This window comes from Ectopseudomonas toyotomiensis (assembly GCF_900115695.1).
GTDB classification, from domain to species: domain Bacteria; phylum Pseudomonadota; class Gammaproteobacteria; order Pseudomonadales; family Pseudomonadaceae; genus Aquipseudomonas; species Aquipseudomonas toyotomiensis.
The window spans coordinates 1-44,650 of sequence record NZ_FOXK01000017.1 but is presented as its reverse complement, the minus strand read 5'-3'; the positions used below and the strand labels follow the sequence as shown (position 1 = coordinate 44,650).

Below are 44,650 nucleotides of genomic sequence, written 5' to 3'. Positions count from 1 at the left end.
GCGTTGGCACTCGGCTTCCAGGCGCCGGGAGGAGCGGATGCGCTGGAAGTAACCGTACAGATAAAGCTTGAGTAGATCCGCTGGATCATAGCCAGGACGTCCAGTCTTGAGTGGTTCGGCCTTGCTGAAACCCAGAGCCTGCAAATCCAGGCGGGCGACATAGGCCTCGATCACCCGTACCAGGTGATCCTCCGGCACCAGCTCCTCCAATGTGGGAGGAAACAGGCTGCTTTGCTGACGACCTTCGCCCTGGATGTAGCCCATAAACGACAATGCCCCCATCGAATGATGGAGGCATTGTCTTCAGCTTGCTCTCCGACTGCTAGGTTTTCACACAGTCTGCTAGTGCGGGGCTTTTTTATGCACGCACACATGGGCCTTTTGCCGCACCCGGCTTGCAGCCAGTGCGCCACCGTCTACCTTCTGAAATGGGAGCCCCCAGATAATCATTCAGGAGCACGTCATGAAGCCATGGATCATCGCAGCCCTGTGCCTGTTCGGCCTAGCCGGTTGCAGCAGCGAGTACATCATCACCACCACCGATGGCCAGATGCTCACCAGCGACGGCAAGCCGGAACTGGACAAGGACACCGGCATGCTCGAATTCACCGATAGTGAGGGCCGCAAGCAGCAGATACCGCAAAGCAGCGTGAAGCAGATGCTGGAGCGCTGAACGCCTAATCCAACTGCGCATGCTCCGCGCACTGGCATATGCCTTGCTTTCTCTACATGCAGTGAGCCTCTCCGGCGACGGACAAGGCCCGAACGACAACGGCGTCGTATCCGAACTCGGCCCTTTACGGCGGTGATCGGTACGACGCCTTTTTTGTGGGCCACCCGCACAGCCCTGCAAACATCAGCCGGCAGCTCGGAACCTAATGCGTGGATGAAGGAAGTGACATGAGCGAACAGCATATCCCTCGCGGCGACGCCCTGGCCTGGGTCGGCGGCAGCGATGCACCGGAAAAGAGCGTGCTGAACATCGGTTTCATGGCCCTGAGCGATTCCGCCTCGGTGATAGTCGCGGCCACCCAGGGCTTTGCCGAAAAATATGGGCTGAGCCTCAAACTGCAGCGCCAGGCCTCTTGGGCCGGCCTGCGCGACAGGCTGCTCAGCGGCGAACTGGACGCCGCCCATAGCCTGTATGGTTTGATCTATGGGGTCCAGCTCGGCCTCGGTGGTGCAGCGGCAACCGACATGGCAGTGCTCATGGGGCTGAACCAGAACGGCCAGAGCATCAACCTGTCGCACACGCTGCAAAGCGCTGGCGTGACCAGTGGAGAAGCACTGCATCAACATGTGCACCAGAACAGCGCAAAATTGACCTTCGCTCAGACCTTCCCCACCGGCACCCATGCCATGTGGCTTTACTACTGGCTGGCCAGCCAGGACATCCATCCGCTGCGCGATGTCGACAGCGTGGTGGTGCCACCGCCGCAGATGATCGAACACCTCGAGGCCAAGCGCATCGACGGCTTCTGCGTCGGCGAACCCTGGACCGCCAAGGCCGTCGATGAACAGCTCGGCTGTACCGTCACCACCATCCAGGCAATCTGGCCGGACCACCCCGAGAAGGTGCTTGGCTGCACCCGCGCCTTCGCCGAACAGAACCCCAATACCGCCCGTGCGCTGATCATGGCGGTGCTCGACGCCGCACGCTTCATCGATGACAATGAGGAAAACAAGCGCAGCACCGCTCTGCTGCTCAGCGGCAGCGAATACGTCAACGCGCCGGTCTCGGCGATCACCCCACGTTTTCTCGGCCAGTATCAGGACGGCCTCGGCCACGCCTGGCAGGACGAGCATCCGTTGCGCTTTCATGCCGGCGGCCTGGTCAACCAGCCCTACCTGTCCGATGCCATGTGGTTCATGACCCAATTCCGCCGTTGGGGCCTGCTACGCAACGACCCCGACTATCTGGCCGTGGCCCGCCAGGTGCAGCAACTGGCCCTGTACCGCGAAGCCGCTACAGCGCTGGGAATTGCCGTGCCGGGTGAGATGCGCAGCTCCATCCTGCAGGACGGCACCTGCTGGGACGGCAGCGCCCCTGCCGCGTATGCGCGCAGCTTCCGCCTCCACGCCCTGGCCGACAGCCCGGCTGTCGCCCTGTAATCGCCGGGAGAGCCATCGATGCTGCGTATCCTTCTGATCAACGACACCCCGAAGAAGGTCGGCCGCCTCAAGTGCGCGCTGATCGAGGCCGGCTTCGAGGTCATCGACGAATCCGGGCTGACCATCGACCTGCCGGAGCGGGTCGAGGCCGTGCGCCCCGACGTTATCCTGATCGACACCGAGTCCCCTGGCCGCGACGTGATGGAACAGGTGGTACTGGTCAGCCGTGACCAACCGCGCCCAATTGTCATGTTCACCGACGAACACGACCCCGGCGTGATGCGCCAGGCGATCCAGAGCGGCGTCAGCGCCTACATCGTCGAAGGCATCCATGCCCAGCGCCTGCAACCCATCCTCGACGTCGCCATGGCCCGCTTCGAGAGCGATCAGGCATTGCGTGCCCAGCTCCAGGCGCGCGATGCCCAACTGGCCGAGCGCAAGCGCGTCGAACTGGCCAAGGGCCTGCTGATGAAGATGAAGAGCTGCAACGAGGAAGAGGCCTATACGCTAATGCGCCGGCAGGCCATGAGTCGCCAGCAGAAGCTGATTCAGGTGGCCGAACAGATCATTGCGATGCATGACATGCTGGGTGGCTGAGCAACTGTACCGCCAATACAGTGCACTGTATCGGTTCAGGCTGTATCACTCTGGCAACTGTAGCAGCCGCCTTCGTTGGCGCCTGTGTATGCCGCGCTCCAATGGTCTCGGCTAGGGTAAACGGTCTCAGCCCTTTACCGAGCACAACCCATGAATGAACGCAATCTGCTGGCAGAAGCTGATCGACGAGCCCTCGTCTATCTGGATGGTCTTGCCATGCAACGGGTCTTTCCCGACGACAAGGCCATCGCTGCCCTGGCCGCTTTTGAGCAGGCACTGCCGGAAGACGGCAGCGATGCCGATCAGGTGCTATGCCAGCTCGACGAGATTGGCTCACCGGCCACCGTGGCAAGTAATGCCGCGCGTTACTTCGGTTTCGTCATTGGCGCGACGCTGCCAGTGGCAGCAGCTGCCGAACGCCTGGTGCTGGCATGGGACCAATGCGCCTCGTCTTTCGACAACTCTCCAGTCGCTGATCGACTGGAAAAGGTTGCCGGACGCTGGGTCTGCCAAGCACTGGGGCTACCGGATCAGAGCGCCGTGGGATTTGGCACCAGTGCAACCGCCTGCACACTAGCCTGTATTTGCGCCGCACGGCGCGTGTTGCTGGCACGCCAGGGCTGGGATTTCGACGGTGACGGATTGCTCGGCGCACCGCAGATCCGCGTCGTACTCGCAGAAACGGCACACATCACGGTTAAGAAAGCCCTGCGCGTGCTCGGCTTTGGCATGAACCACCTGCACTATGCGCCCGTGGACCAGTACGGGTGTATCGACCCGGCCCGACTCCCTGAACTGGATGAACGCACGCTATTGATATTGCAGGCCGGCGAGGTCAACACCGGCGAGTTCGACCGTTTTGCCGAACTGATTGCCATCGCCCGCGAGGCCAACGCCTGGGTGCATGTCGATGGCGCGTTCGGCCTATGGGCACGCGCCTCATCCTCAGCGCATTTGCTCGAGGGCGTCGAGCTGGCAGATAGCTGGACGACCGATGGACACAAGTGGCTGAACACCCCTTACGACAGCGCCATGGCGATCTGCCGTGACGCCGATGCACTGGCCGCCGCGATGAACAGCGATGCTGCTTACGCCTCGGCGAGCAAGGATGCGCAGAAGAACCTGACACTGGAGTTCTCTCGTCGCGCCCGAGGCATCGCCATCTGGGCGGCCCTGGCGCACCTGGGCCGCACTGGCCTGAAAGCGATGATCGATCGGCACATCCGCCAGGCTGAAGAGCTAGCCAGCACGCTGCGCAACGCCGGCTATCAGGTACTGAACCGGGTTGTACTGAACCAGGTATTGGTGCGTGGCGATACGGACGAACAGACCATCGCCATTCGCCAAGCGGCCCAGGCGTCCGGCGAAGTCTGGTTCGGACCAACTGTATGGCAGGGTCGCCCCGCCTTTCGCCTGAGCCTTTGCTCCTGGCGCACCGAAGACGCCGATGTGGAGGCACTGGGTGCCTTGCTGCGGCGCTTGAAAGATGAGTTGAGCTGAAGCGACTGATTCGCTGTTTTAGCCTGCAACTGCGCTGGACAGCGCAGTTCGGCAGCCCTTATCTTTAGTCGGCCACACCTGTGGCCAACGTCGCTCGGACGGTTCCGGGCGCTTACGTACTTCGAGGAAACCATGGCTGATAACGCCAAGCGTCGCTTTGCGCGCATTGATCGTCTCCCCCCCTACGTCTTCAACATCACCGCCGAACTGAAGATGGCCGCGCGCCGTCGCGGTGAGGACATCATCGACTTCTCCATGGGCAACCCCGACGGGGCGACCCCGCCGCACATCGTCGAGAAGCTCGTGCAGGTCGCCCAGCGTGAAGACACCCACGGCTACTCCACTTCCCGCGGTATTCCGCGCCTGCGCCGCGCCATCTCGCGCTGGTACAAGGACCGCTACGAGGTGGAGATCGATCCGGAAAGCGAAGCCATCGTAACCATCGGCTCCAAGGAAGGCCTGGCGCACCTGATGCTCGCCACCCTGGACCATGGCGATACCGTGCTGGTACCCAACCCCAGTTACCCGATCCATATCTACGGCGCGGTGATCGCCGGCGCCCAGGTGCGTTCCGTGCCGCTGGTGCCGGGCGTGGATTTCTTCGCCGAGCTGGAACGAGCGATTCGCGAGTCGATCCCCAAGCCGAAGATGATGATCCTCGGCTTCCCCTCCAACCCCACCGCACAGTGCGTGGAGCTGGACTTCTTCGAGCGCGTGGTAACCCTGGCCAAGCAGTACGATGTGCTGGTGATTCACGATCTGGCCTATGCCGACATCGTCTACGACGGCTGGAAAGCACCGTCGATCATGCAGGTGCCGGGCGCCAAGGACATCGCGGTGGAGTTCTTCACCCTGTCCAAGAGCTACAACATGGCCGGCTGGCGGATTGGTTTCATGGTCGGCAACCCCGAGCTGGTCAGCGCCCTGGCGCGGATCAAGAGCTACCACGACTATGGCACCTTCACCCCGCTGCAGGTGGCGGCCATCGCCGCACTGGAAGGCGACCAACAGTGCGTGCGCGACATCGCCGAACAGTACCGTCAGCGCCGCAACCTGCTGGTCAAGGGCCTGCACGAGATCGGCTGGATGGTGGAAAAGCCCAAGGCCTCCATGTACATCTGGGCCAAGATTCCCGACGCCTACGCCCACCTGGGCTCGCTGGAGTTCGCCAAGAAGCTGCTGGCAGAAGCCAAGGTCTGCGTCTCGCCCGGATTGGGTTTTGGCGACTATGGCGACGACCATGTGCGCTTCGCCCTGATCGAGAACCAGGACCGTAGCCGCCAGGCGCTGCGCGGCATCAAGGCGATGTTCCGAGCAGACGGCCTACTGCCGGGTAAGCCGGCCAAAACCGAGACCGAGTAAGCATTGAAGGGCGCCGTGAGGCGCCCTTTCTGCATGGGCGTGGAAACCGACAAGTTCTGCGACAATTCATGACGTTACGCACGCCAAGCGGTAGTTTCGAGCAATTGCCCGGCAGAGTGAACGCCCGTACACTGCGCGCCCCTTCCTAGACGGTTCTCCCCAATGCTCTTCGTCTTGCGCATGCTGCTGATGGGCGTGCATTTCATCCTGGCCGGCCTGCTGGGTCTGCTGCTCGGCCTGTGCCGCCCGTTCAACCCCGACAACAGCCGCCTCTGCGCACGTCTTTATTCGCTGCCCGCCCTATGCCTGCTGCGCCTGAAGTTGAAGACCGACGTACGCCCACTGCTGGAACACCAGCGCTCCTGCGTGATCATCGCCAACCACCAGTCCAACTTCGATCTCTATGTGCTTGGCCGTGTGGTACCGGAGCGCACCGTGAGCATCGGCAAGAAGAGCCTCAAGTGGGTGCCATTCTTCGGTCAGCTCTACTGGCTAGCCGGTAATGTGCTGATCGATCGCAGCAATGCCGTGGCCGCCAAACGCGCAATGCTGACCACCACCGAAACCCTGCGCAATCGCGACACTTCGATCTGGGTCTTCCCGGAAGGTACGCGCAATCTTGGCCGAGGCCTGCTGCCGTTCAAGAAAGGCGCGTTTCAGATGGCGATCACGGCAGGTGTTCCGATCATCCCGGTGTGCGTGAGCAACTACAGCAAAGCCATGCGCCTGAATCGCTGGAACAGCGGCCGCATCCTGATTCGCTCGCTGCCGGCAATTCCTACTGCCGGCCTGAGCCTGGACGACATGCCCGCGCTGATGGAGCGTTGTCAGCAGGCCATGAGCGAATGCATCAGCAGCATGGACAAGGAGCTGGCATCTGCGTGAAGCGTGACGCGGGGTGCCAGAGCAAGCAGGCAACCCGCGCCGGCTATCAAATCCATCGATAGTTACTCTGCAGAGCATCCATTATTCAATCGAAATGACTTAGACGATTCTGTGCCCACACCCACTCCTGACCTGGAGCACAGAACATGTCCCGCCTCTCTCAAGCCGCCCGCAACGGCGCCCTCGCTGCCATCGGCCTGTACCTGGTCAGCACCTCGACGGTGCTGGTCGTGAGTTACGCCACCTTGCAGCCAAGCACTCCAACCTTTGAACAACCAGGCCCACTGCAAAGCCTGATCACTTATTTGCCCGCCCTGCTCGGCGCGCTCTCGCAGGGATGAGGGAACGGCCATGATCAGAACCCAACGCACTCGCCTGCTGATGCTCGCCAGTCTGTCCCTGCTGACCACCCTGCTCGCGCTCGGCGGTATTGGCAAAAGCTCGGCCGGTGCCGTGGCGCGCAATATCGAATGCAGCCACAAACTGGCTCACCACCTGGACCTGGCCGAGAGTCTCAAGCGGCAACGTAGCAGCCCACCGCCAAGCAGAAGCGAAAAGCTCTCGTCTTACTTCGTGCTCACCCAGCAGGCATGAAAAAGCCCGGAAAACCGGGCTTTTTCATGGACCGAATCAGGCTCAGGCCTTGCTTTCCTTGCCTTGAGCGACAAAGCGCATCATCCACTCAGCCACCGCACTGCCCTGTTGCGAATGCTTGAGGCTGTCCACGCCCTGCTGATAGACCTGCTCACCGAGATGCTGCTGGCGCAGATCGAGCAATGCCCGCGAGTAGTCGTGAACGAACTCTGGATGCCCCTGGAAGCACAGCACCTGATCCTCGATGTGGTAGGCGCCAATCGGGCAGAAGTCACTGGAAGCCAGCAGCGTGGCCTTCTCCGGCAGGCGGGTGACCTGATCCTGGTGGCTGATCAACAGTTGCAGTTCGTCCAGAGCCGGGGTCATCCACTCGGGCTTGCCTGCCAGACGATAACTGTGCACGCCAACGCCCCAACCCTGTTCGGCACGCTCGGCCTTGCCGCCAAGCAGCAGCGCCAGCAGTTGATGGCCAAAACAGATGCCCAGCAGCTTGTCGCCGCGCTTGTAGCGCTCGAGCAGATACTCCTTGAGGGTCTGAATCCAGGGATCGCTGCCAAAAGAATCCGCCTTGCTGCCAGTCACCAGATAGGCATCGAATTTCTCGCTATCGGGCGGATAATGCCCTTCCACCACGTTATAGACACTGAACTCTGCCGTGACCGGCTGTTGAGCGAACAGCTGCTCGAACATGTGGCCATAGCCCTGGTACTGGTCGACCAGTTCGGGGCGGAGGATGTCAGTTTCCAGGATGCAGATACGCAGTGACATGAGGTTTCCTGTGGTGAACACGCGGGCGGGTGATTTGTGCGTTTTTCTTAACACATCATGTAGCCCAATGAAATAGCGCCATCACCCTGGACACCGACAGAAGTGCCGCATACCAGGCTCTGAGAGGAACCTGACTCTCGTCAAGAAAATTTGACAACCTGCCGAACGCGCCCCGGCGGGCGCCGTTAGCGCATGAGCGAGCCAAGACGTCAGGCCCCACCGAGCGACCGGATTGATTAAAAAATGCTCAACAGGTCACAGCCCAAGGCCCTATGAACGACGAACGGCTGATCAAAAAATGAACTACAGCGCTTACCATTGCTCTCATAGTCGTGGGCCTTCCCCCGGCTCGAGCACGACCCCTGTCCATCGCTCCATCGCCCCCCGAATCTGGAAGATTCCTTGACTGCAAGAGATTGCGTCGGTGGTTTGCTATTGCCCAGATAAAAGAGGTTTTCTGCAGTTCATAATTACCAGAAAGTGATTAGCGATCAGTAACCACACAAAAAACAAAGTCAGTGCCAATTAAATATGCTCTGACGCATGGCTATTTTTATTTATTTTTTGCAGAGTCCGAGGTATCTACATGGACCTTTACACCCTTCTAATTTCCGCAATCCAAAACAAAGAAGCAATGGAACTATTACGTCTAGGGATCATTTATATACACCTCATCGCCTGTTGCGTTGCCATTGGCTTGATACTAACCAGCGATCTCGCCATGGTTAAGCAGCTGCTTAAAGGTGAAGGCGCCAAACAGTGTCGCGAACATCTGGCACATCTGAAAAGCGTGGTCGGCATCTCACTTATCGCCCTATGGATCAGTGGCATCGCCATCATTGCGCTAGACGCGTCCAGCGCCGGCATGCAGTACTTTATGAACCCCAAACTGCAGGCCAAGATCAGTATTGTCGTGCTATTGACCCTCAATGGCATGGTCTTGCACAACTCGATACTACCAGCGCTGCAAAAAACCGGGTCTTTGCTCAAGCTGTCAACGAACATGCGTCACCTGGCCATTTTTTCTGGCGCACTGTCTGGTGTTTCCTGGTTCTACGCGGCCCTTCTCGGCGTTGGCCGGCCGCTGGCCTGGAAGTATTCACTGGCCGAACTAACGGTAGCCTATCCCCTTATGATTATCGGCGGCACCGTGGCTATGCTGGCACTCACCAACTGGTCAATGAACCGCAGCGAAAGGCATCATCATAGTTGGATGCAGAGCAACTACGCTCTGGCCACTCGCTGATATAAAAACATGAACAGGGATGTTCATAACCCCCGGCAATAACTTAACCCTCATATGACCGTTCACCACGCAAACATTGGTTTCCCGCCAAAGGCTGCCGCGTAGCGTCTTATCAGCACGCTCGATAGTCATCATAAATACCTTTCACTTCTGCAGCGGCTGCGCCTGCCGGATGATTTCGTCATCGGGCCCTGCCCACTTGCACAGAAGGAAATCGATCATGAGCATCTACGCCGCACTCGCCAGCTTTGCCGCTGCATCCGCCTTCCAGACCGCCGCCCCGGCCCGTACCGAGCAGGTTGCCCCCGCAGCCCGCGACGTTCGTCCGAGCTGATACAAGCGCAGGAGAGCAGCCATGCACAGCCAACTCAGCCATGACGCCTACGGCGTCACCTATGTCCACATGCAAGACGGCGGCCTGCAGTTCGAAACCGAAGCCGCCCTGCAACTCGATGACGGCAGCATGCTGACCCTGCGCATGCCGACCCGACACAGCGAGATGCTGGCGATCCACGAGGCCGTGTGCATTCGCCAGGGCTGGTGCCAGGCGGCGTGAAGTCGCGATGGTCTAGACTCCTCCAGGTATCTTCAACGGAAAGAGGAACCAGACCATGCGTACACGCAACCTGATCGCCCTGCTCGCAGGCAGTTTCCTGTTGGCTGGTAACGCCTTGGCAGATCGCCCCGGCAGTGACTGGATCAGCATCGAGGACGCCCTGAGCAAAGCCCGTGCAGCCGGTTATACCGAACTGCACAAGATCGAAGCCGACAATGATGGCTACTGGGAAGGCGAAGGTCTGAAACAGGATGGCCGCCTCTACGAGTTTCGCATCGACGGCAAAAGTGGTCAGGTGATCCGCGACCAGTTGGAAGACTGAGCAAAATGGAAACGGCCCTTGCGGGCCGTTTCTGCTTGTGCGGCAGACGCGCTCTCGATGCGCACGGCGCACCCTACGCAGCTCGCCTGACTTTTCACCTCAGAAGGTTTCGCCCTTGGCCGCCTTCTCCAGCAACAACGCTGGCGGCAGGAAACGCTCGCCGTACTGCTCGGCTAGGTACTGCGCACGGGCGACGAAGTCCTTCACCCCGTACTGGTTGATGAATTGCAGTGCACCGCCAGTCCAGGCGGCGAAGCCGATGCCGAAGATCGAGCCGATGTTGGCGTCGGCCACCGACTTCAGTACGCCCTCTTCCACGCAGCGCACCGTCTCGATGGCCTGGATGAACAGGATGCGGTCGCGCACGTCCTCCTGCGAGATCTGCGCATCGGCCTTTTCGAAACGCTCCTTGAGCTCGGGCCACAGGTGCTTCTTGCCACCCGCCGGGTAATCGTAGAAACCACTACCGGCCGCCTTGCCCGGACGCTTGTACTCATTGAGCATCAGATCGATCACGGCAAAGGCCGGGTGCTCGGGGATGGATTTGCCCTCGGCCGCCAGATCCTTGATGGTCTGCTGGCGGATGTGATTCATCAGGCTCATCGACACTTCATCGCTGATCGCCAGCGGGCCAACCGGCATGCCGGCCTTGCGCGCTTCGTTCTCGATCATCGCCGCGCTGACGCCTTCACCAAGCATGGCCAGGCCTTCGTTGGTGAAGGTGCCGAACACTCGCGAGGTGAAGAAGCCACGGCTGTCGTTGACCACGATGGGCGTCTTCTTGATCTGCATGACGTAATCGAAGCCACGCGCCAGTGTCTCATCGCTGGTCTGCTCGCCACGGATGATCTCCACCAGCGGCATCTTGTCCACCGGGCTGAAAAAGTGCAGGCCGATGAACTTTTCCGGTTTGGCCACGGCAGTGGCCAGGCCGGTGATCGGCAGCGTCGAGGTATTGGAGGCGATCACCGCGTCGCTCAGCGCCGCGGCCTCGGCGGCAGCGGTGACCTTGCCCTTGAGCGCACGATCCTCGAACACCGCTTCGATGATCAGGTCACAGCCCTCGAAGTCCGCCTCGCTATCGGTGGCCTTGATCAGCGCCAGGAAGGCTTCGCGCTGCTCGGCGCTCATATGGCCCCTGCCGACTTTCTTGTCCAGCAGCTTGGCCGAGTAGGCCTTGCCCTTCTCCGCGGCTTCGACGGAAACATCCTTGAGCACCACTTCGATGCCGGCCGCTGCCGATACGTAGGCGATACCAGCGCCCATCATGCCGGCACCCAGCACGCCGACCTTTTTCGTCTGGGTTTTCGGATAGCCCTGCGGGCGCGAGCCGCCGGCGTTGATCTCGTTCAACTGGAACCAGAAGGTGCCGATCATGTTCTTCGCCACCTGACCGCAGGTCAGTTCGGTGAAGTAGCGCGCCTCGATGATCTGCGCGGTGTCGAAGTCGACCTGCGCGCCTTCTACGGCGGCGCACATGATCTTCTCCGGCGCCGGGAAGCAGCCCTTGGTCTTGTCGCGCAGCACGCTCGGGGCGATGGCCAGCATCTGCGCCACGTTCGACGAGCTCGGCGTGCCGCCGGGGATCTTGTAGCCCTGCACGTCCCAGGGCTGCTTAGCGGCCGGGTTGGCGGCGATCCAGGCACGCGCTTTGGCCAGCATCTCGTCACGGTCGCTGGCCAGATCGTGGATCAGGCCGGCCTTGTGCGCCACGTCCGGGCGCACCTTCTTGCCTTCGGCCAGGTACGGCAGCGCTTTTTCCAGGCCAAGCAGACGCACCATGCGCACCACTCCGCCACCGCCCGGCAGCAGGCCGAGGGTGACTTCCGGCAAGCCGAGCTGCACATGGCTCTCGTTCAGCGCGATGCGATGGTGACAGGCCAGGGCGATTTCCCAGCCGCCGCCCAGCGCTGCGCCATTGATGGCCGCGACCACGGGCTTGCCGAGGGTTTCCAGGCGTCGCAACTGGCCCTTGATCTTCAGGATCATCTCGTAGAAGCCCTGGGCCTCGGCCTGGGTGACCTTGATCAGTTCATTGAGGTCACCGCCGGCGAAAAAGGTCTTCTTCGCCGAGGTGACGATCACCCCGGCAATCGAGTCCTTTTCGGCCTCCAGGCGGTCAACAATCTGGCCCATGGCCTCGCGGTACACCGCGTTCATGGTATTGGCGCTCTGGCCGGGCATGTCCATGGTCAGGACGACGATATTGTCCTGGCCTTTTTCGTAACGGATGGCGTCAGTCATTTTTCTTATCTCCGCCTCAAACTCTTTCGATAATCGTTGCGATACCCATGCCGCCGCCGACGCACAAGGTGGCGAGGCCATAGCGCAACTGACGCTTCTCCAGCTCATCGAGCAGCGTGCCGAGGATGGCGCAACCGGTGGCGCCCAGCGGGTGGCCCATGGCGATGGAACCGCCGTTGACGTTGACCTTGCTCTCGCTGACGCCCATGTCCTTCATGAACTTCATCACCACCGAGGCGAAGGCCTCGTTGACCTCGAACAGATCGATGTCGTCGATGGACAGCCCAGCCTTGGCCAGCGCCTTACGCGTGGCCGGCGCAGGGCCGGTGAGCATGATGGTCGGGTCGGTGCTGGTCACCGCCGTGGCGACGATGCGCGCGCGCGGCTTCAGGCCCAGCTCCTTGCCCTTGGCCGCGGAGCCGATCAACATCAGCGCCGCGCCGTCGACGATGCCCGAGCTGTTGCCGGGCGTGTGCACGTGCTCGATACGTTCGACATGGCTGTAGACGCGCAGCGCGGTGGAGTCAAAGCCCATCTGCCCCATCATCTCGAAGCTGGGCTTGAGCTTGCCCAGGCCTTCGAGGGTGGAGTCGCCACGGATGAATTCGTCATGGTCGAGCAGCACGATGCCGTTCTGGTCAGCCACCGGAATCAGGGATTTTCCGAACGAACCATCAGCGCTGGCGCGCGCCGCTTTCTGCTGCGAGCGCAGGGCGAAAGCATCGACATCGGCGCGGCTGAAGCCCTCGAGAGTAGCGATCAGGTCGGCACCGATACCCTGCGGCACGAAATTGGTATGGATGTTGGTTTCCGGGTCCATCACCCAGGCGCCGCCGTCCGAGCCCATGGGCACGCGCGACATGGACTCCACGCCACCGACCACCACCAGATCCTCGAAGCCGGAGCGCACCTTCATCGCTCCCATGTTCACCGCCTCCAGGCCCGAGGCGCAGAAGCGGTTGAGCTGCACGCCGGCGACACTGACGTCCCAGTCCGCGACCATCGCGGCAGTCTTGGCGATATCGGCGCCCTGATCGCCCACGGGCGTCACGCAGCCCAGCACGATGTCGTCCACCTGGCTGGTATCCAGATCGTTGCGCGTTTGCAGGGCATTGAGCAGGCCGGCAATCAGCTGAACCGGCTTGACGCTGTACAGCGCGCCGTCCTTCTTGCCCTTGCCACGCGGTGTGCGCACCGCATCGAAAATATATGCTTCGGTCATGGCGTCCTCGGAGACTGATACGGCGCTGGCGGAACATCACAGACCGGCCGCGCCTGTTCTTATTGAGCCTGACTACCATAGCGCTGGTACATCAGCGCTCAATGACCTAAGCGCTCAGCACCATTGACCGCTGAGCTCAGACGAACGGTCCTTTGCTCGAATTGACAGCTGCTGGGGCGAGCAAGCTGTCTGCCTCAAGGCCTGCATTGTTGCGGAGGTCCTCGTACATAGCCTCAGCTTCCTAACAGTACTTCGTTAGCAACCAAACCATCTAAGGAAGCTGTGACGCCAGCCCTAGAGTTACCTCCACACCCGTTCAAAAAAACGGGTACAGGGAGCCGTCGCCGGGTCATGCCGGGACGGTGAATCAGAGTAACGCCCAGGTGTGACGCAGCGACTGTCAGACAGTGATGCAGGCGCCCGACGCCACTCCCATAACAACAAAAGGCATGCGGCCATGTTCAAACAGCCGAAATATCGCCAGGCTGGCGTAATACTTTTCGCCACGGCAATCATCCTGATCCTTCCCAATCTGACCCGTCTGGTCAGCTGACTTTATACTTCCCCGCTGCTGTGCCGACGCCGTGGTGCGCTCAGTGCAGGGCGGGCGCTTGCTTGTGGACGACGTGCTGACTTCGGGCAAAGATAGGCAAAAGCCCCCTGCCCTGGAGCCGGACATGCGTTTTCTCATCTTACTGAGCGGCCTGCTCACCTTTCTTAGCGCCCAGGCTGAAGAAATCGATCAAGCTGCCGCTCTGGCCACCCTGCAACGGGCCGACAGCCTGCTGATCGACGTACGCAGTAGCGAAGAATTTTCCGCTGGAGCCCTGCCTGGCGCCATTCGTATCGGCCATGACGAGATCGCTGCGCAGATCGCCAGCATCGCACCGGACAAGGACAGTCCCCTAGTGCTCTATTGCCGCAGCGGCCGACGCTCGGGACTGGCCAAGCAAAGCCTGGAGAACCTGGGTTACCGCCAGGTGATCAATGCCGGCGCTTATGACGATCTGCTACCTCTGCTGGAGGCCCAGGAGTGAGAGCTCTGCTGCTTGCACTGTTGGTTCTGAGCGGCACAGCGCAGGCTGCGCAGCTCGAAATACATCTGAGCGGCGGACAACGCAATTGGAGCAGCAGCGAGTTGCTCAGTCATCCGCAGGCACGTGACATCCAGATAGACGAAGACGTGAGTTACAAGCAGCCCATGCGTTACCGAGCGGTGCCCATAAGCGCCCTGCTGGACGGCGTAACCGCTGGCGACCACCTGCAGGCCGTGGCCCTCGACGGCTTTGCTGCCGAACTGCCGGCCGCCACCCTGCTGGCTCGCGAGGGTGCCAAAGCGTGGCTGGCCATCGAGGATCCGCAACGCCCCTGGCCACCGTTGGCCAAGCATAAGCCCAGCGCCGGTCCCTTCTATCTGGTCTGGACCGATCCGGCCGCCAGCCAGATCGGCCCGGAGCAGTGGCCCTTCCAGGTCGCCCGGATTCGCCAGCTCGCCACTGTTGAACAACGCTTCCCTGCCTTGCTGCCGGCAGTGGACGCCAGCGCCGAAATCCATGCCGGCTTCGCCCTGTATCAGAAGAACTGCATGGCCTGCCACCGACTCAATGGCGCTGGCGACTCCGAGTTCGGCCCGGACCTGAACATTCCGCACAGCCCGACCGAATATTTCACCGGCGACTTCCTGCGCCAGTACATCCGTGCCCCACAAAGCCTGCGACGCTGGCCGCAGGGGCGCATGCCGGGGTTTAGCGAGCAGGTGCTCAACGCCATGGAACTGGAGCAACTGATCGACTATCTGCAGCATATGGCGCAGCGAAAGAGTTCCCCGGTGCCTGACGGCACCTAGCCTGTAGGAACGACTCAGGTAAGGCGCGCTGGGCGCACCGGCGCTTTCACCAGGCGCCTGGTGCGCAAATGGCGCACCCTACGGCACGCGCCTATCGGTACATCACTGCTGACGCACCTGCAGCAGCGGCGCCACTTGCACCTGCGCATGCATCTGCTCGCAACCACCGCCTCGGCGCATGCCACGCACCGGGCAGGCATCGAGGTAATCCAGGCCGACTGCCAACTTGAGGTGGCGCTCCGGGCGCGCCAGGCAATTGGTCACGTCGAAGCTGTACCAGGCGTCCCCCACCCAGGCCTCGGCCCAGGCGTGGCTGGCCAGGTGCTCGGCATCGTCGGTGTAGAGATAGCCCGACACATAGCGCGCCGGCACACCGAGACTGCGCGCGCAGGCGAGGAAGGCATGGGTATGGTCCTGGCAGACGCCACGACGACCGGCGAAGGCCTCGGCGGCACTGGTGTCCACCTCGGTGATGCCTGGCTGGTAGGCGATATGCGCGTTGAGCGCATGCATCAGGTCGATCAAGCCATTGCGATCCGTACGTGCCTTGCTCTGCTGCGCGGCGAATTCGCGGATGGCGTCGTCGGCCTGAGTCAGGCGGGTGAAACGCAAAAACGGTAGCGCCGAATGACGCTCGTGCTCGGCTTCGCAGGTCTCATCGATTTCAACCTGGCCGCGGGCGCCGATGACGATGGATTCGTGCGGCTCGTCCAGGGTCAGCACATGCAGGATGTTGCCGTAGGGGTCGAGCTGGGCATGCACCGGGCGCGGCAGGTCGAGCTGCCAGCTGAGCACCTGCTGGCGCTCGCTGTCGTGCGGGGTCAGACGCAGGTACTGGATGCTGGCGCGTACCTGATCATCGTAACGGTAGGTGGTGGCGTGACTGATCGAGAGTCTCATGCGACCTCCAGGTAGGACGTATGGATGGTGTTGCCCAGCTGGCGTACCAGCAGGATGAAGTCGGTGAGCCAGGCGTGCAGGCCTTCGTCGAGCACTTCGTCGATGCTGGTGTAGCGCAGTCGCGCATCCAGTTCGGCGGCCAGACGCTGTGCCGGACGACCGTTCTCTCCGGGTAGACCCGCGAGCATCAGGTTCAGTTCTTCCATGCAGGCACGCAGCGAGCGTGGCACGTCCGGACGTAGCAACAGCAGTTCGGCGACCTTGCGCGTGCGTGGCGAGCCGCGATAGCTCTCGGCGAAGGCCTCGAACGAGGACAGCGCGCGCAGCAACGCACTCCATTGGTAGTAACTGCGCGCCGTGCGCTCCTCCAGCTCGTCGATCTCCTCGCCAAGCATTTCGTAGCGCGCATCGAGCAGGCGCAGGGTGTTGTCGGCACGCTCGATGAAGGTGCCCAGGCGAATGAAGCGATAGGCCTCGCCACGCATGATGGTACCGAAGGTGGCGCCACGGAACAGGTGCGAGCGCTCCTTGACCCACTCGCAGAAGCGGCTGATGCCGTAGCGGCCCAAGCCCTGCTCGGCGATACCGCGCATCTCCAGCCAGGTGGCGTTGATGTTTTCCCACATGTCCGCGGTGATACGCCCGCGCACCGCATGCGCGTTGCTGCGCGCAGCTTGCAGGCAGCAGTAGATGCTGCCGGGGTTGCTCGCATCGAGAGCAAAGAAGTGCAGCATACGCTCGCCGTGCAGCGGGCCGTGGCGCTCCAGGTAATCGTCCAGGGTGCCGGTGATCAACAGCGGCATGGCCAACTCATCGAGGCCATCGCCACGACCGTCCTGCGGCATCAGTGACAGTGAATAGCTGACGTCGAGCATGCGCGCCAGGTTCTCGGCACGCTCCAGGTAGCGAGACATCCAGTACAGATCGGAGGCAGTTCTTGAAAGCATACTCAGTCCTCCACCACCCAGGTGTCCTTGGTACCACCGCCTTGCGACGAGTTGACCACCAGCGAGCCTTCGCGCAGTGCCACGCGCGTGAGGCCGCCAGGCACCAGGCGGGTTTCGCGACCGGTCAGGACGAACGGGCGCAGATCGATATGGCGCGGGGCGATGCCGCGTTCGACGAAGGTAGGACAGGTCGACAGGCACAGCGTCGGCTGGGCGATATAGGCCTCCGGCTTGGCCATCAGCCGCGCGCGGAAGTTCTCGATCTCGGCCTTGCTCGCCGCCGGGCCGACCAGCATGCCGTAGCCGCCCGAGCCTTGAGTCTCCTTGACCACCAGTTCGGACAGGTTGGCCAGCACGTGGGACAGCTCCTCCGGCTTGCGACACTGCCAGGTAGGTACGTTCTTGAGGATCGGCTCCTCGTCCAGATAGAAGCGGATCATGTCGCCGACATAGGGGTAGATCGACTTGTCGTCGGCCACCCCGGTGCCGATGGCGTTGGCCAGCACCACGTTGCGTGAGCGATAGGCCGACAGCAGGCCCGCGACGCCGAGCATCGAATCGGGATTGAAGGCCAGCGGGTCGAGGAAGGCATCGTCCAGACGGCGATAGATCACGTCCACCTGCCGCGCACCGGCGGTAGTGCGCATGTAAACCTTGTCGTCACGCACGAACAGGTCAGCGCCTTCCACCAGCTCCACGCCCATCTCGCGGGCGAGGAAGGCGTGTTCGAAGTAGGCGCTGTTGAAGCGGCCCGGCGTCAGCACCACCACCGTGGGGTTGTCCAGCGGGCTGGAACTCTTCAGCGCATCGAGCAACAGGTTCGGGTAGTGGTCCACCGGCGCCACGCGCTGAGCGGCGAACAGCTCGGGGAACAGGCGCATCATCATCTTGCGGTCTTCGAGCATGTAGCTCACGCCGCTGGGGGTGCGCAGGTTGTCTTCCAGTACGTAGTAGCTGCCGTCGCCGTCACGTACCAGATCGACCCCGGCGATATGCGCGTAGATGTCGCGGTGCAGGTCGAGGCCCTGCATGGCCATCTGGTAGCCCTCGTTGGCCAGCACCTGCTCAGCCGGAATGATGCCAGCCTTGATGATGCGCTGGTCGTGGTAGAGGTCGGCGAGAAACAGGTTGAGCGCCTGTACGCGCTGGATACAGCCGCGTTCGACAACGCGCCATTCGCTGGCAGGGATGGAGCGGGGGATGATGTCGAAGGGAATCAGGCGTTCGGTGCCCTGATCATCCCCGTAGAGAGTGAAGGTGATACCGGCGCGGTGGAACAGAAGGTCGGCTTCTCGTCGGCGCTGGGCCAGCAGATCGTCCGGCGTTTCTGCCAACCAGCGGGCAAATTCGCGGTAGTGCGGGCGGACAGCGCCGCTCGCGTCGTACATCTCGTCATAAAAGGTGCGGGCCATGCCGTACTCCTTGTCACCCGGACTTGCAGCATCCTCTGCAAGGCCCGAGCCAGCGAAATTAATCCTTTAATTTCAAATAGATACCAACAACACCCAAACAAAAAGCACCGAAATGGTGCGACGCAATGTTTCTGTCATGAGACGCCGCCCCATTGCGTGGCACAGCAAAAACTCACTGGCCATCGCAGCGCGCGGTGAAGGCAAAAAGCCTGCAGCGCCGCCCTGCAGTGGCCCCGGACACTTAGCTGTCACATTGCGTGACCGACCGGTCAAGCGCAACCGCTTTTGCAGCGACGACACGACGAACAAGTATCGGAATGAATGTGCATCAAGAGACGCAGCGGTCAAGTGGACGAAGCTCTTTCTCAGCCTGCACCAAGATAAGCAGCGATCGCTCCGACTGCCGCCTGGAGGTGCTGTTGATGGCTGAAGCCGGATGCCTTCAATGGGTTTAAGTCATGATCGGCAGCCTGCAACCAGTGCAGCTCAATGGCCGCTGAAAGCTCGTAACCTTCAACGGTTTCCCTATTGCCCAATGCATCGCGCTCCCCCTGAATGATCAGCGTCGGCGTACGCAGCTCGGCGAGATGGGCCACGCGCGGTTTTTCCGGCTTACCGGTGGCATAGAAGGGATAGCCGAGACAAACGAGCGCAGAGGCGCCGAACTCGTCAGCCAGCAGACTGGCCATGCGCCCGCCCATGGATTTACCGCCGACGGCCACGGGCCCTGCGACCCGTTGGCGCACCTGGGCATGTACCTCGCGCCATTGCTGCAGCAGTTGCGCCTGAGGATTGGGCGGGCGCTTGCGCCCGTCCGCCCGCCGCTGCGCCATATAGGCGAACTCGAAGCGCACCACGCGCACGCCGCACACCGCCAGGCCCTCAGCCATGGCCTGCATGAACGGACTGTCCATCGGCGCACCGGCACCGTGCGCCAGGATCAGCGTGCCAGACGCTGCCTGCGGCGGTTCGTCCCACAACCAGGGTAGTCCCTGCTCACATTGACCGGCGTCAATAAACCCAGATGGCCCTTTGCTCATGCTTGCCTCGCGTCGATATCCGTGGTGTCCGTGGCTTGCTCATGCCTGCGGCCGCCACGGTTATCGGCCGCTCTGCCATAACCGTGGATGGAAGCCCAGACATGAACACAACAACCCGTTCCGCCTACAACTACAGGGTGGTTCGCCAGTTCGCCATTATGACGGTGGTTTGGGGCATCGTCGGCATGGGACTCGGCGTATTCATCGCTGCCCAGCTGGCCTGGCCCGAACTGAACCTGAACCTACCGTGGACCAGCTTCGGCCGTCTGCGTCCGCTGCATACCAATGCGGTGATCTTCGCCTTCGGTGGCTGCGCCCTGTTCGCCACCAGCTACTACGCGGTGCAACGCACCAGTCAGACCACGCTGTTCGCGCCCAAGTTGGCTGCTTTCACCTTCTGGGGCTGGCAACTGGTGATCCTGCTCGCGGCCATCACCCTGCCCCTGGGCTGGACCAGCTCCAAGGAATACGCCGAACTGGAATGGCCGATCGACATCCTGATCACCATCGTCTGGGTGTCCTACGCCATCGTCTTCTTCGGTACGGTGATGCAGCGCAAGGTCAGCCACATCTACGTGGGTAACTGGTTCTTCGGCGGGTTCATCCTCACCGTGGCCATCCTGCACGTGGTCAACAACCTGGAAATTCCGGTCACCCTGACCAAGTCCTACTCACTGTATGCCGGTGCCACCGATGCGATGATTCAGTGGTGGTACGGCCATAACGCCGTGGGCTTCTTCCTCACCGCTGGTTTCCTGGGGATGATGTATTACTTCGTGCCCAAGCAGGCCGGTCGCCCGGTCTACTCCTATCGCCTGTCCATCGTCCACTTCTGGGCGCTGATCGCGGTATACATCTGGGCCGGCCCGCACCACCTGCACTACACCGCCCTGCCGGACTGGGCGCAGAGCCTGGGCATGGTGATGTCGCTGATCCTCCTGGCACCCAGCTGGGGCGGCATGATCAACGGCATGATGACCCTCTCCGGTGCCTGGCACAAACTGCGTACCGACCCGATCCTGCGCTTTCTGGTGGTGTCTCTGGCCTTCTACGGCATGTCGACCTTCGAAGGTCCGATGATGGCCATCAAGACCGTCAACGCCCTGTCCCACTACACCGACTGGACCATCGGCCATGTGCACGCCGGCGCCCTCGGCTGGGTCGCCATGGTGTCGATCGGCTCGCTGTATCACCTGATTCCCAAGGTGTTCGGCCGCGAGCAGATGCATAGCCTGGGTCTGATCAACAGCCACTTCTGGCTGGCCACCATCGGCACCGTGCTGTACATCGCCTCGATGTGGGTCAACGGCATCACCCAGGGCCTGATGTGGCGCGCAGTGAACGAGGACGGCACCCTCACCTACTCCTTCGTCGAAGCGCTGGAAGCCAGCCATGTCGGCTTCGTGGTGCGGGTGATCGGTGGCGCCATCTTCTTCGCCGGCATGCTGCTGATGGCATGGAACGTCTGGCTGACCGTACGCAGCGCGAAATCCATCGAGATGGAAGCCGCTGCGCAGTTCTCGGTAGAAGGAGCCCACTGATGAAACACGAGATTCTCGAGAAGAACATCGGCCTGATGGCCCTGGTGATGATCCTGGCGGTCAGCATCGGCGGCCTGACGCAGATCGTCCCGCTGTTCTTCCAAGACGTCACCAACGAACCGGTCGATGGCCTCAAGCCTTACACCGCGCTGCAGCTGGAAGGCCGCGACATCTATATCCGTGAAGGCTGCGTCGGCTGCCACTCGCAGATGATCCGTCCGTTCCGCGCCGAGACCGAACGCTACGGCCACTACTCCGTCGCTGGTGAAAGCGTCTGGGATCACCCCTTCCTGTGGGGCTCCAAGCGCACCGGCCCGGACCTGGCTCGCGTCGGCGGCCGCTACTCGGACGAGTGGCATCGCGCCCACCTGTACAACCCGCGCAACGTCGTGCCGGAGTCGATCATGCCCGCCTACCCCTGGCTGGTGGAGCAGAGCCTCGATGGCAAGGACACCGCCAAGAAGATGAGCGCCCTGCGCGCCCTAGGCGTGCCCTACAGCGACGAGGATGTCGCCGGTGCCGGTGACGCTGTCAAGGGCAAGAGCGAGATGGACGCCCTGGTCGCCTACCTGCAGGTGCTTGGCACCGCCGTGAAGAACAAGAGGTGAGTGCCATGTTCGAGCTTATCGATATCGGCACCCTGCGCGGCCTAGGCACTGCGCTGGTTTTGATCGCCTTCACCGCCGTCACCCTCTGGGCCTACAGCGGCAAACGCCGCGATGCCTTCGCCGAAGCGGCCAACCTGCCCTTCGCCGATGAGCCCAAGCCCGCCGTTTCGAGGACCCAAGCATGACCACCTTCTGGAGCTGGTACATCACCCTGCTGACCGTCGGTTCGCTGGTCGCGCTGTTCTGGCTGATCTTCGCCACCCGCAAGAGCGAAGTGCACAAGAACCCGACCGAGCAGACCATGGGCCACGCCTTCGATGGCATCGAGGAATATGACAACCCACTGCCCAAGTGGTGGTTCATGCTGTTCCTCGGCACCCTGGTGTTTTCCGTTGGCTACCTGCTGCTCTACCCGGGCCTGGGCAACTTCAAGGGCCTGCTGCCGGGCTACGAGAATGGCTGGACCCAGGTCAACCAGTGGCAGCGCGAGATGGGCCGTGCCGATGAGCTGTACGGCCCGATCTTCGCCAAATACGCCGCCATGCCCATCGAGGAAGTGGCCAAGGACGAACGCGCGCTGAAGATGGGCGGACGCCTGTTCGCCTCCAACTGCTCGGTCTGCCATGGCTCCGACGCCAAGGGCAGCTACGGCTTCCCCAACCTGACGGACAACAGCTGGCGCTGGGGTGGCGAACCGGAGACCATCAAGACCTCCATCATGCATGGCCGCGTCGGCGTGATGCCTGCACAAGGCCCGATGATCGGCGAAGATGGTGTGCGTAACGTCGCGGCCTACGTCCTCACCGAACTGGGCGGTCGCGACCTTCCGGAAGATGCGCAGGCCGACGTCGCCGCCGGCAAGCAGATCTTCACCACACTCTGCTCCGCCTGCCATACCCCTGCCGGCACCGGCATGGCAGTGATGGGCGCGCCGGATCTGACCCAGCCCAGCGCCTTCATCTACGGCAGCAGCTTTGCCCAACTGCAGCAGACCATTCGCTATGGTCGCAGCGGCAACATGCCGGCGCAGGGTGACTTCCTCGGTAACGACAAGGCTCACCTGCTGGCCGCCTACGTGCTCAAGCTGAGCCAGGGCGAAAACAAGTAACCCCTGCTTTACCGGCGACCGAATCACGGTCGCCGGCCCCTCCTTATAAGTGTGCGACCCAGTGTCGCACCTGCCGACCAATAGCCCTGCAATTTCCTTGAACTGGGCTAAGCTGCCTTTCAGTCGCCATCCGTCACAACTCTAAGGCGATCCTTTCTTAGCGCTGCGCAAACTGGTTGCGCAAAAAGCTGCCAGAGCTGTTTCCGAGGCCGTTGCGAACGGCTCGCGGAAGGCCCTGAAACCCTATTCGCGTCGGCACGTTGCGTTGCAATGGCTACCTGCTTTCTCCATACTTGCCGCCGATTTTTGCCCCATAAAACTCCATTAACCGTGGAACCCCTAGCATGAGCACAGCAATCAGTCAGACTGCTTATAACTATAAGGTGGTCCGCCAGTTCGCCATTATGACGGTGATCTGGGGGGTCATTGGCATGGGTCTAGGCGTGTTCATCGCCGCACAACTCGTGTGGCCGGAACTCAACCTAAACCTGCCGTGGACCAGCTTCGGCCGTCTGCGCCCGCTGCACACCAACGCGGTGATCTTCGCCTTTGGCGGATGCGCGCTGTTCGCGACCTCGTATTACGTGGTCCAGCGTACCTGTCAGACGCGCCTGATCTCCGACGGTCTGGCTGCCTTCACCTTCTGGGGCTGGCAAGCGGTCATCGTCCTGGCGGTGATCACCCTGCCGATGGGCTACACCAGCTCCAAGGAATACGCCGAGCTCGAGTGGCCGGTCGATGTCCTCCTGGGGATCGTCTGGATCACCTACCTGCTGGTGTTCTTCGGCACCATCGTCAAGCGCAAGACCAAGCACATCTATGTGGGCAACTGGTTCTTCGGTGCGTTCATCCTCGTGACCGCGATGTTGCACATCGTCAACAGCGCCGCCATGCCGGTAAGCCTGTTCAAGTCGTACTCGGCCTATGCCGGCGCGACCGACGCGATGATCCAGTGGTGGTACGGCCACAACGCCGTGGGCTTCTTCCTGACCACCGGCTTCCTGGGCATGATGTACTACTTCGTACCCAAGCAGGCCGAGCGTCCGATCTATTCGTATCGTCTGTCCATCGTGCACTTCTGGGCGCTGATCACCCTGTACATCTGGGCCGGCCCGCACCACCTGCACTACACCGCTCTGCCGGACTGGGCACAGTCCCTGGGTATGGCCATGTCGGTCATCCTGCTGGCCCCGAGCTGGGGCGGCATGATCAACGGCATGATGAGCCTGTCCGGCGCCTGGCATAAGCTGCGCACCGACCCGATCCTGCGCTTCCTGGTGGTGTCCCTGGCGTTCTACGGCATGAGCACCTTCGAAGGTCCGATGATGGCCATCAAGACCGTCAACGCCCTGTCCCACTACACCGACTGGACCATCGGCCACGTGCACGCTGGCGCTCTCGGCTGGGTAGCGATGATTTCCATCGGCTCGCTGTATCACCTGATCCCGAAAGTCTTCGGTCGCGAGCAGATGCACAGCATCGCCCTGATCAACACCCACTTCTGGCTGGCCACCATCGGTACCGTGCTGTACATCGCCTCGATGTGGGTCAACGGCATCACCCAAGGCCTGATGTGGCGCGCAGTCAACGAAGACGGCACCCTCACCTACTCCTTCGTCGAAGCGCTGGAAGCCAGCCATGCGGGCTATGTCGTACGCATGATCGGCGGCGCCTTCTTCGTCGCAGGCATGCTGCTGATGGCCTACAACACCTTCCGCACCGTGCGTGCCGCCAAGCCGGCTGAATACGAAGCGGCTGCGCAGATTCCCGCCGGAGTAGCTCACTGATGAAACACGAAATCATCGAGAAGAATATCGGCCTGATGGCGCTGCTGATGGTGATTGCCGTCAGCATCGGTGGCCTGACCCAGATCGTCCCGCTGTTCTTCCAGGACGTCACCAACGAGCCGGTGGAAGGCCTCAAGCCCTACACCGCGATGCAACTGGAAGGTCGCGATATCTACATCCGTGAAGGCTGCGTCGGCTGCCACTCGCAGATGATCCGTCCGTTCCGCGCCGAGACCGAGCGTTACGGCCACTACTCCGTCGCTGGTGAAAGCGTCTGGGATCACCCCTTCCTGTGGGGCTCCAAGCGCACCGGCCCGGACCTGGCTCGCGTCGGCGGTCGTTACTCGGACGAGTGGCATCGCGCCCACCTGTACAACCCGCGCAACGTCGTGCCTGAGTCGAAGATGCCCGCTTACCCATGGCTGGTGGAGAACAAGCTCGACGGTCGCGACACCGCCAAGAAGATGGAAGTCATGCGTGGCTTCGGCATTCCCTACACCGACGAAGATATCGCCGGTGCTCGTGATGCCGTGAAAGGCAATACCGAAATGGACGCGCTGATCGCGTACCTGCAGGTTCTCGGCACTTCCATCAAGAACAAACGGTAAGACGCTATGGACATCGGGATGATTCGCGGCATCGGCACGGCGGTGGTCTTCATCGCCTTCATCGGCGTGGTGCTCTGGGCCTACAGCAGCAAACGCAAATCGAGCTTCGACGAAGCAGCCAACCTGCCCTTCGCCGACGATCCCAAGCCCGAGTCCAAGCGCGATCAAGACTCTTCCAGGAGCAATAACCAATGACCACGTTCTGGAGTTGGTACGTAACCATTCTGTCTCTGGGCACCATCTTCGCCCTGACCTGGCTGATCTTCGGCACCCGCAAGGGCCAGCGCCAGGAAACCACCGAAGAAACCGTCGGCCACAGCTTCGACGGCATCGAGGAGTATGACAACCCGCTGCCGAAGTGGTGGTTCATGCTGTTCGTCGCCACCATCATCTTCGCCCTCGGCTACCTCGCCCTGTACCCAGGCCTGGGTAACTTCAAGGGCCTGCTGCCTGGCTACGACTACGTCGACAGCGAAAAAGAAACGCCTTTCGCTGCTGGCGTGCAGATCGCTGACGGCTCCATGCGTCACTCCGGCTGGACTGGTGTGCATCAGTGGGAAAAGGAAATGGCGCGCGCCGATGAGCAATACGGCCCGCTGTTCGCCAAGTACGCCGCCATGCCGATCGAGGAAGTCGCGCAGGACCCGCAAGCCCTGAAAATGGGTGGCCGCCTGTTCGCTTCCAACTGCTCGGTGTGCCACGGTTCCGACGCCAAGGGCAGCTACGGCTTCCCCAACCTGACCGACACCGAATGGCGCTGGGGCGGCGAGCCGGAAACCATCAAGACCACCATCCTCAAGGGTCGCCAGGGTGCCATGCCGGCTCAAGGCCCGGCCATTGGCGAAGACGGTGTACGCAACGTCGCCGCCTACGTCCTCACCGAGCTGGCCGGTCGTGAGCTGCCGGAAGGCGTGGAAGCCGATATCGAAGCGGGCCAGAAGGTCTTCGCCGGTACCTGCTTCGCCTGCCACGGTGCCGACGGCAAGGGCACCCCAGCCATGGGCGCGCCCAACCTGACCAACCCGGCAGCGTTCATCTACGGCAGCAGCTACGCGCAACTGCAGCAGAGCATTCGCTACGGCCGTCACGGCAACATGCCGGCCCAGGAAGAATTCCTCGGCAATGACAAGGTGCACCTGCTGGCTGCCTACGTGTACAGCCTGTCGCACAAGGCACAAGAGCAGTAAGCACAGGCGACTCTTTTGACAAGGGTCAATGAACGCCCGGGTCGCGACCGCTGGTCGCACCCGGGCGTTGTCTTTCAGGCGTACCATATAGCTACCGTGAACTGACCCTGACCGGCACGTATCGGCCCGGGCTGCCAACCAACCGCTTTGGTATGCATTGATGAGCGAACAGATTCCCGTCCAGGACGTCACCCCTCCTTCTGCCAAGAATGCCAGCGTCGATCTCTACGCCAGCCGCGAGAAGATCTACACCCGCGCGTTCACTGGCCTGTTTCGTAATCTGCGACTCGCTGGCGGCGCCCTGCTCTTCCTGCTGTTCTTCGGCACCGTCTGGCTGAACTGGGAAGGTCGCCAGGCCGTGTGGTGGAACCTGCCGGAGCGCAAGTTCCATATCTTCGGCGCCACTTACTGGCCGCAGGACTTCATGCTGCTGTCCTGGCTGCTGATCATCTGCGCCTTCGGCCTATTCTTCATCACCGTTTTCGCCGGTCGCGTCTGGTGTGGCTACACCTGCCCGCAGAGCGTGTTCACCTGGGTGTTCATGTGGGCCGAGAAGGTCACCGAAGGTGACCGCAACCAGCGTATGAAGCTGGACAAGCAGCCCATGAGCAGCGCGAAACTCGGGCGTAAAGCGGCCAAGCACGGTATCTGGGTGGGCGTCTCGCTGCTCACAGCCATCACCTTCGTCGGTTACTTCACGCCGATTCGCGAACTGGTCATCGAGATCTTTACCGGCCAGGCCAGCGGCTGGGCCTATTTCTGGATCGGCTTCTTCACCCTCGCCACCTACGGCAACGCCGGCTACCTGCGTGAACAGGTATGCATCTACATGTGCCCTTACGCGCGCTTCCAGAGCGTGATGTTCGACCAGGACACCCTGATCGTCTCCTACGACCCGCGCCGTGGCGAATCACGCGGCCCGCGCAAGAAGGACGCCGACTACAAGGCCCAGGGCCTCGGCGACTGCATCGATTGCAAGATGTGCGTGCAGGTCTGCCCGACCGGTATCGATATCCGTGATGGCCTGCAGATCGAGTGTATCGGCTGCGCCGCCTGCATCGACGCCTGCGACGACATCATGGACAAGATGAGCTATCCCAAGGGGCTGATCAGCTACACCACTGAACACAACCTGTCCGGGCGCAAGACCCACCTGCTGCGCCCGCGCCTGATCGGGTACGCTGTCGCGCTGGTCGCCATGATCGGCCTGTTCGCCTGGGCCGTGGCCAATCGCCCATTGGTGGAGCTGGATGTACTCAAGGACCGCGTGCTGTTCCGTGAGAACGAGCGCGGCCATATCGAGAACGTCTACACCCTGAAGATCATGAACAAGGCGCAGCGCGACATGACCTACGTGATCACGGCCGACGGCCTCGACGGCCTGGTCTACGAGGGCAAGCGCGAAGTGCGGGCCCTGGCTGGCGAGGTGTATTCCTTCCCGGTCGAGCTGTCCATCGCACCGGAGAAGCTGCCGTCGAGCGCCAACAACATCGTCTTCCACGTACAATCGGCGGACGACCCCAGTATCAAGAACGACGCCGACAGCCGCTTCATCGGCCCAAGCGTCCGCTGACAACGGAAAACGCATGACCGAGCAAACCCCATCGCCAGTCAAACCCTGGTACAAGCAGTTCTGGCCCTGGTTCATCCTGTTCCTGCTGGGCTACTCGGTAGTGCAGGGCCTGACCCTGCTCACCATCGCCACAAAGAATCCTCCAGGGCTGATCTCCGACGACTATTACGATGTCGGCAAGGGCATCAACCAGTCGCTGGAGCGCGAGAAACTGGCCGAGCGCCTGCAATTGCATGGCGAGCTGGTGCTGGATAACACCACCGGCGTCGCCACCCTGTCGCTGGAGGGCAACAGCAGACCGCAGCAGATTGTGCTCAACCTGATCTCGCCGACCCAGCCAGAGCGCGACCGCCGCGTGATCCTGCAACCGACGGCTGACGGCCAGTACCGTGGGCAGATGGTCGATGAAATCAGCGGTCGCCGCTTCGTCGAGTTGCTCGGCCAGGAAGGCAGCCAGAACTGGCGTCTGTTCGAGGAAGAGAACATCACCGGCGGCCAGACCATCATGATCGGTGACAACCCCTCCTACTGACCCTGCCGATGCCCACCCCCACTCCTTGCTATCACTGTGGTCTGCCGGTGCCCGCCGGCAGCCAGTTCCGTGCCGACGTGCTCGGCCAGACCCGCGAAATGTGCTGCCCCGGCTGTCAGGCCGTGGCCGAAGCCATCGTCGCCGGTGGCCTGGAGCATTACTACAGCCATCGCAGCGAGAACGCAGCCAACCCGCAGGCACTGCCCGCCGCCCTGCCGGATGAGCTGGCGCTGTATGACCGCAGCGATGTGCAGCAGCCCTTCGTCCAGCACGAGGGCGAACTGAGCGAAACCCAGTTGCTGATCGAAGGCATCAGCTGCGCCGCCTGCGGCTGGCTGATCGAGAAGCACCTGCGCGGCGTGCCGGGCGTGGCAGAAGCGCACCTGAACCTGTCCAACCACCGCCTGCAGGTGCGCTGGCAGGACAGCCAGATCGCCCTGAGCAAGCTGCTTGCCGAACTGCGCCGCATCGGTTACGCCGCCCACCCCTGGCGCGCCGACGAGGCCGCCGAGCGCATGGCCGCGGAAAACCGTCGACGCATGCGCGAGCTGGGCGTGGCCGGGTTGCTGTGGATGCAGGTGATGATGGCGACCATGGCCACCTGGCCGGAATTCAACATCGACCTGTCGCCGGAGCTGGACAAGATTCTGCGCTGGACCAGCCTGTTTCTCACCACGCCCATCGTCTTCTACTGCTGCGGTCAGTTCTTCCGCGGTGCCCTGCGCGACCTGCGTACCCGCCATCTGACCATGGACGTCTCGGTCTCGCTGGCCATCGGCGGTGCCTACGTGGCCGGCATCTGGTCAACCATCACCGGCCAGGGTGAGCTGTATTTCGATGCAGTCGGCATGTTCGCCCTGTTCCTGCTCGCCGGGCGCTACCTGGAGCGCCGTGCACGAGAACGCACAGCCGCCGCTACGGCGCAGTTGGTCAAGCTGCTGCCGGCCTCCTGCCTGCGCCTGGACGCCGACGGCCAGAGCCAGCGCATCCTGCTCAGCGAGCTGCGCGAAGGTGAGCAGGTGCTGGTGCAACCCGGCTCGCTGATTCCCGCCGACGGGCGCATCCTCGCCGGCCAGTCCAGTGTCGACGAATCGCTGCTGACCGGCGAGTACCTGCCGCTGCCACGCGGCATCGGCGACAGCGTTACCGCTGGCACGCTGAACGTCGAAGGCCCGCTGACCGTCGAAGTGCAGGCGCTGGGCGATGCCACGCGCCTGTCGGCCATCGTGCGCTTGCTGGATAGGGCGCAAAGCGAAAAACCACGCCTGGCGGAAATCGCCGACCGCGTGTCGCAATGGTTCCTGCTGTTCATTCTGGTGGCGGCCGCCGCGGTCGGTTTCGCCTGGTGGGAGATAGACTCCAGCCGCGCCTTCTGGGTCGTGCTCGCCCTGCTCGTGGCCACCTGCCCCTGCGCCCTGGCCCTGGCCACCCCGACTGCGCTGACCACCGCCACCGGCACCCTGCACAAGCTGGGCATGCTGCTGACGCGCGGCCATGTGCTCGAAGGCCTAAACCAGATCGACACCCTGGTGCTCGACAAGACCGGCACGCTGACCGAAGGCCGCCTGACGCTCAAGGCCATCCATCCGCTGCGCGATCTCGACCAGGGCGCTTGCCTGGCGCTGGCGGCCGCGCTGGAGAACCGTTCGGAACACCCCATCGCCCGCGCGTTCAGCCAAGCGCCCCGCGCGGCGCAATCCGTCGACAGTCATCCCGGACAAGGCCTGCAGGGCCTGGTCGATGGCCGCCTGTTACGCATAGGCGAGGCCAGCTTCGTCTGCGCCATGAGCGGCCAGGCCGTACCGGCGATTGCCAGCGAGCACGGCCAATGGCTGCTGCTGGGCGACGAACAGGGCCCACTGGCCTGGTTCGTCCTCGACGACCGCCTGCGCGAAGATGCTCCCGATCTGATCGCCGCTGCGCGCGCACGGGGCTGGAACATTCACCTGCTCTCCGGCGACAGCTCGCCGATGGTGGGTGAAGTCGCCCGTCAGTTGGGCATCGATGACGCTCGGGGCGGCCTGACCCCGGATGCCAAGCTGGCCGTGCTCAAGCAGTTGCACGGCGAAGGGCGGCGCGTGCTGATGCTTGGCGATGGCGTCAACGACGTACCGGTATTGGCTGCCGCCGACATCAGCGTGGCCATGGGCTCGGCCTCCGACCTGGCGAAAACCAGCGCCGACGCCGTGTTGCTGTCGAACCGACTGAGCAGCCTGGTCGACGGCCTGAAACTGGCCAAGCGCACGCGCCGTATCATCATCGAGAACCTGGCCTGGGCGACGCTGTACAATGGCCTGGTACTGCCCTTCGCCGCCCTGGGCTGGATCACGCCGATCTGGGCGGCTGTAGGCATGTCGCTGAGCTCGCTGCTGGTGGTGCTCAATGCCCTGCGCCTGAGCCGCACCCCGAACACCTAGGAGCGAGCTCTGCTCGCGAAGAAGCGGTTCGCTCGCGACGCTCGCTCCTACTCAGATGCCCACTGGAGACCGCATGTCCGCCCTCTACATCCTGATCCCCGTCGCCATCGGCCTGGTCGGCTTCGCCATCTGGCTGTTCTTCTGGGCGGTGGACAGTGGTCAGTACGACGATCTCGACGGCCCCGCGCACAGCATTCTGTTCGACGACGAGGATCCGCTGCACAAGGCTGGCGTCGAGCAGGCCGAGGACCACAACAAGCCGGGCAAACCTGATGCTTGAGCTGGCACCGCTGTTGGTGTCGGCGCTGATTCTCGGCCTGCTCGGTGGCGGCCATTGCCTCGGCATGTGCGGCGGCCTGATGGGCGCGCTGACTCTGGCGATTCCCCCCGAGCAACGCGGCAGGCGTCTACAACTGCTGCTGGCTTACAACCTCGGGCGCATTCTCAGCTACAGCCTTGCAGGCTTGCTACTGGGCTTGGCCGGCTGGGCCATTGCCGGCAGCAAAGCCGAAGTGGCGATGCGCACAATGGCTGCCTTGCTGCTGATTGCCATGGGTCTTTATCTGGCCGGCTGGTGGAGCGGGCTGACACGCATCGAAGCACTGGGCCGCGGCCTGTGGCGGCATATCCAGCCGCTGACCCGGCGCTTCATGCCGGTCAGCAATCTGCCGCGCGCCCTGGTCCTGGGTGGTTTATGGGGCTGGCTGCCGTGCGGGCTGGTCTACAGCACCCTGCTGTGGGCCTCCAGCCAGGGTAATGCAGTCAACAGTGCCCTGCTGATGCTGGCGTTCGGCCTGGGCACCTGGCCGGTGCTGCTGGCCACCGGGCTGGCAGCAGAACGCATCACCACCCTGTTACGCAAGCGCGGCGTGCGCATGGCTGGCGGCCTGCTGGTCATCCTGTTCGGCATCTGGACCTTGCCCGGCCCACACCAGCACTGGCTAATGGGGCACTGAGCCATAACCGGATTGCACCCGGGCTACGCAGCGGCAACACGCCCGATGCCCCACGCGCCCTTGATTCAGGTCAAGGCCACCCCCTACGCGCATCCCTAGACTGGCCGCACAGCCTGTCCAGGATTATTTCCCATGCTCGACGCCATCCAGTGGGATGCCGACCTGATCCGCCGCTACGATCTCGCCGGCCCGCGCTACACCTCCTACCCGACTGCCGTACAGTTTCACGACGATATCGGCCCGTTCGACCTGCTGCATGCCCTGCGCGACAGCCGCAAGGCCAAACGTCCGCTGTCGCTATACGTGCACGTGCCCTTCTGCGCGCACATCTGCTACTACTGCGCCTGCAACAAGGTCATCACCAAGGACCGCGGCCGCGCCCTGCCCTATCTGGAAAAGCTCGAGCGGGAAATCGAGATCATCAGCCGCTACATCGACCGCAACCAGCCAATCGAACAGCTGCATTTCGGTGGCGGTACACCGACTTTCCTCAGCCACGACGAACTGCGCCGGCTGATGCAGCACCTGCGTCAGCACTTCGACCTGCTCGATGATGACTCCGGCGACTACAGCATCGAGATCGACCCACGCGAGGCTGACTGGTCGACCATGGGCCTGCTGCGTGAGCTGGGCTTCAATCGCGTCAGCCTCGGCGTGCAGGATCTCGACCCCGAGGTGCAACGCGCGGTCAATCGCCTGCAGACCCTGGAGGAAACCCGCGCCATCGTCGAGGCGGCGCGTACCCTGCAGTTCCGCTCGGTGAACATCGACCTGATCTACGGCCTGCCCAAACAAACGCCAGAGCGCTTCGCCCGCACCGTGGCCGAGGTCATCGCCCTGCAGCCGGATCGCCTGTCGCTGTTCAACTACGCACACCTGCCGGAACGCTTCATGCCGCAACGGCGCATCAGTTCCGACGATCTGCCGAGTCCGGCAGACAAACTGGCCATGCTGCAGAACAGCATCGAGCAGCTGACGCGCGCCGGCTATCGTTACATCGGTATGGACCACTTCGCCCTGCCCGACGACGAACTGGCCATCGCCCAGGAGGAAGGCACGCTGCAACGCAACTTCCAGGGCTACACCACCCACGGCCACTGTGACCTGATCGGCCTGGGCGTCTCTGCCATCAGCCAGATCGGCGATCTGTACAGCCAGAATGACAGCGATATCGCCAGCTATCAGCAGACCCTGGGCAACGGCCAGCTGGCAACGCGCCGCGGCTTGCATTGCAATGCCGACGACCGCCTGCGCCGCGCCGTGATCCAGCAGCTGATCTGCCACTTCGAGCTGCGTTTCGCCGACATTGAACAGGCTCACGGCGTGGTGTTCCGCGACTACTTCGCGGCGCTTTGGCCACAGCTTCAGCAGCTCGACCGCGACGGTTTGATCGAGCTGGGTGGAGAAGGGATTCAGGTGCGCCCGGCCGGGCGTCTGCTGGTGCGCTCGCTATGCATGCTGTTCGACCGCTATCTCAACGATCAGGTACGCCAGCGTTTTTCTCGGGTGATCTGAACACCAGTAGCCTGCGCCAGTGACGGACTCCGTCACTGGCCGGCGTATCACCCCATCGCCAGCGTGGCGGCGGTCTGCATCTGTTCGTTCGACAGGCCGTTCTCACGCATGAGCTTGATCAGGTTGGCATTGGCCGCAGTCAATGCGCTGTTGAGCGACGCCAGCTCGGTCTGCAGTCCTTCAAGCTGCTGGCGCTTGGTTTCCGCATCAAGGCTCTGATCGCTCATGATCGCCTCTATCTGCGCCTGCTTCTCGACGATCTGCGCACGCAACTCGCGGATCATCTTGAGCAGGTCCTTGATCGCCTTGGGCAAATCGCTGTTGTCGATGTCCTCGTTCTTGTCGGACTTGGCCGACATGCTCTTGCCCAACTCGGACAGACTCACACGCAGCCCCTCGCGCACCTCCTCGGGGCTCCGCTCAACTGCGGTAAATTGTCGCTGAACGCCCTGCACCAGATTATTCAGCGGCCCACTGGATGGTATGCGCATCGCGCTGCTCCCTGCTTTGGACTATGGTTCTACAGTCTGGATCGGCACCCAGAGGCTAAACTTGAGCGCTCGGTCAGTCCTTATATGGCTGGCCGCCACCCGAGCCCTGCGGTACCCTTACGAATATTGCGTGTATATCCGGGAAGCCCAACGATGTCCGAGAGCATCAAGCTGCACAAGCAGCACCAAGCCCATTGCAAGGACTGCAGCCTGGCTGCTCTGTGCCTGCCCATTTCGCTGAACATGGAAGACATGGACGCGCTCGACGACATCGTCAAACGCGGCCGTCCGCTGAAAAAGGGCGAATTCCTGTTCCGCCAGGGCGACACCTTCGGCTCCGTGTTCGCCGTGCGCTCCGGTGCACTGAAGACCTTCAGCCTGAGCGATGGCGGTGAGGAGCAGATAACCGGCTTCCACCTGCCCAGCGAGCTGGTCGGCCTGTCCGGGGTCGACGGCGAGCGCTACCCGGTCTCGGCACAGGCGCTGGAAACCACCTCGGTCTGCGAGATTCCCTTCGAGCGCCTTGACGACCTGGCTCTGCAGCTGCCGCAACTGCGTCGCCAGCTGATGCGTATCATGAGCCGCGAGATCCGCGACGATCAGCAGATGATGCTGTTGCTGTCGAAGAAGACCGCCGACGAACGCATCGCCACCTTCCTGGTCAATCTCTCCGCCCGCTTCCGCGCCCGCGGCTTCTCGGCCAACCAGTTCCGCCTGGCCATGTCGCGCAACGAAATTGGTAACTATTTGGGCCTTGCGGTGGAGACCGTGTCTCGCGTATTTACCCGCTTCCAACAGAACAAGCTGCTCGAAGCCGAAGGCAAGGAAGTGCACATTCTCGACCCGATCGAGCTGTGTGCTCTGGCCGGCGGCAATCTCGACGTTTGAGTTCGCACGATTTCGCGGGCTCAACGCATTAGGACCCCACGATGATCTTTGACGAATTCAGCATCAAGACCCTGATCCGCCCGGTACCGGACTTCCCCAAGCCGGGCGTCATCTTTCGCGACATCACCCCACTGTTCCAGTCGCCGCGCGCCCTGCGCATGGTCGCCGACAGCTTCATCCAGCGTTACGTGGAGGCCGAATTCAGTCATATCGGCGCCATGGACGCGCGCGGCTTCCTGATCGGCTCGATCATCGCCTACGAACTGAACAAACCGCTGGTGCTGTTTCGCAAGCAGGGCAAACTGCCGGCTGACGTGCTCAGCGAGGGCTACCAGACCGAATATGGCGAAGCTTTCCTCGAAGTGCACAGCGACAGTCTCTGCGAAGGCGATTCGGTGCTGATCTTCGATGACCTGATCGCCACCGGCGGCACCCTGATCGCTGCTGCCAACCTGGTTCGACGCATGCGTGCAACGGTCTTCGAGGCCGCTGCGATCATCGACCTGCCTGAGCTGGGTGGCTCGCAGAAACTGCAGGACGCCGGCATCCCCACCTTCACACTGACGGCCTTCGCCCTCGACGATCACTGAGCCAAAGCGCCTGCCAACCCGCAAGTGGGTTGATGATTCAGCCGGGCAATGCTCGGCATCACCGATTACCTTGACCAGACTCCCATGCACGAACTCGAACTGAATCCATCCAGTGACTGGCGTCAGCGCCTGGGCGCGCTGATGGACGGCGCCATCATGCAGCGCCTGATCACCCTGCTGATCATCATCAATGCCGTCATTCTCGGCCTGCAGACGTCACCGTCGATCATGACCGACTGGGGCACGCCGCTACTAATCCTCGATACCTTCATCCTCACCTGCTTCGTCATCGAGCTGGCGCTGCGCTTCACCGCCCGCGGCATCGGCCTGCTGCGCGATCCCTGGGCGGTATTCGATTGCCTGGTAGTCGGCATCGCTCTGGTACCGGCAAGCGGCCCCTTCGCCGTGCTGCGTGCCTTGCGCGTGCTGCGCGTCCTGCGACTGGTATCGATCAATCCGAGCATGCGCAAGGTGGTGCAGGCGCTGCTCGCTTCGCTGCCTGGCATGGGCAGCATCGTCATGCTGATGGGGTTGGTGTTCTACGTCGCTGCAGTGATGGCCACCCAGCTGTTTGGTGAAAGCTTTCCAGAGTGGTTCGGTAACATCGGCGCCAGTCTGTACACCCTGTTCCAGGTGATGACCCTGGAAAGCTGGTCGATGGGCATTGTGCGCCCGGTGATGGAAGAGCATCCACTGGCCTGGCTGTTCTTCGTGCCTTATATCCTCGTCGCGACATTCATGATGCTCAACCTGTTCATCGCCGTTATCGTCAACGCGATGCAGAGCACCCACGAGCCCAATGCCGAGGAGCAGGCCGCAGCAACTCGCGAACAGGCAATTCTCGACGAGCTGCGCGCACTGCGCAGTGAAGTGGCCGAGCTGCGCCGTAACGCGCCCTAAACCCCGCCGTCAGCGCAATCCGCCGCATTTACCGCGGCGGGTTGCTTACCTTCTTTCCTGAAATCTACCCATCAGACCCGCCTTAAGTTGGCGGCGCTCAGCGCCCGCACGCCCGATAGTTACATCGTTCAATGACACAGTTGGTCTGTCGAGATTAGCCATCTGCGACCCCGAGTGCTGCCAGCCAGAGCCGCACGACAATCGGGAGTACCAACGCCCAGAAGAGGACTCGAACGATGAGCACCAGTACCCCCCTACCCCAGCCGAAACCCAGCTTTCCGGTGCGTCGCATGGACTTCAGTTTCAGCGAGACACCGAAGTACTGGTTCTACGACGACCCGTTCATGAGCCACTTCATGAACAACCTGTCGTCGCTGTTCCCCTACGGCGAGAAGTTCTTCGTCGACAGCGTGCGCGCCGTACGCGATCAGGTCAGCGAGCCGCAGCTGAAAAAGGACATCAGCGCCTTCATCGGTCAGGAGGCCATGCACTCCAAGGAGCATGCGGCCTACAACGACTACGCCAATGAGCACGGTATCGACTTGGAGCGCCTCGAGCGGCGCATCAAGGTACTGCTCGAATGGACGACCCGCTTCAGTACCAAGAAGCAACGCCTGGCAGCCACCTGCGCCCTGGAACACTTCACCGCGACCATGGCCGAGCAGTTGCTCAAGCGTGAAGATCTCACCACACAGATGAACGACCCGAAGCTCTATCAACTGTGGATGTGGCACGCCATCGAGGAAAACGAGCACAAGGCCGTGTGCTACGACGTCTACCAGAAGGTCTACGGCGGCTACTTCACCCGCACGCTGGTGATGATGCTGACCACCCTGATGTTCCTCGGCGTGATCGGCTGGTTCCAGATTCATCTGCTGCGCAAGGACGGCCAACTGTTCAACTGGCGCAGCTGGGGCTTCGGCCTGAAGAAGCTGTTCGGCCCGCGTAATGGCTTCTTCACCAGGCTGCTCGGCCCCTATCTGGACTACTACCGCCCCGGCTTCCACCCCAAGGATCACGACACCGACAAACTGGAAAACCGCTGGCGCGAGCGCCTCGGTTTCAGCAGCTGAGGCCTCTTGGCGTACGGATTTAGACACCAACAACAACGACAAGCAGGAGTTCGGTCATGAATGCGCCCGTGTCACCCCCTATCGCTGGCCGCCATTGCAAGATCGCCATCCTTGGCAGCGGTTTCTCCGGCCTCGGCATGGCCATTCGCCTCAAGCAACAGGGCGAGCAGGACTTCCTGCTGTTCGAAAAGGAAGCCGGCGTCGGCGGCACCTGGCGGGTGAACAACTACCCAGGATGCGGCTGCGACGTGCAATCGCATCTGTATTCGTTCTCCTTCGAGCCGAACCCGAACTGGACGCGGATGTTCGCCAGGCAGCCGGAAATCAAGGCCTATCTGCAAGGTTGCTGGGAGAAGTATCGGCTGCAGGACAAGACCCTGCTGGACACAGAAGTGGTGCAGATACGCTGGGACGAGCACGCCGAGCTATGGCATCTGCAGGACCGCGCCGGCAACCGCTACAGCGCGCAGTTCGTGGTCTCCGGCATGGGCGCGCTCTCTACCCCGTCGATTCCCAAGCTCAAGGGCCTGGAGCACTTCACCGGCGAGGTGTTCCACTCACAGCAGTGGAATCACGACTACGACCTGACCGGCAAACGCGTGGCGGTGATTGGCACCGGCGCCTCGGCCATCCAGTTCGTGCCGCAGATTCAGCAGCAGGTGGCTCGCCTCGATCTCTACCAGCGCACCGCGCCGTGGATCATGCCCAAGCCTGATCGCGCCATTCGCGATGGCGAACGCCAGCGTTTCAAGCGCTTTCCGCTGGCACAGAAGCTCTGGCGCGGCGTGCTGTACGGCATCCTCGAAAGCCGGGTGATCGCCTTCGCCTTCGCCCCGCGCTTGCTGCGCATAGCCCAGGGCATCGCCAAGCTGTATATCAAGAAGCAGATCAAGGACCCGGTGCTGCGCGCCAAGGTCACCCCGGACTACACCATGGGCTGCAAGCGCGTGCTGATCTCCAACGATTACTACCCGGCGCTGACCCAGGCCAACGTCGAGGTGATCACCGACGGTATCGCCGAAATCCTGCCCGGCGGCGTGCGCAGCGTCGACGGCCAGGAGCGCGAGGTGGATGCCATCATCTTCGGCACCGGCTTCACCCCCAGCGATCCGTTGCCGCGCGGCACGGTGTTCGGCCGTGGCGGCGTCGATCTGCTCGACACCTGGCCCGAAGGCCCGGAAGCCTACAAGGGCACCATGACCACGGGCTTCCCCAACCTGTTCTTCCTCATGGGGCCGAACACCGGCCTGGGCCACAACTCCATGGTCTACATGATCGAGTCGCAGATCACCTATGTGCTCGGCGCTCTCAAGCAGCTCGAAGAGGGCCGGCTGCAGAGCCTGGAGCCCAAGCGCGAGGCGCAGGACGCCTTCAATCGCAAGATCCAGGGCACTCTCGGCAGCACCGTATGGAATGCCGGCGGCTGCATGAGCTGGTATCTGCACCCGGTCAGCGGGCGCAACTGCACGGTGTGGCCCGGCTTCACCTGGCGCTTTCGCATGCTGACGCGCAACTTCGATCCGCATGCCTATCACTTCAGTCGCCAACACGCCGCCCATCCGGCGCAGAGCAATGCCATCAGCCTCGACGTGCAGGAGGTCAGCGCATGAAATCCTTCGAGAACAAGGTAGCCGCCATCACCGGCGCCGGCTCCGGTATCGGCCGCGCCCTCGCCTATCACCTGGCGCGCCAGGGCTGCCACCTGGCGCTGTCCGACGTCAATGTCGAGGGCCTCAAGGAAACCGTCGAGCAGGCACGCAAGCTCGGCGTCACCGTCAGCCAGCAGCGGGTCGACGTTGCTGATCGCGCCGCCGTCGAGGCCTGGGCCGAGCAGATCGTCATCGAGTTCGGCCGGGTCAACGCCATCTTCAACAATGCCGGCGTGGCTCAGGGCGGCACGGTGGAGGGCAACGATTACAACGACTACGAATGGATCATGAACATCAACTTCTGGGGCGTAGTCAACGGCACCAAGGCCTTCCTGCCCTACCTCAAGGCGGCCGGCCAGGGTCACGTGATCAACGTCTCCAGCGTGTTCGGCCTGTTCTCCCAGCCGGGCATGAGCGCCTATAACGCCAGCAAGTTCGCCGTGCGCGGCTTTACCGAATCGCTGCGCCAGGAGCTGGACATGGCCGATTGCGGGGTTTCCGCCAGCTGCGTGCATCCGGGCGGCATCAAGACCAACATCGCCAAGACCGCGCGGATGAACGACAGCCTGGCCAAGGTCACCGGCCAGGAAGCCGAACAGGCGCGCCAGCAGTTCAACGACCAGCTACTGCGCACCACGCCGGAACAGGCGGCGAAGGTCATCGTAAATGGAGTGCTGGCCAACAAGCGGCGCATCCTCATCGGTACCGATGCCCGTGCCCTGGACTGGATGCAACGCAGCATGCCGGCGCTGTACCAACGCCTGGTCACTCTGTCGATGCGTACGGCTGCCCGCTTCGCATCCAAAGCACGGAGCGCAGACGGGGTGCGCGAGATCTCCTAGGGTAAGCCGACATTGGTTGCATGCCCCTGGGAGGTACGCGGCCCTGGGCGCTTGCGACCATACGAGAGAACGTGGCACGTTTGTCGGCCAACATTCGGTTCGCCGGCATTTGCGCTAAGGTGAGGAAACAGACGCATCACTCATCCACGCGGCGCCGCTACCGGCTCCCGGCTGGAACCTCGGTGTGGCGTCGACATCGAGGGCGGCGCCTTGATCCACGAGGTGGCCTCATGAGCGCGCTTACCTGCACCCACCGCGACCACACCATCCGCGCCAGCGTCATGGAACATCCCGGCCTGCCGACACCCTGGGCCGGCGGTTGCCAGATTACCGATCCCAACGGCAACACCAGCAAACGCCAGACCTTGCCGGTGGATTACGCCTTCATGGATGACCTGAGCAAGGCCCAGCACGCGTCCATCGCCCATGGCAAATGGCTGGTAGATCAGAAGCTGGATCACGGCCGCAATTGGCACTGAGGGCAACCCAGACGTAGGGTCTTAGCCCGCATGAAATCCGGGAGAGATCGGAAATTATCCCCGGATTGCATGCGGGCTAGGAACGGTCGCGCAACGGATCGAGCAACGGTTTGAGACCGTTGTGATCGATCTCCTGCATCAGCGCGAGCAGCTGACCCAGCTCGCCCTTGGGAAAACCCGTACGGGCGAACCAGTTGAGGTAGTGGCCCGGCAGATCGGCGATCAGCCGGTCCTTGTACTTGCCGTAAGGCATGCGGCGGGTTACCAGGAGTTTCAGCGCTTCGGGGTTCATCGGTTACTCGAATGGCCGGAAAATGATCCGGTCATTGTGCCAGGCATCAGGCCCTGGACGAAAAGCACCTAGCCGCGAAGTGCTTCGCGAACGAAATCTAGGCGATCCTGGCCGAAGAACATCTCGCCGCCAACAAAGCAGGTCGGCGCGCCAAATACGCCGCGTTTGACCGCCTCCTCGGTAGTCACCTTGAGCGCGTCCTTCACTGCCGGTTCAGCGATCTGCGCCTGCAGGGCGGCTGCATCGAAACCAGCGGCAACCAGCACGCCTGCCACCTTGACCGGATCCCCCATGTTCACCCCGTCGACCCAGATCGCCCGGAATAGCGCCGGCAAGGCATCGTCGAAGCGCTCCGGCTGATGCAGTTGAACGGCCACCAGCAAGCGCATCAGCGTCAGGGTATTGATCGGAAAGTGCGGGTTGAAGCGCATCGGTACGCCATAGCGCTCGGCAAAGCGCGCCAGGTCGCGAATCATGTAGCGCCCCTTGGCCGGAATCATCGCCGGCGAGGCATTGCCGGTGGCCTGGAACACGCCGCCGAGCAGCATCGGCCGATAGACCAATTCAGCGCCGGCGTCGCGACACAGATCAGGTAGCTGGGTATGGGCCAGGTAAGAGGCCGGGCTGCCCAGGTCGAAGAAGAACTCCACCGTCTTGCTCATGGCTTTCACTCGCTCGTTATTGTGGTTATGGGTTCAGCGCAGGTTACCAGCGCTCGATCCACGGGCGCAGATCCAGCTCGAAGGTCCAGGCATCGCGGGGCTGAGCGTGCAGGAACCAGTAGCTGTCGGCGATATGCTCGGGATCGAGAATGCCATCCTGATCCTTCTTGGCGTATAGCTCGGGAAAGCTGTCGCGGATGAAGGCGGTATCGATGGCGCCGTCCACCACCACATGGGCGACATGGATATTCAACGGTCCCAGTTCACGCGCCATGCTCTGCGCCAGCGCGCGGATGCCGTGCTTGGCCCCGGCGAAAGCGGCAAATCCGGCAGCGCCACGCAGGCCGGCCGTAGCGCCGGTGAACAGGATGGTGCCGCGTGCGCGGGTGACCATGCGCTTGGCCACCGCCTGGCTGGTGAGAAAGCCGGCGAAGCAGGCCATTTCCCAGATCTTGAAGTACTTGCGTGCGGTTTCATCGAGGATGCTGCAGGGCACGTTGGCGCCGATATTGAACACCATCACCTCGATCGGCCCGATGTCACGCTCGATGCTCTCGACCAGTTCAGCCACCTGCTCCTCACGTCGCGCATCGGAAGCAAAGCCATGCGCTTCGCCGCCCTCGCTACGGATTTCTTCCAGCAACGGTTGCAGTTTATCGAGACTGCGCCGGGTGACGCAGGCGACATACCCCTCGCGGGCAAAACGCCGGGCAATGGCGCCGCCGGTGGCATCACCCGCGCCGATGATCAAAGCGACCTTCTTGTTCTCATTCATGGCTTTCTCCATTAACTAACGATCGTTAGCTGAACGAACGTTATGCTACGATCTCGGGCAGGTCAACCCAGCATAGAACGGAGTCATCCATGCGTTATTCCGCCGAACACAAGGCCGAAACCCGCGAGCGCCTGCTCGCCAGCAGCGGCGCGATTGCCAAGCAGCAAGGGTTTGCCGTGACCGGCGTGGACGCGCTGATGAAAACCATAGGCCTGACTGGCGCAGCCTTCTACAGCCATTTCCCGAGCAAGGACGATTTGTTCGCTGAACTGATCGAACGCGAGCTGCACAACAGCCTGAGCCGCCTTGGCGGCGAAGCGGGCGACGCCGGTCGCGACAAGCTGCAACGCTGCCTGGCGGCCTATCTCAGCCTGGCGCATGTCGAGCAAGCAGATAAAGGCTGTGTGCTGCCTGCCTTGGGCGCGGAGATCGCCCGTGCCGATGAACGCGTTCGGCTGCGTACCGAGCAGCAGATCCTGCAGTTGCAGAACACCTGGGCCGAGGTCATCGGCGACCCGCAACTGGCCTGGACGATTCTCGCGCAATGCCTCGGCAGCCTACTGCTGGCGCGCATGATGGCCAGCCAGGAATCGCGCCAGCAGGTGCTCGGCGCCAGCCTGGACATGCTCGAACACACATTGAAGCCTGTCAGCTGAGCGCGGATGCCGTTAACCTAGGCGGGTTATTCCTGCCAGGATCGATCCATGTCGCACACCCCATCCCCGCTGGTTGGTGAAACCCCTCTACACGCTGTCGAGGTGCGCATCCTCGGTTGCCTGATCGAAAAGCAGCTGACCACGCCGGAAACCTACCCGCTGACGCTCAATGCCGTGCAACTGGCCTGTAACCAGAAGACCAGCCGCGAACCGCTGATGAACCTGGAAACCGGTGAAGTCGGGCGCTATCTGCGTAGCCTCGAAGGCCGCAAGCTGGTACATCTGGTGATGGGCAGCCGCGCCGACCGCTGGGAACAGCGTTGCGACAAGCAGTTGGAGTTGGTCAAGCCGCAGACGGTATTGCTCGGTCTGTTGCTGTTGCGTGGCCCGCAGACGCTCAATGAGCTGCTCACGCGCAGCAATCGCATGCACGATTTCGACGATGTCGCCGAGGTCCAGCATCAGTTGGAGCGTCTGATCGGTCGCGGTCTGGCGCTACTGCTACCGCGCCAGAGTGGTCAGCGCGAGGATCGCTATATGCATCTGCTGGGCGAATCTGCAGATATGGAAAGCTTGCTGACCAGCCGCCCTGCTGCTCGTGGGGAGGCTGCGGCACCTAACGAAGATCGACTGGTCGAACTGGAAGCGCGCATCGCCGCCCTCGAAGAACGTTTGGCGCGCCTGGAAGGCGCGCAGTAACCCAAGGAGCTCATGCATTGAATTTCAAAACTCGTCTCTGCCTCATCCTGGGCGCCACCCTGCTCGCAGCCGGCTGCAGCAGCACCGCCGAGAAACCGACCTCCGTTGCCGCACCGAGTGGCCCGACTCCGGACAGCTGCACCTCGTCCGCCATCGAACACTTCAAAGGCAAGACCGTGACGCCCGAGCTGCTCGAGCAGGCACGTCAGCAAGCCGGAGCCAGCACAGCCCGTATACTCACACCCGACAGCGTGGTGACCTTGGAATACAATGGTCAACGCCTTAACCTCAATGTCGATGATCAGCGCGTGATCACCCGCGTATCCTGCGGCTGAAATCACAATTGAGTGTGGGTTGCCCTGCACTCAATTGCCGACAACGCCAACCACCTTTGCACAGGCCAATGCCATGACCTCCCAAGTGGAACCCTGCGCCGAGCTGATGCTGGACAACCAGCTGTGCTTCGCCCTCTATTCCACCTCGCTGATGATGACCAAGACCTACAAGCCCCTGCTGCAGGCGCTCGGTCTCACCTATCCGCAATATCTGGCCATGCTGGTGCTGTGGGAAAACGAGGGCATCACCGTCAGTGAGATCAGCGCACGCATGCTGACCGACCCGGGCTCGTTGACGCCTCTGCTCAAGCGCCTGGAGAGCGAAGGCCTGCTGCAGCGCCAGCGCAGCAGCCAGGACGAACGTGTGGTGCAGCTGTACCTGACCGACAAGGGTCGTGCCCTGCACGAACAGGCCAAAGCATTGCCTGCCTGCATCCTCAAGGCTTCTGCGTTGAACATGGCGCAACTAGGCAAGCTGCGTGATGACCTGATCGAACTGCGCGGCCATCTGCAAGACGCCCTCTGATCCCAGGCGATGCCAGCCATCGCCTGCTGCCGCTAACCCGTAGCCACCCCTAGCCGGGCAAAGTCTCGTGCGCGCTGTATTCAGCGGCCTCATCGTCCATCTCCCCGCATCACGGGCTCATCCTGCGCCTCTATTCAGTCTGATTCTGTCAATTCACCTACAGGATCTACAGCAAAGCATGGCTACATACCCTATCGCGCCTGCTTATTCCTGAAAGTCAAAAAGCTATAACCAAATCTTCCATATATTTATCTTGCGCACCAATGTTTTGCGCAATATAGTTCACCCCATGGAAACGGTTAGCACACAAAATATTAGCAAGCCAATCCATCACTACCCCACCGACAAGGATCAATGCCATGACTATCGAAAACGTTCTCTACCGTGCAACCGCTGAAGCCTTTGGTG

52 protein-coding genes are annotated in these 44,650 nt (G+C 62.1%); 39 read left to right on the top strand and 13 right to left on the bottom strand.

Features of this window, described 5'->3' with window-relative positions; translation table 11 throughout:
* Window positions 1-264, bottom strand: a 264-nt coding sequence (locus tag BM186_RS24925) for a transposase (protein WP_139227999.1), incomplete at its 3' end; no start/stop codon positions are given.
* A 199-nt stretch (window positions 265-463) separates the two neighbouring features.
* Between BM186_RS24925 and BM186_RS24920 the strand changes: the two genes are divergently transcribed.
* The 8 genes from BM186_RS24920 (at window position 464) to BM186_RS24885 (ending at window position 7,050) form a co-directional block, all read left to right on the top strand.
* Window positions 464-673 (top strand): YgdI/YgdR family lipoprotein, encoded by a 210-nt coding sequence (locus BM186_RS24920; RefSeq protein ID WP_072424168.1) that lies wholly within the window; start codon window positions 464-466, stop codon window positions 671-673.
* A gap of 227 nt (window positions 674-900) precedes the next feature.
* Complete coding sequence (locus BM186_RS24915) at window positions 901-2,112, top strand: CmpA/NrtA family ABC transporter substrate-binding protein (RefSeq protein ID WP_074919071.1); 1,212 nt, start codon at window positions 901-903, stop codon at window positions 2,110-2,112.
* Window positions 2,113-2,130: 18 nt separating this feature from the next.
* Entirely contained in the window at window positions 2,131-2,709 is a 579-nt protein-coding gene (locus BM186_RS24910; RefSeq protein WP_036999951.1) for an ANTAR domain-containing response regulator, read from the top strand.
* Between the two features lie 150 nt (window positions 2,710-2,859).
* Entirely contained in the window at window positions 2,860-4,209 is a 1,350-nt protein-coding gene (locus BM186_RS24905; protein WP_074919069.1) for a pyridoxal phosphate-dependent decarboxylase family protein, read from the top strand.
* Between the two features lie 132 nt (window positions 4,210-4,341).
* Window positions 4,342-5,571, top strand: coding sequence for an alanine transaminase (gene alaC / locus BM186_RS24900; protein ID WP_072424171.1), 1,230 nt, complete (start codon window positions 4,342-4,344; stop codon window positions 5,569-5,571).
* A 162-nt stretch (window positions 5,572-5,733) separates the two neighbouring features.
* Window positions 5,734-6,456 carry a 1-acylglycerol-3-phosphate O-acyltransferase gene (locus tag BM186_RS24895; RefSeq protein ID WP_074919067.1) on the top strand — a complete coding sequence of 241 codons (723 nt, stop codon included), beginning with the start codon at window positions 5,734-5,736 and terminating at the stop codon, window positions 6,454-6,456.
* Between the two features lie 146 nt (window positions 6,457-6,602).
* A complete protein-coding gene (locus BM186_RS24890; RefSeq protein ID WP_074919065.1) occupies window positions 6,603-6,797 on the top strand; it encodes a hypothetical protein in 195 nt (64 codons plus the stop codon).
* Window positions 6,798-6,807: 10 nt separating this feature from the next.
* The gene (locus BM186_RS24885; protein WP_074919063.1) at window positions 6,808-7,050 is read left to right on the top strand and encodes a hypothetical protein; all 243 of its coding nucleotides are present in this window, start codon (window positions 6,808-6,810) and stop codon (window positions 7,048-7,050) included.
* Between the two features lie 42 nt (window positions 7,051-7,092).
* Here BM186_RS24885 and BM186_RS24880 read toward each other — a convergent pair whose 3' ends face one another.
* Window positions 7,093-7,818 carry an amidotransferase gene (locus BM186_RS24880; protein ID WP_074919061.1) on the bottom strand — a complete coding sequence of 242 codons (726 nt, stop codon included), beginning with the start codon at window positions 7,816-7,818 and terminating at the stop codon, window positions 7,093-7,095.
* Between the two features lie 586 nt (window positions 7,819-8,404).
* Here BM186_RS24880 and BM186_RS24875 point away from each other — a divergent pair.
* From BM186_RS24875 to BM186_RS24865, 4 genes are all read left to right on the top strand, one after another.
* Window positions 8,405-9,064, top strand: a complete 660-nt coding sequence (locus BM186_RS24875) for a hypothetical protein (protein ID WP_074919059.1) — start codon at window positions 8,405-8,407, stop codon at window positions 9,062-9,064.
* A 220-nt stretch (window positions 9,065-9,284) separates the two neighbouring features.
* On the top strand, window positions 9,285-9,398 hold the full coding sequence (locus BM186_RS27020) for a PA2485 family small membrane protein (protein ID WP_277425981.1): 114 nt from the start codon (window positions 9,285-9,287) through the stop codon (window positions 9,396-9,398).
* A 21-nt stretch (window positions 9,399-9,419) separates the two neighbouring features.
* Window positions 9,420-9,620 (top strand): type III secretion system co-regulatory protein PtrC, encoded by a 201-nt coding sequence (gene ptrC / locus BM186_RS24870; protein ID WP_074919057.1) that lies wholly within the window; start codon window positions 9,420-9,422, stop codon window positions 9,618-9,620.
* Between the two features lie 55 nt (window positions 9,621-9,675).
* Complete coding sequence (locus BM186_RS24865) at window positions 9,676-9,942, top strand: PepSY domain-containing protein (protein ID WP_074919055.1); 267 nt, start codon at window positions 9,676-9,678, stop codon at window positions 9,940-9,942.
* A gap of 99 nt (window positions 9,943-10,041) precedes the next feature.
* Here the strand turns inward: BM186_RS24865 and BM186_RS24860 are convergent, their stop codons facing one another.
* Window positions 10,042-12,186, bottom strand: a complete 2,145-nt coding sequence (locus tag BM186_RS24860) for a 3-hydroxyacyl-CoA dehydrogenase NAD-binding domain-containing protein (protein WP_074919053.1) — start codon at window positions 12,184-12,186, stop codon at window positions 10,042-10,044.
* A 16-nt stretch (window positions 12,187-12,202) separates the two neighbouring features.
* Window positions 12,203-13,408: an acetyl-CoA C-acetyltransferase gene (locus BM186_RS24855; protein WP_072424176.1), complete on the bottom strand. Its 1,206-nt coding sequence runs from the start codon at window positions 13,406-13,408 to the stop codon at window positions 12,203-12,205.
* 677 nt (window positions 13,409-14,085) lie between these two features.
* On the opposite strand from BM186_RS24855, the gene BM186_RS24850 reads away from it, so the two are divergent.
* The gene (locus BM186_RS24850; protein ID WP_074919051.1) at window positions 14,086-14,445 is read left to right on the top strand and encodes a rhodanese-like domain-containing protein; all 360 of its coding nucleotides are present in this window, start codon (window positions 14,086-14,088) and stop codon (window positions 14,443-14,445) included.
* Entirely contained in the window at window positions 14,442-15,254 is an 813-nt protein-coding gene (locus BM186_RS24845; RefSeq protein WP_074919049.1) for a cytochrome c, read from the top strand. The genes BM186_RS24850 and BM186_RS24845 overlap by 4 nt, the downstream gene beginning before the upstream one ends.
* A 102-nt stretch (window positions 15,255-15,356) precedes the next feature.
* Here BM186_RS24845 and BM186_RS24840 read toward each other — a convergent pair whose 3' ends face one another.
* From BM186_RS24840 to BM186_RS24825, 4 genes are all read right to left on the bottom strand, one after another.
* Window positions 15,357-16,154 carry a transglutaminase family protein gene (locus BM186_RS24840; protein ID WP_072424179.1) on the bottom strand — a complete coding sequence of 266 codons (798 nt, stop codon included), beginning with the start codon at window positions 16,152-16,154 and terminating at the stop codon, window positions 15,357-15,359.
* Entirely contained in the window at window positions 16,151-17,101 is a 951-nt protein-coding gene (locus tag BM186_RS24835) for an alpha-E domain-containing protein (protein WP_072424180.1), read from the bottom strand. Before BM186_RS24835 ends, BM186_RS24840 begins: the two co-directional genes overlap by 4 nt.
* A 2-nt stretch (window positions 17,102-17,103) precedes the next feature.
* The gene (locus tag BM186_RS24830; RefSeq protein ID WP_072424181.1) at window positions 17,104-18,513 is read right to left on the bottom strand and encodes a circularly permuted type 2 ATP-grasp protein; all 1,410 of its coding nucleotides are present in this window, start codon (window positions 18,511-18,513) and stop codon (window positions 17,104-17,106) included.
* A gap of 365 nt (window positions 18,514-18,878) precedes the next feature.
* Window positions 18,879-19,553 (bottom strand): alpha/beta family hydrolase, encoded by a 675-nt coding sequence (locus tag BM186_RS24825; protein ID WP_174892504.1) that lies wholly within the window; start codon window positions 19,551-19,553, stop codon window positions 18,879-18,881.
* Between the two features lie 101 nt (window positions 19,554-19,654).
* Here BM186_RS24825 and ccoN (BM186_RS24820) point away from each other — a divergent pair, with 101 nt between their 5' ends.
* From ccoN (BM186_RS24820) to hemN, 14 genes are all read left to right on the top strand, one after another.
* Window positions 19,655-21,094 (top strand): cytochrome-c oxidase, cbb3-type subunit I, encoded by a 1,440-nt coding sequence (gene ccoN / locus BM186_RS24820; protein WP_072424183.1) that lies wholly within the window; start codon window positions 19,655-19,657, stop codon window positions 21,092-21,094.
* The gene (gene ccoO, locus BM186_RS24815) at window positions 21,094-21,702 is read left to right on the top strand and encodes a cytochrome-c oxidase, cbb3-type subunit II (protein WP_074919045.1); all 609 of its coding nucleotides are present in this window, start codon (window positions 21,094-21,096) and stop codon (window positions 21,700-21,702) included. The genes ccoN (BM186_RS24820) and ccoO (BM186_RS24815) overlap by 1 nt, the downstream gene beginning before the upstream one ends.
* A 5-nt stretch (window positions 21,703-21,707) precedes the next feature.
* Window positions 21,708-21,887 carry a CcoQ/FixQ family Cbb3-type cytochrome c oxidase assembly chaperone gene (locus BM186_RS24810; protein WP_017677201.1) on the top strand — a complete coding sequence of 60 codons (180 nt, stop codon included), beginning with the start codon at window positions 21,708-21,710 and terminating at the stop codon, window positions 21,885-21,887.
* Window positions 21,884-22,810: a cytochrome-c oxidase, cbb3-type subunit III gene (gene ccoP, locus BM186_RS24805; RefSeq protein WP_074919043.1), complete on the top strand. Its 927-nt coding sequence runs from the start codon at window positions 21,884-21,886 to the stop codon at window positions 22,808-22,810. The genes BM186_RS24810 and ccoP (BM186_RS24805) overlap by 4 nt, the downstream gene beginning before the upstream one ends.
* Window positions 22,811-23,154: 344 nt before the next feature.
* Window positions 23,155-24,597 carry a cytochrome-c oxidase, cbb3-type subunit I gene (gene ccoN / locus BM186_RS24800; RefSeq protein ID WP_017677203.1) on the top strand — a complete coding sequence of 481 codons (1,443 nt, stop codon included), beginning with the start codon at window positions 23,155-23,157 and terminating at the stop codon, window positions 24,595-24,597.
* Window positions 24,597-25,205 (top strand): cytochrome-c oxidase, cbb3-type subunit II, encoded by a 609-nt coding sequence (gene ccoO, locus BM186_RS24795; protein ID WP_017677204.1) that lies wholly within the window; start codon window positions 24,597-24,599, stop codon window positions 25,203-25,205. Before ccoN (BM186_RS24800) ends, ccoO (BM186_RS24795) begins: the two co-directional genes overlap by 1 nt.
* A gap of 6 nt (window positions 25,206-25,211) precedes the next feature.
* Complete coding sequence (locus BM186_RS24790) at window positions 25,212-25,400, top strand: CcoQ/FixQ family Cbb3-type cytochrome c oxidase assembly chaperone (RefSeq protein ID WP_017677205.1); 189 nt, start codon at window positions 25,212-25,214, stop codon at window positions 25,398-25,400.
* The gene (gene ccoP / locus BM186_RS24785; RefSeq protein ID WP_072424186.1) at window positions 25,397-26,392 is read left to right on the top strand and encodes a cytochrome-c oxidase, cbb3-type subunit III; all 996 of its coding nucleotides are present in this window, start codon (window positions 25,397-25,399) and stop codon (window positions 26,390-26,392) included. Before BM186_RS24790 ends, ccoP (BM186_RS24785) begins: the two co-directional genes overlap by 4 nt.
* 160 nt (window positions 26,393-26,552) lie before the next feature.
* Window positions 26,553-27,965: a cytochrome c oxidase accessory protein CcoG gene (ccoG, locus tag BM186_RS24780; RefSeq protein WP_074919041.1), complete on the top strand. Its 1,413-nt coding sequence runs from the start codon at window positions 26,553-26,555 to the stop codon at window positions 27,963-27,965.
* Between the two features lie 13 nt (window positions 27,966-27,978).
* Window positions 27,979-28,497 carry a FixH family protein gene (locus tag BM186_RS24775; protein WP_072424188.1) on the top strand — a complete coding sequence of 173 codons (519 nt, stop codon included), beginning with the start codon at window positions 27,979-27,981 and terminating at the stop codon, window positions 28,495-28,497.
* A gap of 8 nt (window positions 28,498-28,505) precedes the next feature.
* A complete protein-coding gene (locus BM186_RS24770; protein ID WP_074919039.1) occupies window positions 28,506-30,914 on the top strand; it encodes a heavy metal translocating P-type ATPase in 2,409 nt (802 codons plus the stop codon).
* Between the two features lie 73 nt (window positions 30,915-30,987).
* Window positions 30,988-31,194 (top strand): cbb3-type cytochrome oxidase assembly protein CcoS, encoded by a 207-nt coding sequence (ccoS, locus tag BM186_RS24765; RefSeq protein ID WP_017677210.1) that lies wholly within the window; start codon window positions 30,988-30,990, stop codon window positions 31,192-31,194.
* The gene (locus BM186_RS24760) at window positions 31,187-31,870 is read left to right on the top strand and encodes a sulfite exporter TauE/SafE family protein (RefSeq protein WP_074919037.1); all 684 of its coding nucleotides are present in this window, start codon (window positions 31,187-31,189) and stop codon (window positions 31,868-31,870) included. The genes ccoS and BM186_RS24760 overlap by 8 nt, the downstream gene beginning before the upstream one ends.
* Window positions 31,871-32,002: 132 nt before the next feature.
* Window positions 32,003-33,385, top strand: a complete 1,383-nt coding sequence (gene hemN, locus BM186_RS24755; protein ID WP_074919035.1) for an oxygen-independent coproporphyrinogen III oxidase — start codon at window positions 32,003-32,005, stop codon at window positions 33,383-33,385.
* Window positions 33,386-33,432: 47 nt separating this feature from the next.
* On the opposite strand, the gene BM186_RS24750 is transcribed toward hemN, so the two are convergent.
* Entirely contained in the window at window positions 33,433-33,876 is a 444-nt protein-coding gene (locus BM186_RS24750; protein WP_017677213.1) for a hypothetical protein, read from the bottom strand.
* Between the two features lie 153 nt (window positions 33,877-34,029).
* On the opposite strand from BM186_RS24750, the gene fnr reads away from it, so the two are divergent.
* The 7 genes from fnr (at window position 34,030) to BM186_RS24715 (ending at window position 40,297) form a co-directional block, all read left to right on the top strand.
* On the top strand, window positions 34,030-34,764 hold the full coding sequence (gene fnr / locus BM186_RS24745; RefSeq protein ID WP_061239107.1) for a fumarate/nitrate reduction transcriptional regulator Fnr: 735 nt from the start codon (window positions 34,030-34,032) through the stop codon (window positions 34,762-34,764).
* A gap of 41 nt (window positions 34,765-34,805) precedes the next feature.
* Window positions 34,806-35,354 (top strand): adenine phosphoribosyltransferase, encoded by a 549-nt coding sequence (locus tag BM186_RS24740; RefSeq protein WP_017677215.1) that lies wholly within the window; start codon window positions 34,806-34,808, stop codon window positions 35,352-35,354.
* Window positions 35,355-35,438: 84 nt separating this feature from the next.
* A complete protein-coding gene (locus BM186_RS24735; RefSeq protein ID WP_074919073.1) occupies window positions 35,439-36,254 on the top strand; it encodes an ion transporter in 816 nt (271 codons plus the stop codon).
* A gap of 236 nt (window positions 36,255-36,490) precedes the next feature.
* On the top strand, window positions 36,491-37,327 hold the full coding sequence (locus tag BM186_RS24730; RefSeq protein ID WP_074919034.1) for a metal-dependent hydrolase: 837 nt from the start codon (window positions 36,491-36,493) through the stop codon (window positions 37,325-37,327).
* Between the two features lie 56 nt (window positions 37,328-37,383).
* Complete coding sequence (locus BM186_RS24725; RefSeq protein ID WP_074919032.1) at window positions 37,384-38,937, top strand: flavin-containing monooxygenase; 1,554 nt, start codon at window positions 37,384-37,386, stop codon at window positions 38,935-38,937.
* The gene (locus tag BM186_RS24720; protein WP_074919031.1) at window positions 38,934-39,818 is read left to right on the top strand and encodes an SDR family NAD(P)-dependent oxidoreductase; all 885 of its coding nucleotides are present in this window, start codon (window positions 38,934-38,936) and stop codon (window positions 39,816-39,818) included. The genes BM186_RS24725 and BM186_RS24720 overlap by 4 nt, the downstream gene beginning before the upstream one ends.
* 230 nt (window positions 39,819-40,048) lie before the next feature.
* A complete protein-coding gene (locus BM186_RS24715; protein WP_072424196.1) occupies window positions 40,049-40,297 on the top strand; it encodes a hypothetical protein in 249 nt (82 codons plus the stop codon).
* Between the two features lie 76 nt (window positions 40,298-40,373).
* On the opposite strand, the gene BM186_RS24710 is transcribed toward BM186_RS24715, so the two are convergent.
* The 3 genes from BM186_RS24710 to BM186_RS24700 all read right to left on the bottom strand — a co-directional run bounded on the left by BM186_RS24710 (window position 40,374) and on the right by BM186_RS24700 (window position 42,026).
* Window positions 40,374-40,589 (bottom strand): DUF3820 family protein, encoded by a 216-nt coding sequence (locus BM186_RS24710; protein WP_003243834.1) that lies wholly within the window; start codon window positions 40,587-40,589, stop codon window positions 40,374-40,376.
* Window positions 40,590-40,657: 68 nt separating this feature from the next.
* A complete protein-coding gene (locus BM186_RS24705) occupies window positions 40,658-41,251 on the bottom strand; it encodes a 2-hydroxychromene-2-carboxylate isomerase (protein WP_074919030.1) in 594 nt (197 codons plus the stop codon).
* 43 nt (window positions 41,252-41,294) lie between these two features.
* Window positions 41,295-42,026 carry an SDR family oxidoreductase gene (locus BM186_RS24700; protein ID WP_072424198.1) on the bottom strand — a complete coding sequence of 244 codons (732 nt, stop codon included), beginning with the start codon at window positions 42,024-42,026 and terminating at the stop codon, window positions 41,295-41,297.
* 89 nt (window positions 42,027-42,115) lie between these two features.
* Between BM186_RS24700 and BM186_RS24695 the strand changes: the two genes are divergently transcribed.
* The 4 genes from BM186_RS24695 (at window position 42,116) to BM186_RS24680 (ending at window position 44,242) form a co-directional block, all read left to right on the top strand.
* The gene (locus BM186_RS24695) at window positions 42,116-42,682 is read left to right on the top strand and encodes a TetR/AcrR family transcriptional regulator (RefSeq protein ID WP_074919028.1); all 567 of its coding nucleotides are present in this window, start codon (window positions 42,116-42,118) and stop codon (window positions 42,680-42,682) included.
* 48 nt (window positions 42,683-42,730) lie between these two features.
* Window positions 42,731-43,381, top strand: coding sequence for a YceH family protein (locus tag BM186_RS24690; RefSeq protein WP_074919026.1), 651 nt, complete (start codon window positions 42,731-42,733; stop codon window positions 43,379-43,381).
* Window positions 43,382-43,398: 17 nt separating this feature from the next.
* Window positions 43,399-43,716: an I78 family peptidase inhibitor gene (locus tag BM186_RS24685; RefSeq protein WP_074919024.1), complete on the top strand. Its 318-nt coding sequence runs from the start codon at window positions 43,399-43,401 to the stop codon at window positions 43,714-43,716.
* Between the two features lie 73 nt (window positions 43,717-43,789).
* Window positions 43,790-44,242: a MarR family winged helix-turn-helix transcriptional regulator gene (locus BM186_RS24680; protein WP_055985482.1), complete on the top strand. Its 453-nt coding sequence runs from the start codon at window positions 43,790-43,792 to the stop codon at window positions 44,240-44,242.
* A 217-nt stretch (window positions 44,243-44,459) separates the two neighbouring features.
* Here the strand turns inward: BM186_RS24680 and BM186_RS26715 are convergent, their stop codons facing one another.
* Window positions 44,460-44,603 carry a hypothetical protein gene (locus tag BM186_RS26715; protein ID WP_158234284.1) on the bottom strand — a complete coding sequence of 48 codons (144 nt, stop codon included), beginning with the start codon at window positions 44,601-44,603 and terminating at the stop codon, window positions 44,460-44,462.
* Between the last annotated feature and the right edge of the window lie 47 nt (window positions 44,604-44,650).

Bases quoted from the DNA above. Each gene is read 5' to 3' on its own strand.
- BM186_RS24920 (WP_072424168.1), top strand. From the start codon at position 464: ATGAAGCCATGGATCATCGCAGCCCTGTGCCTGTTCGGCCTAGCCGGT.
- BM186_RS24915 (WP_074919071.1), top strand. From the start codon at position 901: ATGAGCGAACAGCATATCCCTCGCGGCGACGCCCTGGCCTGGGTCGGC.
- BM186_RS24910 (WP_036999951.1), top strand. From the start codon at position 2,131: ATGCTGCGTATCCTTCTGATCAACGACACCCCGAAGAAGGTCGGCCGC.
- BM186_RS24905 (WP_074919069.1), top strand. From the start codon at position 2,860: ATGAATGAACGCAATCTGCTGGCAGAAGCTGATCGACGAGCCCTCGTC.
- alaC (WP_072424171.1), top strand. From the start codon at position 4,342: ATGGCTGATAACGCCAAGCGTCGCTTTGCGCGCATTGATCGTCTCCCC.
- BM186_RS24895 (WP_074919067.1), top strand. From the start codon at position 5,734: ATGCTCTTCGTCTTGCGCATGCTGCTGATGGGCGTGCATTTCATCCTG.
- BM186_RS24890 (WP_074919065.1), top strand. From the start codon at position 6,603: ATGTCCCGCCTCTCTCAAGCCGCCCGCAACGGCGCCCTCGCTGCCATC.
- BM186_RS24885 (WP_074919063.1), top strand. From the start codon at position 6,808: ATGATCAGAACCCAACGCACTCGCCTGCTGATGCTCGCCAGTCTGTCC.
- BM186_RS24880 (WP_074919061.1), bottom strand. From the start codon at position 7,818: ATGTCACTGCGTATCTGCATCCTGGAAACTGACATCCTCCGCCCCGAA.
- BM186_RS24875 (WP_074919059.1), top strand. From the start codon at position 8,405: ATGGACCTTTACACCCTTCTAATTTCCGCAATCCAAAACAAAGAAGCA.
- BM186_RS27020 (WP_277425981.1), top strand. From the start codon at position 9,285: ATGAGCATCTACGCCGCACTCGCCAGCTTTGCCGCTGCATCCGCCTTC.
- ptrC (WP_074919057.1), top strand. From the start codon at position 9,420: ATGCACAGCCAACTCAGCCATGACGCCTACGGCGTCACCTATGTCCAC.
- BM186_RS24865 (WP_074919055.1), top strand. From the start codon at position 9,676: ATGCGTACACGCAACCTGATCGCCCTGCTCGCAGGCAGTTTCCTGTTG.
- BM186_RS24860 (WP_074919053.1), bottom strand. From the start codon at position 12,186: ATGACTGACGCCATCCGTTACGAAAAAGGCCAGGACAATATCGTCGTC.
- BM186_RS24855 (WP_072424176.1), bottom strand. From the start codon at position 13,408: ATGACCGAAGCATATATTTTCGATGCGGTGCGCACACCGCGTGGCAAG.
- BM186_RS24850 (WP_074919051.1), top strand. From the start codon at position 14,086: ATGCGTTTTCTCATCTTACTGAGCGGCCTGCTCACCTTTCTTAGCGCC.
- BM186_RS24840 (WP_072424179.1), bottom strand. From the start codon at position 16,154: ATGAGACTCTCGATCAGTCACGCCACCACCTACCGTTACGATGATCAG.
- BM186_RS24835 (WP_072424180.1), bottom strand. From the start codon at position 17,101: ATGCTTTCAAGAACTGCCTCCGATCTGTACTGGATGTCTCGCTACCTG.
- BM186_RS24830 (WP_072424181.1), bottom strand. From the start codon at position 18,513: ATGGCCCGCACCTTTTATGACGAGATGTACGACGCGAGCGGCGCTGTC.
- BM186_RS24825 (WP_174892504.1), bottom strand. From the start codon at position 19,553: ATGAGCAAAGGGCCATCTGGGTTTATTGACGCCGGTCAATGTGAGCAG.
- ccoN (WP_072424183.1), top strand. From the start codon at position 19,655: ATGAACACAACAACCCGTTCCGCCTACAACTACAGGGTGGTTCGCCAG.
- ccoO (WP_074919045.1), top strand. From the start codon at position 21,094: ATGAAACACGAGATTCTCGAGAAGAACATCGGCCTGATGGCCCTGGTG.
- BM186_RS24810 (WP_017677201.1), top strand. From the start codon at position 21,708: ATGTTCGAGCTTATCGATATCGGCACCCTGCGCGGCCTAGGCACTGCG.
- ccoP (WP_074919043.1), top strand. From the start codon at position 21,884: ATGACCACCTTCTGGAGCTGGTACATCACCCTGCTGACCGTCGGTTCG.
- ccoN (WP_017677203.1), top strand. From the start codon at position 23,155: ATGAGCACAGCAATCAGTCAGACTGCTTATAACTATAAGGTGGTCCGC.
- ccoO (WP_017677204.1), top strand. From the start codon at position 24,597: ATGAAACACGAAATCATCGAGAAGAATATCGGCCTGATGGCGCTGCTG.
- BM186_RS24790 (WP_017677205.1), top strand. From the start codon at position 25,212: ATGGACATCGGGATGATTCGCGGCATCGGCACGGCGGTGGTCTTCATC.
- ccoP (WP_072424186.1), top strand. From the start codon at position 25,397: ATGACCACGTTCTGGAGTTGGTACGTAACCATTCTGTCTCTGGGCACC.
- ccoG (WP_074919041.1), top strand. From the start codon at position 26,553: ATGAGCGAACAGATTCCCGTCCAGGACGTCACCCCTCCTTCTGCCAAG.
- BM186_RS24775 (WP_072424188.1), top strand. From the start codon at position 27,979: ATGACCGAGCAAACCCCATCGCCAGTCAAACCCTGGTACAAGCAGTTC.
- BM186_RS24770 (WP_074919039.1), top strand. From the start codon at position 28,506: ATGCCCACCCCCACTCCTTGCTATCACTGTGGTCTGCCGGTGCCCGCC.
- ccoS (WP_017677210.1), top strand. From the start codon at position 30,988: ATGTCCGCCCTCTACATCCTGATCCCCGTCGCCATCGGCCTGGTCGGC.
- BM186_RS24760 (WP_074919037.1), top strand. From the start codon at position 31,187: ATGCTTGAGCTGGCACCGCTGTTGGTGTCGGCGCTGATTCTCGGCCTG.
- hemN (WP_074919035.1), top strand. From the start codon at position 32,003: ATGCTCGACGCCATCCAGTGGGATGCCGACCTGATCCGCCGCTACGAT.
- BM186_RS24750 (WP_017677213.1), bottom strand. From the start codon at position 33,876: ATGCGCATACCATCCAGTGGGCCGCTGAATAATCTGGTGCAGGGCGTT.
- fnr (WP_061239107.1), top strand. From the start codon at position 34,030: ATGTCCGAGAGCATCAAGCTGCACAAGCAGCACCAAGCCCATTGCAAG.
- BM186_RS24740 (WP_017677215.1), top strand. From the start codon at position 34,806: ATGATCTTTGACGAATTCAGCATCAAGACCCTGATCCGCCCGGTACCG.
- BM186_RS24735 (WP_074919073.1), top strand. From the start codon at position 35,439: ATGCACGAACTCGAACTGAATCCATCCAGTGACTGGCGTCAGCGCCTG.
- BM186_RS24730 (WP_074919034.1), top strand. From the start codon at position 36,491: ATGAGCACCAGTACCCCCCTACCCCAGCCGAAACCCAGCTTTCCGGTG.
- BM186_RS24725 (WP_074919032.1), top strand. From the start codon at position 37,384: ATGAATGCGCCCGTGTCACCCCCTATCGCTGGCCGCCATTGCAAGATC.
- BM186_RS24720 (WP_074919031.1), top strand. From the start codon at position 38,934: ATGAAATCCTTCGAGAACAAGGTAGCCGCCATCACCGGCGCCGGCTCC.
- BM186_RS24715 (WP_072424196.1), top strand. From the start codon at position 40,049: ATGAGCGCGCTTACCTGCACCCACCGCGACCACACCATCCGCGCCAGC.
- BM186_RS24710 (WP_003243834.1), bottom strand. From the start codon at position 40,589: ATGAACCCCGAAGCGCTGAAACTCCTGGTAACCCGCCGCATGCCTTAC.
- BM186_RS24705 (WP_074919030.1), bottom strand. From the start codon at position 41,251: ATGAGCAAGACGGTGGAGTTCTTCTTCGACCTGGGCAGCCCGGCCTCT.
- BM186_RS24700 (WP_072424198.1), bottom strand. From the start codon at position 42,026: ATGAATGAGAACAAGAAGGTCGCTTTGATCATCGGCGCGGGTGATGCC.
- BM186_RS24695 (WP_074919028.1), top strand. From the start codon at position 42,116: ATGCGTTATTCCGCCGAACACAAGGCCGAAACCCGCGAGCGCCTGCTC.
- BM186_RS24690 (WP_074919026.1), top strand. From the start codon at position 42,731: ATGTCGCACACCCCATCCCCGCTGGTTGGTGAAACCCCTCTACACGCT.
- BM186_RS24680 (WP_055985482.1), top strand. From the start codon at position 43,790: ATGACCTCCCAAGTGGAACCCTGCGCCGAGCTGATGCTGGACAACCAG.
- BM186_RS26715 (WP_158234284.1), bottom strand. From the start codon at position 44,603: ATGGCATTGATCCTTGTCGGTGGGGTAGTGATGGATTGGCTTGCTAAT.